Raw genomic sequence first — 57,671 nt, forward strand, 5'->3', positions numbered from 1 at the left:
GAACAGCCCGACGAGGTTGCGGCGAGCATCGATGAAGTCGCGGACGTAGGCGCGAACCGGGCCCTTGTCGCGGGGGAGCAGGTACTTGTCCTCGCCGGCGAGCATGCGGGCGCGGCGGTCTGCGGACGATGCGCGACGCTCGGCGGCTTCGGCCTTGCGGTCCTCCTTGGAGCCGCGGGTCGCCTTGCGGCGGGCGCGGGCTTCCTTCGCGGTCAGCGGGGCAGGCGCAACCGGGCCACGCCTCTTCGCCTCGGCGTCACGACGCTTGGGTGTTGGGCGGCCCTTGCCCACCTGCTCGATGGGCGCCTCTTCGGAGGCCGAGGATGCCTCAGTGCCCTCGACGTCACGTTTGTCGGAGTTGTCTGAGTCACCGCGGCGTAGCAATTTCACACCTCCAGGCTATTGGATAAGTGCACGGTCTGGGAAACCGACCTCGGTCTTTCTGAAAATCACAATCGCGCAAGACGCTCAAACGCTCGAGAAACCGAAACATCGGGGTCATTCGGCACTCTTAGACTTCGGCTATGCGAGTAATAGTTGCTCCAGATTCATTCGGCGAGACCCTGACCGCCGTCGAGGCGTCCGAGTCCATTTCTGCCGGTTGGCGACGCGGCCGACCCGATGACGACGTCGTCACCGCGCCACAATCCGACGGGGGACCGGGATTTGTCGACGTCTTGGCCGCGGCGGGGGGCGACATCCGGTCCACGCGGGTGTCCGGACCGTTGACCGCGGGCGTCGACGCGAGGTGGCTGCTCGATTCGGGCACGGCGTACATCGAGTCGGCCGAGGCAGTCGGGCTCGGCCTGCTCGGAGGTCCACCGACACGTGAGAGCGCACTCGCCGCGCACAGTCGCGGTGTCGGAGAACTGATCGCGGCTGCGCTCGAGGAAGGCGTGAGGACGATCGTCGTCGGACTTGGTGGGAGTTGCTGCACAGACGGGGGACGAGGACTGGTGGAGGCGCTGGGCGGCCTGGAGGCTGCAACGGCGGCTGCGGCGGGCGTTCAGTTGGTCGCGGCCACCGACGTCGAACACGTCCTTCTCGGCGAGCACGGTGCGGCAGCGGTGTTCGGCCCGCAGAAAGGCGCCGACGCCGAGGCAATCGCCGTCCTCGAAGCGAGAAATGCGATGTGGGCAGAACAGTTGGAGTCTGTCAGCCGAGAGGGAGTGTCGGGTTTCCCGGGTGCCGGCGCCGCAGGTGGTATCGGTGCTGCGCTGTTCGCGCTCGGTGCGCAGCGGCAATCCGGGGCCGACGTCGTCGCAGATCGGACCGGGCAGGCAGCGCTATTGGCGTCTGCCGACCTGGTGATCACCGGCGAAGGCAAGTTCGACCACCAATCTCTGCGAGGCAAACTCGTCACAGCGCTCGCTTCGGCCGGGGCAGCGCACGGCGTTCCGACGCTCGTCTTTGCCGGCCAGGTGACGCTCGACGAGCCAGACTATGCGTCGACCTCAATCGTCGATGCGAAATCGGTGACAGAGTTCGCGGGTTCGGTGGAACGTGCGATGAATGAAGCGTCGGCGTGTCTCGAGGGACTCACCGAACATACGGCGCGCGAGTGGAACATCTGGCGCGGTCAACAGAGCGCAGAATCCACCAGCGTCGACGCGCCGTTGCCGTGACGGGAAGACCGGATAGGATGAAGACGAATCGCACCCGGTAAGGACTGGCGGGAATAAGTCGGCAGCGGCGTACCGTTGAAGCGTTCACGGGTTGGTACGAACATTAGGGAGAGCCCATGACTGTGCAGAACGAGACCGCCACCCACGGCGTCAAGATGACCGAGGCCGCATCCGCCAAGGCGAAGGCACTCTTCGATCAGGAGGGTCGCGACGACCTCGCGCTGCGTATCGCAGTGCAGCCCGGCGGCTGTGCCGGACTGAAGTACCAGCTGTTCTTCGACGACCGCACGCTCGACGGTGACCTCACCGTCGACTTCAACGGCGTCAACCTGGTTGTCGACCGGATGAGCGCGCCGTACGTCGAAGGTGCGTCCATCGACTTCCTCGACACCATCGAGCAGCAGGGCTTCTCGATCGACAACCCCAACGCAACAGGCTCCTGCGCCTGCGGTGACTCGTTCAACTGAGTCCGTCGATCACAACTCAATTCGCAAACAACTGACGCGGAACCGACATTCGGTTTCGCGTCAGTTGTTTGTGGTGACTCGTACCCAGGCGGTTCCGATCTGACGGCTCGGGTGCCAAAGACGGCGCTACGGGCAGTAACGTGAACTTTTGCTCCTCTTTCATTCTTGTACTCACTTCGCTGAAAGGCCACGATCCGTGACTATTGCGGTAACCGGTTCCATTGCCACCGACCACTTGATGCGCTTTCCCGGCCGCTTCGCCGATCAGCTCCTCGCTGATCAGCTCGCCCACATTTCGCTGAGCTTCCTGGTGGACGACCTCGTGATCCGCCGCGGCGGGGTCGGCGGCAACATCGCCTACGCAATGGGCGTGCTCGGTGGATCGCCGCTGCTCGTCGGTGCGGTCGGCGCGGACTTCGCCGAATACCGCACCTGGCTCGAGGACAACGGCGTCGATTGCAGCGCGGTCCGCATCTCGGACAAGGCACACACCGCGCGTTTCGTGTGCACCACCGACGAGGACATGGCGCAGATCGCGTCGTTCTACCCCGGCGCGATGAGCGAGGCCCGCGAGATCGAACTCGCAGCAGTGGCCAAGACCGCGGGTGCGCTGGATCTTGTGCTGGTCGGCGCAAACGACCCCGAAGCAATGGTTCGCCATACCGACGAATGCCGCCTGCTCGGAATCCCGTTCGCAGCTGATCCGTCGCAGCAGCTTGCCCGCCTGTCCGGTGACGAGGCCAAGGCGCTCATCCACGGTGCGAAGTACTTGTTCACCAACGAGTACGAGTGGGGTCTGCTTCAGCAGAAGACGGGTCTGAGTGAGGAAGAGATCCGCGCACAGGTCGGCATCCGCGTCACCACCCTCGGCTCCAAGGGTGTGGAAATTGTTGATGCCGAAGGTAACTGGGTGCGCGTCGACGTAGTGCCCGAGACGGGCAAGGTTGATCCGACGGGTGTTGGCGACGGCTTCCGTGCCGGCTTCCTGCTCGCACACGGCGCTGGTCTGAGCTTCGAGCGTGCCGCCCAGCTGGGATCGCTGGTCGCTGTGTTGATCCTCGAGACCGTCGGAACCCAGGAGTGGGTGTTCAACCGCGACGAGGCTCTCAAGCGTCTCACCGAGGCGTACGGCAGCGCGGCAGCGGACGAGATCGCAACGATTCTGCCCTAGGGGGCTGCGCCCCGTGAGTGGTTGAGGAGTCCGGAGACTCCCTAACCGCTCACGGGGCCGAAGGCCTAGATATTGACCGGGTACACCGGTTCCTGGATCTGCGGCACGATGCGCTTCTCCACGAAGATTCCGTGCCAGACCATGAAGGTCAGGACGGTCCACAGGCGTCGACTGTGGTCCGAAACGCCCTCGCGGTGATCGTTGAGCATCTTCACGACGGCCTGCTTGTCGAAGATGTGGTCGGTTCCCGACTCTTCGATCTGCAGATGTGCCCAGTCGAAGAGTTCGGTGCCGCGAAGCCAGTGGCGCAGGGGAACCGGGAATCCGAGCTTGGCGCGGTGCAGAACATGGTGCGGCACAATGCCTTCCAAGGCCTGACGCAGCGCGTACTTGGTTGTGTCCTTCGTGATCTTCTGATCGAGTGGAACGCGTGACGCGACGTCGAAGACCTCGGGATCGAGGAACGGCACACGCAGTTCCAGCGAGTTGGCCATCGTCATCTTGTCGGCCTTGACGAGGATGTCGCCTCGCAGCCACGTGAACAGGTCGAGATGCTGCATCCGGGCAACCGGATCCCAGTCCCGAGACTGCGCGTAGATCGGCGCGGTGACGTCCTGGTGAGTCCACTCGGGTCGGAAGTCGCGCAGGACGGCGCGAAGCTGAGCGTCGTTGAAGCTACGAGCGTTGCCGTAGTAGCGCTCCTCGAGCGTCAAGGAACCGCGGTTGAGCAGACTCTTGCCGCGAGTGCCGTCCGGGATGCGTTCGGACAACTTGCCCGCGGCCCGACGCAATCCCTTGGGGAGGTACTCGAAAGGCTTGAGCGACAACGGTTCACGGTAGATCGTGTAGCCGCCGAACAGCTCGTCGGCGCCCTCGCCGGACAGCACCACCTTGACGTGCTTGCGAGCTTCCTTCGCGATGAACCACAGCGGAATCAATGCCGGATCGGCCACCGGGTCGTCGAGGTACCAGACGATCTCGGGAATGGCAGCGGCGAACTCGGCGGGGGAGACCACCTTGACGACGTGCTTCGCGCCGATCGCTTCGGCGGATTCTGCAGCAACGTCGACCTCGGAATAGCCCTCTCGTTCGAAACCGGTCGTGAAAGTGATCAGGTTGGGGTTGTGACGCATCGCCAGCGCCGCGATGGCAGTGGAGTCGATACCGCCGGACAGGAACGAACCGACGGTGACGTCGGCGCGCATGTGCTTGGCAACCGAATCCTCGAGTGCCTCGGCGATTTCCTGGTAGCGCGCCTTCTCCGTGCCCGGCGCAAAAGGCTTGGCCGGGAACTTCGGCGTGAAGTACCGCGTGAACGTGGGCTCCTCGCCCGGACGCACCCGCGCGAAGCTGCCCGATTCCAGGCGTCGGATCTGCTTGTGCAGTGTTTCCGGCTCCGGTACGTACTGCAGAACGGTGTAGTGCTCGATGGCGCGCGGATCCAGTTCGGTACCGATGCCGATCAGATCGGTGAGTTCGAGCAGGCTCTTCTTCTCGCTGCCGAACGCGGTGCCGCCGGCGCCGGTCGCGATGAACAGCGGCTTGATACCGAACGGATCGCGCGCGATGAACAGCTCACGTGTGTCGGTGTCCCAGATCGCGAACGCGAACATTCCACGCAGGCGCCGGACTGCATCTTCACCCCAGTAGTGGAATGCAGCGACGATGGCTTCCGAGTCGCCCTCGGTGAAGAACTTCGCGTCGTGGTCCTTGACCAGCTCGGCGCGGATCTCCAGATAGTTGTAGATCTCGCCGTTGAACGTGAGCGCGTAACGCTCAGGGTTCTCCGGCGGGCCCCAACGCAGCGGCTGGTGGGAATGAGCGATGTCGATGATCGCCAGGCGGTTGAACCCGAAGACGAGGTGGTCGTCATTCCACGTCCCGTGTTCGTCCGGCCCGCGGTGACGAAGGCAATGCATCGCCTGGTCGACCCGCGAGACGGCGTCCTCGCTGGTTCCGCCAGATGTCAGTAGCCCGAGCAGTCCACACACAGCGTCCGGTTCCTCGATTCAGAATTTTTCGTACAGAAGGCTCCCGGACACGAGTGTCGGGGAGAGGTCAACGAACTCTTGTCGAAAGTATGCCGCAGATCGACGTCTCTGCCGATCGCGGCGGAACGAATCGACGTGATGTGCGTCGCCCAAACGACCTGAGCCGTTCCTGAGCAGCACCTGAGAGAGCTGTGTGACGTCCGCCGCGACACGGGCGAGGACCCGAGGATGGATAGCGCCCGGCTTTGGTCTACGCTGCGTAGTAATTGGGCCTTCCCTCCGGGCATGCCCTAGTTGAATTTTGTGGCGATCAGGAAGGCGTGAACGTGGCGCAAGGTCGGATCCTTCGGCGAGCGGGGCTGGCAGTATCTCTGGGCATTGCTGCCTTGCTGCTGTCGGGTTGCTCCATCGACAACGAAGTGCTTCGTTTCGGGTGGCCTTCGGGCATCACCCCGGAAGCGACGCGCATGCGTGAGCTGTGGACGTGGTCGGTTGTAGCCGCCCTCGTCATGGGTGTGCTGGTGTGGGGGTTGGTCTTCTGGGCCGTCATCTTCCACCGTAAGAAGAAGGACTCGCCGGAATTCCCGCGTCAGACGGCATACAACGTGCCGCTCGAACTCGGTTACACGGCAGTTCCCTTCGTCATCATCGCGGTTCTCTTCTACTTCACCGTCATCGTTCAGAACCATGTTCTGGACAAGACGGACAACCCTGACGTCGTCGTAGACGTCACGGCCTTCCAGTGGAACTGGAAGTTCGGCTACCGCTCCATCGAGTTCGGTGACGGTTCCGCCAAGTACAACGGAATCGACGTCGAGGCCGAAGAGGCTGCCAAGACCGAGGGCTCCACCGTCAACGAACACGGCGAAGAAGTTCCCGGCCCGATCCACGGCAACAGCACCGAGGACCTGAGCTACCTGCACTACGACAAGATCGAGACCGTCGGCTCCAGCCAGGAGATCCCGATCCTCGTTCTGCCCACCGGCAAGCGAATCCAGTTCGAACTCGCTTCCTCGGACGTCATCCACGCATTCTGGGTGCCCGAGTTCCTGTTCAAGCGCGACGTTCTCCCGAACCCCAAGGAGAACCACTCGGACAACATCTTCCAGATCAGTGAGATCGAGAAGGAAGGCGCGTTCGTCGGGCGTTGTGCAGAAATGTGTGGCACGTTCCACGCGATGATGAACTTCGAGGTTCGTGCGGTTTCGCCGGAGGACTTCGCCAAGTACATCGAACTGCGCAAGGGTGACGCGGAGGGCAAGGGTGGTCTGACGACCGCTGAGGCTCTGCAGGCAATCGGTCAGTCGCCGGTGGCTACGTCGACCACGCCGTTCAACACCGACCGCGAGTACCGTCAGGCAACCGTCGCCACTGCAGGCAACTGAGCCGGCCAGCCTCTTCACTGAACAAGGACAAGTGCTGATATGAAGATCGAAGCCAAGCTCTTCGAGATCCTGACGATGTTCTTCATTCTCGTCGCGATCATCTACGGAGTGTTCACCGCTCTGTCACGCACAGGTATCGAGTGGGCCGGACTGACGGCCATCGTCCTGTCTGCAGGTTTGACGCTCATCGTGGGTACCTACTTCCGCTTCGTTGCTCGTCGTCTGGACACCCGTCCCGAGGACTACGACGACGCTGAAATCTCGGACGGTGCAGGAGAACTGGGCTTCTTCAGCCCGGGTAGCTTCTGGCCGATCCTGCTGGCCGCCGCTGCTGCTCTGGCGGCAGTGTCGCTGGCGTACTTCCAGCCGTGGCTCATCGCAGTCGCAGTTGTCTGTGTGCTGGCCGCAGCTGCCGGCCTGGTGTTCGAGTACTACACCGGACCCGAGAAGCACTAGTTTCACCTGCACTCGAACAGAGGCGCCGAATCCATCCGGGTTCGGCGCCTCTGTTGTCGTCGATACAGGGTTGTCCTTGAAACAGATGTTAGGTGCAGGTGTAGGACGAGCGTGCGAAGTATCAACCGCTGTCTGTCAGTCGTGGAGCAGGTATTCGAGGTCGTAGCGGTGCAGACCGTCCACGACCTCGAGCTCGAGAGTGCCCGAGATACCCTTCAATTCGCCGGTTCCGGACCCCGGCACGATCTCGTACAGGAGCTTCTGCGTTCCGTCGATCATCTGACCGAACTGCTGCAGGGCGAACGACCCCACCGCTTCGTCGACTTGCCCGGTGACAACCTCCAATGCGACGTACCCGGCTTCACCGTGTGTCGGGTCGCCCGCGGACAGCATGAGGCCGGACGACGTACCTTCGATGCCGCCGACGAATGTCTTGTCGAACTCGAAGCGGCCGACGCGTCCGGCGAGCTCAGGATCGGCAGGGCGGAGATCGATCTCGAAGGTGCCGCGCGCATGGGATGTCATGGTCCGAGTATCTCACCAGGCGGCAACGCCTCGTGGGGACTCTCGAGAACGTGAAACACTTCGCCTATGATCCTCGAACATGCCGTCCTGCAGGTCGATCCGGCGCAGTCAGCGCAATTCGAGTCCGCGTTCGACGTGGCCCGCGCCATCATCTCCGAGGTTCCCGGATTCATCAGGCTGCGGCTCTCGCGCTGCGTGGAAGCGCCGGAACGGTACCTCCTGCTCGTCGAGTGGGAGGACTTGGAGTCTCACACCATCGGGTTCCGTCAGTCCGCGGGATACGAGAAGTGGCGAGAACTTCTCCATCACTTCTACGAACCGTTCCCGACGGTCGAGCACTATTCGTCCGTCTTCGAGGTCTGAGATTGGGCGTACTGCCCTTCACACCGGCCGCATACGGCGAATCGGGGGAGTGGCAGAACACCTGGTGGTTCTTCGAACTGAATCGCTCAGAGAACCAGTGAGGCCCCGAACCGGAATCCGGTTCGGGGCCTCACTGGTCAGCTGTCGTTCTTAGTGGAGTTCTCCACTGGAACCGTTGGTCTTGCCGTTGGTTCGATTCTGGTAGTCCAGAAGGATCTGAAGCTGCTCGTGCTCAGCTTCGTGATGAGCGGCTTCGAGAGCCTCGCTCTCCTCGACCGGGTCAGCGGTGATCAGGCTACCGCTACCGGGCTTACCGGCGAGGCCGAGCTTGTTCATCTTCTTCGGGACAGCTGCACCCTGGTACTCGAGCGGGATCGGGTGTCCGTGCTCGTCGACGGGGCCGAGCGGCTGGTGGATCTCGATGTACTGGCCGTTCGGCATCCGCTTGATGATGCCGGTCTCGATGCCGTGCTCGAGGACTGCACGGTCACTGCGTTGCAGGCCGATGCAGAACCGGTACGTCACGAAGTAAGCAATGGGCGGAAGGATGACCATGCCGATACGGCCGATCCACGTCATTGCATTCAGCGAGATGTGCAGGTGGTACGCGATGATGTCGTTGATGCAGGAGATCGTGAGCACCAGGTAGAACGCGATGGACATTGCACCGATAGCGGTACGGACCGGCACGTCGCGCGGGCGCTGCAAGATGTTGTGGTGAGCGTCGTCTCCGGTGAGGCGCTTCTCGATCCACGGGTACGCGATCAACAGTGCGAACACGAGACCCATGATCAGGGCGACGGCGAACACAGCGGGGATCGTGTAGCGGTTGAACAGGTAGATCTCCCATGCCGGCCACAGTCGAGCAAGGCCGTCCGTCCACATCATGTAGATATCGGGCTGGGAACCAGCCGAGACCTGAGACGGGTTGTACGGACCGATGTTCCACACGGGGTTGATCTGGAACAGACCGCCGAGCAGTGCGAGCACGCCGAAGGTCATGGCGAAGAACGCGCCACCCTTCATCGCGAAGACCGGGAGAATACGAACGCCGACGACGTTCTGTTCCGTACGGCCGGGGCCGGGGAACTGCGTGTGCTTCTGGTACCAGACCAACGCGAGGTGGCCGGCGATCAGGGCCAAGATGATGCCCGGGAACAGCAGCACGTGCGCGACGTAGAGGCGCGGAATGATGAGGTCGCCGGGGAAGTCGCCGTCGAAGATCAGCCAGTGCATCCAGGTACCGACGATCGGGATACTCATCGTGATACCACCGAAGGCGGCGCGGAGGCCGGTGCCCGAGAGCAGGTCGTCGGGGATGGTGTAACCGAAGAAGCCTTCGAACATCGCCAGGATGAGCAGCAGGCAGCCGATGACCCAGTTCGCCTCACGCGGGCGACGGAATGCGCCGGTGAAGAAGATGCGAGCGAGGTGAACGATGATCGACGCCGCGAACATCAGTGCAGCCCAGTGGTGAATCTGGCGAACGAAGAGACCGCCGCGCACCTCGAAGGAGATGTTCAGGGTCGTCTCGTAGGCGCGAGACATCGTCACACCGCGTAGCGGCTGGTATGCGCCCTGGTAGACGACGTGTGCCATCGACGGATCGAAGAACAGCGTCAGGAACACACCGGAGATCAGCAGGATCACGAAGCTGTAGAGCGCGATCTCGCCGAGCATGAAGGACCAGTGCGTCGGGAAGACCTTGTTGATCTGCCTGCGCATGCCTGCAGCGAGGTGGTAGCGGGAGTCCATAGCCTCCGCTTGTCCAGCCGCTGCCGCGCTGATCTTGGACGGTTTGGTTGTTGTTGTGGTCACGGTCGACGCTCCCAAAATGCCGGGCCGAGTGCTTCGATGAAGTCACCGTCGGCGACCAGGAAGCCCTCTTCGTTCACTGTAATAGGCAACTGCGGAAGTGCGCGAGCAGCGGGACCGAAGATCGGCTTGCCGTAGGTCAGTGCGTCGAACTGCGACTGGTGGCAGGGGCACAGAATACGGTTGCTCTGCTGTTCGTAGAGCGAGGTGGGGCAACCCAGGTGGGTGCAGATCTTCGAGTACGCGAAGTAGTCGCCGTAGTTGAAGCTCTCCTGGCCCTTGCGCTTGGTGACACGCGCGGTGTCTTCCGTGCGCAGGCGGATGAGCATCACCGAGTTGCGAATGCCGCGCAGTGCTGCGAGCAGAGCATGCTCGTCGCCACGGTCGGACTCGCGGAACGGGAAGACCGTTTCCATCGATCCGGCATCGAGATCTTCCGGGCGAACGAGGACGATGTCCTCGGGACGGCCGGTGTCACGACGCAGGTAGATGGTCTCGCCCGGGTAGTTGGGGGTCCAGCCGGACACCCACAGGGGTGAGTCGTCGCCCTTGGCCCACGGGTTCTTGATGAGTCCGCCGAGAGGCATGACCATCATGACGCCGAGTGCGCCACCACCGAACATCAAGCTGCGCTTGATGGCCTTGCGGCGGGGGAGGGTGGACGTATCGAGGGTGTCGCCGAGTTCGGCAACGATCGTGCGACGATCGACCTCTGTGGAACCACCGTCGTGGCGGTCCTGGATCGAAACCTCTTCGGGGATGAACTTCTTCGTGAACTGAACGGCACCGATACCGACGCCGAGGATCGCCAGACCCATGGTCAAGCCGATCAGCGGGGTGTACAGGCTGTACTTGCCGTAGTTCTCGTCACCGGCACCGGCGTACTCCCAGGGCCAGAACAGGTAGATCGCGATGAACGCGATCGCCGAAACGCCGGCGAGGCCGAACCAGAAGGCGACGTTGCGCTCTGCGCGCTTCTCCGCCCTGGTGCCCTTTACCGACCAACGATCACGGCGGTAGACGACGTCGACGCCATCGAGATTGGTACCCAGCTTGACCAGGTCGTCGCGTGACATCGCGTCGAGCTCTTCATCTGTGTACTTCTTAGGCGTATCGCCGCCATGCTGGCCAGCGTCGCTCATGACCTTGCTCCGATCCACAATGCTGCACCGACGACAGCGATGATTCCGACGGCCCACATGGCGAGACCCTCAGAGGCCGGACCGAGGCCACCGAGCCCGTACCCACCGGGGTCCTTCGACTCGCCCGACGACTTGACGTAGGCGATGATGTCCTTCTTCTCCTCGATCGTCAGCTGACGATCCGAGAACTTCGGCATGTTCTGGGGGCCGGTAACCATGGCAGCGTAGATCTGCTGCTCGCTGGCCGGATCCAGGACCGGGGCGTACTTGCCCGAGGACAGTGCGCCGCCGCGGCCGGTGAAGTTGTGGCAGGAAGCGCAGTTGAGCCGGAAGAGCTCACTGCCGCGTCCGATGTCGCCACCGCGCAGCGAGGACTGGGCGATTTCGCCGTTCTCGTCGCGGATGAGCGTCGGGCCGCCGCCGTTGGCCTGGATGAAAGCGCCGAGGGCGTCGGTCTGCGCAGCATCGAACTTGGGGTCCTTGCGTGCAGCCTGGGCCTCGTTGCGAGCTGCGGGCATACGACCAGAGGAGACCTGGAAGTACACGGCTGCTTCGCCGACGCCGATGAGGCTGGGACCGCGGTCCTGCACGCCCTGCAAGTTCGCGCCGTGGCACGTGATGCATGACGTGTCGTAGAGCTGCTTGCCTTCACGAATCAGGGCTGCTGAATCGTCACTGGCGGTCGCAACCTGCGGAGCTGGTGTCAACGCCGAAGCGAGGAAACCTGCGCTGATCAATCCCATCATCAATACGAGCGCGCCGGTAACGCGCCGGCGGATTTTCCGCTGGCGACGCGACTTCGCGGCATTCGCTGAGTTATCGGATGCGGGAGGGGGGGATGAACTCATCTGTATCCCTTTGGTATGTCGGGACGGAACTGGACGTCAGGGGCTGCCTGGGGCGTACAGCTGATTAACGGATGAAATAAATCGTGGCAAACAGCGCGATCCACACGATGTCGACAAAGTGCCAGTAGTACGAAACAACGATCGCGGCGGTGGCCTGGGCGGGCGTGAACTTGCTGACCCGGGTACGTGCGATCAAGAAGACGAAGGCGATGAGACCGCCGATGACGTGCAAACCGTGGAAGCCGGTGGTCATGTAGAACACCGAGCCGTACACGCTGCTCGAAATCGTGGTGCCCTCGTGCACAAGGTGGTAGTACTCGTAACCCTGGCCGGAGACGAAGAACGCCCCCATGATCAAGGTGATGGTGTACCAGCGACGAAGTCCGAAGACGTCGCCACGCTCAGCCGCGAAGACACCCATCTGGCAGGTGAACGAAGATGCGATCAGCACCAAGGTCACCGGCACGGCCAGATACAGGTTCAATTCGGTTGGCTCCGGCGGCCAATTTCCGTTCGCCTGAGCTCGTGCCACGAAGTACATGGCAAAGAGCCCTGCGAAGAACATGAGCTCACTTGACAACCACACGATGGTGCCAACGCTGACCATATTCGGCCGGTTCAGCGAGTGCACGCGTTGGGTGATTGCCGATCCTGAAGTCCCTACTGCGCTCGTCACAGACAGAAGTATGACGCTTCGTCGTAAGAGACGACCACTCGGGTCCACCATCGGCGCGTCGCTCGGCTCGGGTTCGCGGGATCGGGCGGCGAACGCGCTGGTGGCGTGGTCGGAATATGCTGGCGCGATGGCAGCTACACACAAGAGTAGACCGTGGTTCCTGAGAATTTTCGGCACAAAGATTCCGACGCCGCTCGACGCGGGGCGGTCGGATCTGGTCGTCGTCGCCGAGGGCTTCGACGACGCCGAGGCGAGTTCGACCGCTCTCGAACGTGCCGGCTCCACCGAGCCGGAGTTCCAGGCGGAGTCCGAAGTGGTTCTGCGGCACCATCTGGACCTGCCGGAGGGTGCGGTTGTCGATGCCGAGAACATCGTCGCCCAGGACGGCTATGTGCGAGGCGTGAGTCGGCCCGAGGACGTGGCTCAGGCGGTCGAGAATTCGGTTCGCGTCATCTTCGAGCGTGTCCAGGTGCTGGACGCCCTGCATTGCTCCCAGGAGCGATCACGAATGGCCGGTCTGGCCCAGCGACTGGGTGGTTCGGTAGCCGGGTGGGATGCGCTTCAGCCCCCACCCCTTGCGGAGGCGACACCCAAGCGCGGCCGCCGAAAGTCCTGAGCGGCCCTATTCGGTGTCCTCGCTACCTCACTGACTAGGCTGCGAGGGTCAGAGACAGCACGTAAAGACAGCACGAAATCCAGCCCACATGAACGACAGGGGACCAAGGCACTATGGCCGGCACCGACGCATCCAACGCCGTGAACGTCGATTCGAGTGCTGTGGTGCGGTCCTGGCCGATGATTCTCGGTTTGCTCACGGACGGCAGTGACTTGTCGGAAGCGGACTCCCGTTGGGCGATGGGCGAGATCATGTCGGACAACGCCACTTCCGCGCAGATCGCAGCTTTCGGCGTCGGGCTGAAGATGAAGGGCGAAACTCCCGCGGAGTTGGAAGGGCTCGCTGCCGCGATGCTCGAACACTCCCGGCGTGTGCCGGTCGATTCCGACGTCGTCGACATTGTCGGTACGGGCGGTGACCGCTCCAACACCGTCAACATCTCGACGATGGCCTCGATCGTGGTTGCCGCGTCCGGTGTGCGAGTTGTCAAGCACGGCAACCGCGCTGCGTCGTCCAAGAGCGGTGGAGCCGACGTGCTCGAGGCACTCGGCGTTCGCATCAACCTCGGGCCGGAGCAGGTGGCGAGGTGTGTCGAGGAGGTCGGCATCGGCTTCTGCTTCGCGCCGGTCTTTCATCCCGCACTGCGCTTTGCAGCGGTGCCTCGCAAGGAAATCGGCATCCCGACGGCGTTCAACGTGCTCGGTCCACTGACCAATCCGGCTCGCCCGCGCGCCGGCCTGATCGGGTGCGCATTTCCGAAGCTGATCTCGGTTGTCGCGGGAGTGCTTGCGCAGCGCGGTAATTCGGCGTTGGTAGTGCGCGGAGACGACGGACTCGACGAGCTGACCACCTCCACGACTTCGACGGTCCATATCGTTGGCGGCGGAAGTGTGCGAACCGTCACGTTGGATCCGCGTGATCTCGGAATCGATCGCGTTCCTCTCGAGGAGTTGCGCGGAGGAGACGCCGAAGTCAACGCCACGGTCGCGCGAACGCTGCTCTCCGGGCAGAAGGGCCCCGTCCGGGACGCGGTCTTGCTGAACGCGGGAGCAGCCATCGCGGCATTCAACGGTGTCGGCGATGACCTCGAGGGTGCGATCTCTGCCGGGATGAACGCCGCCGCTGCCGCGATCGACAGCGGCGCGGGCGCTGAACTGCTTCACAAGTGGGCGGCACTCACCGCTGATCTGGCCGACCAAGCCTGATCGACGTCAGTCGAAGAGGCGTCGATCAGGCTCGGTCGACGGGCTACTCGCCCAGCGAGAAACCGGCTTCGACGTCAGCGCTGGAGAACGACTGGAATGCAATGTGTGTGGCGGTTCGGAGAACACCGGGCACCTTGTTGATTCCTCCGGTGACCACGTCGGCGATCTGGGCGTGGTCACGTACTTTCACGATGGCGATCAAGTCGACGTCACCTGCGCACGAGTAGACCTCGGTCACTCCGGACAGGTCGGCGACGGCCTGAGCGGTTTCCGGGATCCGGGCGGACTCGGCGTGAATCATGACGATGGCGTTGATCATTTCTCTCCTCGATTTCCCGGCGGGTTGTGATGACCCGGTGGTTTCGATCGAGCTTAGGGGTGCCGCCCCGCCGTTACGTCATCGATGTTCGGATTCGGTACCGGCTCGCGCGAGTCGGCACCAGGCTTCCCACTTGCCGGCGCCGCCCACCGGTTCGACGTAGCCGGATGTCGCCGACACGATTCGGACACCGTCCGATCCGAGCCACCTGGCGATCAGTCCCAGTTCTTCGGGCGAGGCGCCGCGAAACGGGGCGTCGTCCGGCAACACGGTTTCGGCCGCCGCTGTGATGGCGTCGACGACGGGCATCGGGTGTGTTCCGCGCCCGGCGAGTCCCGCGGAGGCGAGCCGTCCGGAGCGGATCACGGACAGCTCCCAGCCGCCGTCCCCCGTGGGGCGGGCGAGAACGAGTTGTTCGATCGCCGCGACTGCGGCGAGCCGCTGTGTGCGCCGCACTGCGGTAGCGACTGCGACGGTTCGGTCACGTAGACGAGCAGCATTCTCGAACAACGCGTGTGTGGACAGTTCGTCTATCCGCGCCTGCATCTGTTGTAGAGGAGCGTCGTTGGTCCCCCGGAAGAAACCACGCACAGCCTCAGGGGCCGCCGCGTAGTCCTCTGCAGTGATTTCCGGGGCCCAGGAGGCCGGACACGCTCCCAATTCGCGAGCGGGGCAGTCAGGGCCGTGGACGGCGCCGCGCCCCAGTCGCTTGGTGCAGGTGCGTAGACGACTGAACTCTGCGACCGTTTCGGCGACGTCTACTGCATCGGCGCGAGAGGTGAACGGGCCGATGGAATCGGCCGTCGGCGTGCGAACCACGGACAATCTCGGGAATGCCTCGTCCGTGATGGTGATCCACCAACCGCGCTTGGGAAACTTGGAGCGGCGGTTGTACGGCGGCGCATGCGCGCTCAGCAGGCGCAGTTCGCGGACCCCGGCTTCCAAAGCATGCGCGCACTGGACGTGGTCGACGCGAGTGGCCAGCGCGACCATTTCCTTCATACGGCCGCGCGTCTCCGAACCGGTGAAGTAGTTGCGGACGCGGCGTCGTAGATCGGTAGCAGTTCCTATATAGAGGGCTTCGTCCGAAGGACCTCGGAAAAGGTAGACGCCGGGGCTTCTCGGCAGGTCGGCGGCAAAGGACCGTTTGGCCCGTTGATGCGAGGAAATATTGGGCAGGTAGTCGATGAGTTCGCTGTAACTGTGGACGCCCTGGTTCCCGACCCTGTCGATCAGTCCGTGGAGGACGTCGACGGTCGCACGCGCGTCGTCGAGAGCCCGGTGCGTCGGCTGGGTGGTCACTTGGAAGAGATGGGCGAGTGCGGAGAGCTTCACCGAAGGTGCTTCGTCGCGTGTGAGTACCCGTCGGGCGAGTTTGACGGTGCACAGGACACGGAATGCCGGCCACGGGCGTGCGCTGCGTGACGCCGCTGCTTTGAGGAAGCCGATGTCGAACGGCGCGTTGTGTGCCACCAGCACCGCGCCCTCGGCGAACTCGAGAAATGCAGGCAGGACACGCTCGATCGGCGGTGCGCCGATCAGCATGGCCGTGGTGATTCCGGTCAGCTCGACGATGTACGGCGGAATCGACCGGCCGGGGTCGACGAGTGTGGCCATTTCACCGAGGACCTCGCCGCCCCGGATCTTGACGGCGCCGATCTCGGTGATGGAGTCCTGGTCGGCGCTTCCACCTGTGGTCTCGAGGTCGACGACGACAAACGTTGTCTCGCTCAGCGGTGTGTCCAACTCGTCGAAGCTCAGTTGCCGCCCGACGTCGAATTTCTCCCCGTCGGAGAACGGGGGCGGAGACGGAAATTCTCGGGCCGAGGCGGGACTCACATCGCAGACAGTAGAAGGACCCCCCGACAGGAATTGGCGAGTGCTGACGCGGAATCCGGCTCACTCCGACTTCCATTGGGAAAGCAGCGGATTGACCCCCGACAAAAGTATGAGAGACGAGGATCACACTTGCGGTGGGAACTCGCGAATGCGGCCTCGCACCTACTTGCCGGTAGGGCGATTCGTGAGGTTGTTGCTACGACGATCAGCCGCCGAAAATGCTGGATTGATCGAAACAGGTTCTAGTTTCAAGTAATCGGCGTTGAACTGCATGGAAGATCGGATTGTCGGGTTTGGTGACCCTTGCCAGTGGGTACCAAGCGCAGGTTTGCGGGCCAGGTGAGCCTCGCCGAACAGACCTGTTGTTATCTCTTCGTGACCCGTTGGGAGTATCGCGGGCGCGGCAGCACGATTTCCGGCGAATCAGGCGCGATTGTCACGAAGCGGTCGACATCGTCGCGATCATTTCGTAACCTTCCTGAGACCTAACGAAGTCTTGCCGGACCAAACAGGACCGGCATCGTCAGGAACCGCCTAATCGGGATCTCCGCGAGGAACCCGAACCGGGAACCCAAGTTTCCACTGGGGTGAATCCCGCCTGGGGTGCAGCACGCACGATCGCTGCAGACCACGCGGGTAGGGCTGATCTTCCCAGCCCGAACCCGTCAGCTAACTCGGTCGGCGGATGAATGGAAGAAATGGAGCACCCCTTAAGTGGCGTCACAGAGTTTCAAGCGTTCAGCGCAGTTGGCAGTAGCCGGCGCGCTCGCAGTCGGTGCATTTGCTGCAACCGCTGCACCTGCCTCGGCAGACCCCATCACGATCCCCGGCGTCGGCACCTTCGAGGTTCCGGGCGTTTCTATTCCTCAGTTGCCGGTCATCCCGGGCATCACCGACATCGCACCGGCCGCACCGGCCGCTCCCATCTCCAGTGTTGGTGAGCAGGCAGTTCGCGCCGCAGAGAGCAAGCTGGGCTCCCCGTACGTGTACGGCGCATCGGGCCCGGACGCATTCGACTGCTCCGGTCTGGTCCAGTGGGCATACAAGCAGGCCGGCCTGAACCTGCCTCGCACGAGCTACGACCAGGCTGCAGCCGGCGTTGCCGTTGCACAGTCCGATCTCCAGGTCGGCGACGTGATCTCCTTCTACGGCGGATCGCACTCGGGCATCTACGCCGGCAACGGCAATGTCATCCACGCGTCGACCGCTGGTCAGCCCGTGAAGCTCGCACCGGTGTCCTCGATGCCGTACGACGGTGCTCGCCGTTACTGATTTCTGATCACGCTCGACGGCTGTCTCCGGTAGGCAGTCGGAACGATCCGCCGCTGCAAGGCGGCGGAGCTCGGGGGAGCTCCGGATCTTCGAATGTGGGCCTCGAATCTTCTGATTCGAGGCCCACATTTTTGGTTTCTCGACAATCCGCCGGTACTTCACCCCGACACGCCTACCGGCGAGTAGACACAAACGTATGCCGTTCCGTAACCTTACCGAGACATTTCGCGGCCGAGACAGGTACTGTGGATAGTTGACAGCCAGCTAACAGATCGTCGACCGGTCCCGGTCGACGTCGCTTCATCGAGACGGAGAGTTGCATTCCGTGGTTTCATCGAAAAACAACAGTCGAGTACGCGCCGCATTGACAGTGGGAGTGCTGGCGTTCGGACTCGTCGCAGGGCCTTCGATGCAGGCCGGTGCCGATCCCGTCATCACCAATCCGACCGAGGCACTCGACAAGCTGGGTGAGCTCTCCCGGGTATCCGAGCAGACCAACGAAGCGCTGCACAACGCGCAGATCGATCTCGACGCGAAGCTGGGCGTCGCGAACGATGCGGACGCGCGATCGGCAGCCGATCAAGGCCTTCTCGACGCGGCTTCGGCACGCGTCGCGGAGTTCGCTCCGGCGGTAAACCGCATTGCCACAGCGAATTACCAGGGTGCGCGGACCAATCGCCTCTTCGCTTTGATGGTGAGCGATTCGCCGCAGCAGTTGCTCGACCAGATGTCCGCGCTCGACGTGATCTCCAACGACGCCGCAGTGCAGGTCTCCCAGTTCAACCAAGCTACTGCCGATGCGCGTGCTGCCTCGGAAGCGTCGAAGCGATCGGCCGAAGAGGCTCGAACCGCCGCCGATCAAGCCCGTGCACTCAGTGACGACTTGCAGCGCAAGCAGAGTGAACTGCAGACGCAGATCGCCGATGTGACCAAGGCATTCCAGAACCTCACCGATGCCGAGCGTAACCAACTGAGCGGTACGCCATTCCCGCCGGACGTCGATCTCAGCAAAATTCTAGCTAACTTGACGCCAGGTTCCGGCGCCGCGGCGCTCCAGGCAGGCCTGACCCGTATCGGTGATCCGTACGTCTGGGGCGCAACCGGCCCGAACGAGTTCGACTGCTCAGGTCTGGTGGTCTGGGCCTACAAGCAGATCGGGAAGTCTCTGCCCCGTTCGAGCCAAGCGCAGGCGCAGGGCGGTGTTCCGGTCTCGAGGGACCAACTACAGCCCGGTGACGTCGTGACTTTCTACAGCGACAACTCGCATGTCGGTATCTACGCCGGCGACGGAAACATTCTGCATGCGTCGACGTTCGGCGTACCGGTAAAGGTTCAGTCGATGGCAGGCATGGAGTTTTCCACTGCGCGTCGTTACTGACGGCTTGCTACGTCCGGGCGACGTGTGGCCAGCCGCCGTGAAGCGTCGAGTCGAGTTCTCCTACACTCGGCACCGTGCCGACTGAACCGATGACGACGCCCGACGTCGGCGCAGATCGAAAACGCCGTTGGGAGTACCCAGCTCTCGTGGCACTCGGTGTTGCCGTGGTGCTCGTTCTCGGATTGACGATCTTCCTGACGAACAGGTCCGATTCCGACGAAAATGCAGCCAGCGAGCAGGATGCCGAACGAACCGCTCAGGTACAGGCCTTTCTCGATGCCTGGGCTGCGGCGCAGATGTCCGACGATCCGTCAGGGCTGGCGAAGTTCGTCGACGATGCCGCCGCACCCGGTGTGCTCGAAGCGGAAATTCGACGGGCCACCGCAGCGGGAGCGCTCGACTTCTCCGACTGGGGATACGAGATTCCCAGCGGCGGCCTGACTGCGGCGCCGCGAACCGGTGCGCCGGACGGAGACGTCGAAGTATGGAATGCGCAAGTCCTGTTGCGGTACGCCCTCGACGGCGTCGACGCGTTACCCACTCGCAAGGGCGTGTCCATGACGCTGGCGAAACGCGGTGATCAGTGGTCGGTTCTTGCCGACGGGGCGATCGTCGGACTGGACGGAGCCCGAACGACGGGCGAATCCTGGAACGGCCCTTGGGACTTCGGCCCGCTGGCCGTCGCCGAAAATTCTGTGGGTAACGCGCTGGTGATCGGGCATCCGGGTCAGCAGGCGTTTGTCGATGCCTTGGCGTCCGATGTGGACTCGGCCATCGAGAACACGACGCAATTGTGGGGTCCATGGTGGTCCGAGCGAGCGGTGCTCATGGTGGCTGGATCGGCGGAGGAATTCACCGCACTGGTCGGCTCCCATCACGACGGCGCTTCGATTGCCGCAGTGTCGGTCGCGGATGCGACGGCGGACGGGTCTTCCGACGTGAGCGGCCAGCGGGTGGTTTTCTCGCCTGCCGCGGCTTCGAGGTTGACCGACATCACCAGGCGAACGGTGTTGCGCCACGAACTCATGCACATAGCCGCCCGATCGAAAACCCGTGACGGGTCACCGATGTGGGTGTTGGAAGGGTTCGCCGAATACGCGGGTAACCGCGGATCCTCGCGGGCCTGGGGCGAGATCGCGCCGACTCTGGCTGCAGCGGTACGCGCCGGCGACACTCCTACCGAGTTTCCGGACGACACGCAGTTCGGCGGTGTACCGGTCGTGAGTTCACTGGCGTACGAATCGGCGTGGTCGATCAACGCGTACATCGCTGATCGATTCGGAGAGGCCAAGCTGACCGACCTCTTTCGGGCCCTGGCCTCCGGAAAGATGACGGCCGAAGACCTCGACTCGCGGATCCGAGCGGTGCTCGGCGTCGGAACCGAGGAACTACGAACCGGATGGGTCGACTGGACCAACAGCCATCTGGGCTGAGTAGTCGGCGGTTCGGTCGTTCGCGGCGCTGTCGTCCGTAACTGCGAGGTGACCTTGTCACGTCTCGACGAACCGGGTGCCCTACGGTGGACGGATGCGCCGGACCCTCTTGGTGACCAATGATTTTCCTCCTCGCCCCGGAGGTATCCAGTCTTATCTCCACACGTTCGCAGGGCACCTGCCGGCGGACAAGTTGGTGGTGTACGCGCCGCGGTGGCGGGGCGACTCGCACAAGAAGTTCGACGCGGCACAGCCTTTCGAGGTCGTTCGGCACCCGACGACGCTGATGCTGCCCTCGCCTTTTGTCGCTCGTCGGGCCGCGAAGCTGGTCAAGAAGCACGACTGTGAGTCGGTCTGGTTCGGTGCGGCGGCGCCGTTGGCATTGTTGGCGCCGGTTGTTCGGCGCGCCGGGGCGAGCCGAGTGATCGCGAGCACCCACGGCCACGAGGTCGGATGGTCGATGATTCCCGGTGCGCGGCAGTCGTTGCGCGTGATCGGTGACCACACGGATGCGGTGACGTTTGTCAGCAAGTACACCCGTGGACGGTTCTCGGCGGCTTTCGGCCCGCAAGCGGCACTCGAGCACCTGCCGTCGGGCGTCGACACGTCGGTGTTCCACCCGGACTCGGTCGCCCGGGCAGAACTGCGCAAGCGATACGGGTTGGGGGAGCGGCCCACGATCTTGTGCTTGTCGCGGCTCGTGCCCCGCAAGGGACAGGACATGCTTATCAAGGCGCTTCCGGCCATTCGCAAGAGCATCGACGGGGCGGTACTGGTGATAGTCGGCGGTGGGCCCTACGAAGACCACCTCCGTCAACTGGCGCGTAAAACCGGGATGGACGATCACGTCGTCTTCACCGGCACGGTGCCCGCCGCGGAGTTGTCGGCTCACCACACGATTGCCGACGTGTTTGCGATGCCGTGTCGTACCCGAGGCGCCGGCTTGGACGTCGAAGGATTGGGAATCGTCTACCTCGAGGCTTCGGCGACCGGCGTTCCGGTCATCGCCGGGCGCAGTGGTGGCGCCCCGGAAACGGTGCAGCAGAACAAGACCGGGCTCGTGGTCGACGGCACCTCGGTTCGTGACGTGGCCGAATCGGTGATCGAGGTTCTGTCCGATCGTGATCGAGCGGCCGCGATGGGAGCGGCCGGCCGGGCGTGGGTTGCCGAAGAATGGAAGTGGGACACGCTCGCTTCGAAGCTGCGTAATCTCCTCGGCTGAGCTACTGCGGACTCGAACGCCAACGGCCCGCACCGAATCCGGTGCGGGCCGTTCACTGCGGCGGAGACCTACTTGCCGGAAAACTACTTGGCGTAGATCTTTTCGATGTCGGCGGCAAAGCTCTCGTGCACGACGTTGCGTTTGAGCTTCATCGTGGGCGTGAGTTCGCCTGTGTCCTCGGAGAAGTCGACCGGAAGAATGCGGAACTTCTTGATCGCCTCGGCGTGTGAGACGAGCTTGTTGGCCTCGTCGATGGCGTCCTGGATTTCACCGACCAGTTCGCCGTCCGAGACCAGGTCGGCAGCTGTGGTTCCCGCGGCCTTGTTGTTGCGCTCGTTCCAGGCGGGGAGAGCCTCGGCGTCGATGGTGATGAGAGCGCCGATGAAGGGCTTCTGGTCGCCGACCACGATGGCCTGGCTGATCAGCGGATGGGCACGAAGGGAATCTTCGAGCTGAGCGGGAGAGACGTTCTTGCCGCCTGCCGTGACGATGATTTCCTTCTTGCGTCCGGTGATGGTGATGTAGCCGTCTTTGTCGACGGTGCCCAGGTCGCCGGTGTGGAACCAGCCGTCCTCGATCGACTCGGCGGTCGCCTTCTCGTTGCGCCAGTAGCCGGTGAAGACCACGGGTCCCGAGAGGAGGATCTCGCCGTCTTCGGCAACGCGAACGGAGTTGCCGGCCAAGGGCTTTCCGACGGAGCCGACCTTCTGGGCGCCGATGGTGTTGACGGCGAACGCTGCGGTGGTTTCGGTCAGTCCGTAGCCCTCGTAGATCGTGACGCCGATACCTCGGAAGAAGTGGCCGAGTCGAGCGCCGAGAGGTGCGCCACCGGAAATGGCCAGCTGGCACTGTCCGCCGAGTGCAGCGCGCAGCTTCGAGTAGACGAGCTTGTCGAAGAGGGCGTGCTTGGCTTTGAGGACGATGCCGGCGCCGCCCTTGTCCTGGGCCTCGCTCCAGGCAACCGCAGTGTCTGCGGCCGCGTCGAAGATCTTGCCCTTGCCGTCGCCGTGAGCCTTGGCACGTGCGCTGTTGTAGACCTTCTCGAATACACGCGGCACCGAGAGGATGAAGTCGGGCTTGAACTCACCGAACGTCGGAACGAGGTTCGGGATGTCGCTCGTGTGCCCCAGCGTTGCACCGGCATCGAACGACGCGATGCTCACTGCGCGAGCGAGAACGTGCGCGAGCGGCAAGAACATCAGGGTGCGAACACCGGGAGTCTTGAGCAGCGTGCCGAGGTTGGAGTCGAGGATGCCCTTCGACTCGGCAATGAGGTTGGAGTGCGTCAGCTGGCAACCCTTGGGTCGGCCTGTGGTGCCCGAGGTGTAGATCAGGGTGGCGGGATCGGAGGCCTTCAGTGCAGCGACGCGGGCGCGGACGTCCTCGTCGGAGATGTCGACGCCCAGTGCTGTCAGTTCCTCGACAACACCTTTACCGCCCGCCGCGGCATCGATCTGGTAGACCGAGCGGAGCGCGGGTGCGGCTGCAGCGACGTCCTTCACGGTCGCGGCGTGCGTGTCGTTCTCGACGATGAGGTCGATTGCCTCGGAGTCCTCGAGAATCCAACGAACCTGCTCGGCTGCGGAGGTTTCGTAGATCGGAACCGTCACGCCACCGGCTGCCCAGATTGCGTAGTCGACGAGCGGCCATTCGAAGCGAGTCGCCGACATGAGGCCGACGCGGTCTCCCTGCTTGACGCCGATCGCGATGAGCCCCTTGGCGACGGCGGTCACCTGAGCGGCGAAATCGCCCGCAGTGACATCGACCCATGCATTTCCGACTTTGCGCTTGTAGACAACCGCCGCCGGCTTCGTCTTCGCGAAGGCGAAGACCGAGTCGACCGCGGAGGCATCCTCGGGAATGGTGAACGTCTGGGGTGCGCTGAACTCAGGCACGAAATACCTCCGACACTGCGAAATACTGACGAGTAGGGTTTTCGTCTCCTACTGTAGTCGCATGTCCGACGCAGTTGTGGCCAGGCTTACAGTCTGTCCGGTATGCAGTGGTGCGACACCCCTCGACGCTTCGCCGACGCGATATGTGAAGCTACTTCGGTGAGCAGCATCCAGGTCGCAGACCAGACTTTCATCGCCGCCCCGCCCGAGCGGGTCGCCGAACTGTTGTCCTCGCGTGCGCGGTGGCGTCGCTGGTTCAGTGATATTGCGCTCGAAGTCCGGGAAGATCGTGGCCCCGCAGGATTTCGCTGGGGAGTGTCCGGTCAACTGGTCGGCACCATGGAGGTGTGGCTCGAACCGGTCATGGACGGGACGATCGCGCACTACTTCCTGCACTGTGAACCGGTCGGCGTATCACCGTCCGATCTGGGGAGCCTCGACCTCGCCGGGATGAACCGAAAGCGTCGGGTCGACGGCAAGGTCATGTCCTTCGAGCTCAAGCGCGAACTCGAAGCAGGGCGTGCCGCCGGAGTGGCACCGGACTGATAATCGAAGCAGTGCAGGTTCTGGACTCTTGACGAAGGAAGGTAGCGCAGTCGTATGGCCGAGAAGACCAAGGGGTTGATCAGCATCGACGCCCCTGCCGACGCCGTGATGAACGTCATCGCCGATTTCGCGCAGTACCCCGAATGGGTGGCCGCGGCGAAGTCTGTCGAGGTGACGGCGCCGGGGCAGGGCGGCCGCGCGGACCGAGTGCGTTTTGTCCTCGACGCGGGAATGGTGAAGGACACCTACGAACTGCAGTATTCGTGGGCGCCGGACGGTATGGCGGTGAGCTGGGAGCTGATCTCGGGTGAGATCCAGAAGTCCCAATTCGGTTCGTACACACTCGAACCCGGCCCGAATGGCACCACCTCGGTCACCTACGAGTTGACGGTCGACCTGACGATTCCGATGATCGGTCTGTTCAAGCGCAAGGCCGAGAAGATCATCACCGACACAGCTCTGAAAGAACTGAAGAAGCGAGTCGAGGGCTGAGTGCCGGAGCAACGATCGCGCGTCCAACTGTTCGTCGGTAAAGGCGGAGTAGGCACGACGACGCTTGCCGCCGCGACTGCTGTGTCGGCTGCGGCCGACGGGGCGAGAGTGCTGCTCGTGTCGATCGATCAGGCGGGTTCTCTCGCAGACGTCCTGGGCGTGCCGAATCCGCGAACGACCACATCTCTCACTGAGCGTCTCGATGTCCGGCAACTCGACACGTCAGCGCTCCTCGCGGACAAGTTCCGAGGATTGTCGGGGTTGATCGACGCTGCAGGAACTTTCGGAGCGGGAGATCACGAACACGGTTCGTCGTTCGAGGGCTTGGAACCGGAAGAGTTGACGGGATCCCTGGGCGTCCAGGACATACTCGGGCTCTCCGAGATCGTCGACTTCTCGGACAGCGGCGACTACGACCTGGTGATCGTGGACTGCCCGGCCGCAGCCGAAGCGCTGCGGATCCTCGGGTCGCCGTCGATGGTGTCGGAGTACCTCGAGCGAGTGTGGCCGCGGCACAGGCGGATGGTCGCCGTGACGGGCACGGACATGCGATTGCTGTTGCTCGTGTCCGTCATCGAACGGGTGCTCGCGTCGGTGGATCGAATCGCAGTGCATCTCACGGATCGGGAGAACACCAGCGTCCGTGTGGTGACGTCGGCGGATGGCGTGTCGGTCGCGGCGACTCGTCGGACGTTGTCAGGGCTGGCTCTCGCAGGTTTGCGAGTGGACGCGATTGTGGTCAACAACCTTGTCCCGCAGTTCAACTCGCCAGTTGCAAAGAGTGTCGACGATTCGCCAGCAGCGCAGTGGCTCGCTTCGATCCGGGCGTCACAAGAACTCGTCGTCGACGAATTTCGTGGATCAACCGATGGAATGTCCGTCACAACGGTCGAACGCGCCCGCGTCGAACCGGTAGGGTTGGCGGCTCTGGGCGAGATCGCGGCCACCTTCGAGGGTGAAACGGGCACTTTCGACACCGTCGATACCGCGGACAACATCGTGGTCTCGTTGGAGTCGGGGGCCGGAGTCGATTCGGTGTACGTGATGCGGATGTACCTTCCGCTCGTGGATCCGTCGTCGTTGTCGTTGGGCCGGGTGGAGGACGATGTGCTGGTGGGAGCAGACGGCGTACGACGCAGAGTTCGTTTGGCGTCGGTGCTGCGTCGTTGTGTCGTGAACGGGGCGGAGTTGGACGGCAGTTATCTGATCATCCGGTTCAGCCCGGATCCCGCCGTGTGGCCGGTATGAGCGAAGAGCACGAGCGCCTCGTCGCGGAATTTCGCGCGCTGGCGGATACCGTTCTGACACGGCTGGAACCGATGTTGCAGAAGGCTGCCGCAGCAACGGCCGACGTTGCGAGTGACTCGGCGTCCACGGACACGCAGCCGGTGTTCACCGGCTGCAGTTGGTGCCCGGTGTGCGCCCTCGCTGCACTGGTTCGCGGTGAGCACCACGAACTGCTGGCATTTCTCGCGGGTCAGGCAGCAGCGTTCCTTGCGTTGCTGCGCGAGATTCTCGACGAATTTCTCGGGGGGCCGTCCGGCCCGGATCGTGGACCTGACAGTGGTGCGACGACATCAGGGGCCGAGCGAACTCGGACGGCAGCATTTGTCCCGATCAACGTGACGGTCAAGGACTGACTTAGTACCCCGGGTAGAACGAACGGCTCGCGTTGAGCACAATCGACACAATGGTCACCGACGCACGAGGCACCGATACCGGGTGCGCACTCCAGCGGGCGCCGCTCGCGCGGGAATTGTCGCGATGAGCGCGCGCCGCTTGAAAGCGGTCTCCGACTCCTCCATGGACGACATCTTGACGGTCGGCATCGACGTCGGCGGGACGAGCATCAGGGCCTCCGTCGTGGACGTGGACGGACAAGTGCTCGAGATGATTCAAGCTCCGACTCCGCAGTCGGCGAGAGCTCTCGAGGACGGTCTTGATCGCGTCGTGCGAGAGTTGGTCACCAGGCACGAGGTATCGGCCGTGGGGTTGGCGGTCGCCGGGTTCATCACGTCCGATCGAAGCTCGGTACGCTTCGCGCCGCACTTGCCGTGGGTGGACGCCCCTGTCGGAAGCGACTTGAGCAAGCGACTCGGACTGCCGGTCGTTCTCGAGCACGACGCCAACGCAGCAGCATTCGCCGAACATCGATTCGGCGCGGCCGCAGGGGGCCGCAATGTCGTGATGGTGGCAATCGGGACCGGAATCGGCGGCGCGCTCCTGATCAACGGCGAGCTGTACCGGGGGAGTCACGGCGTCGCCCCCGAACTCGGCCACATCCAGGTCGTGCCAGGCGGGCGGCAATGCGCGTGTGGCAAACGTGGGTGCTGGGAGCGCTATTGCAGCGGAACGGCACTCGTGGACACGGCAATCGAACTGCTTGCCGCCGACCCGGCCGCGTCGACGGTTCTGGCGCGTGAGGTAGCGGTGGATCCGGGGTCCCTCACCGGTCGTCGGATCGCGAACGCCGCGCAGGACGGTGACCCACTCGCGCTGGCGACCATCGCCGAGTTCACCCGTTGGCTGGCCGTCGGATTGGCGATGGTCGGCGACGTCTACGACCCCGATCTGGTGGTGATCGCCGGCGGCGTCGCAAGTTCGGCCCCACTGTTTCTCGACGACGCCCGTGAGCAGTACGCGACATTGTTGACGGGCGCGAAGCACCGCCCGCTGGCACGAATCCGTTCGGCTCAGCTGGGCGAAGCCGCGGGGATGGTCGGCGCCGCAGCCTTGGCTCGCTCGGTAGTGCCTCAGGATCTCGGTGGGGTCGACGGCGCTGGAACCACATCTGCCGGACTGTGATCGGCGCGATCCTGCAGGGGCGTGTGTAGCGGGGGTTACGGGTCGGCAGTAAGGTCGTACTCAGCGAAATTCAGTTGTGAATGGGAGGGACGCCGTGTGGTATTGGCTCTTCAAGTATGTGTTGCTGGGGCCGATTCTCTGGCTGCTCGGGCGTCCGACGGTCAAGGGTCACGAGAACATTCCGACTGACGGAGCGGCCATCCTGGCCAGTAATCACCAGGCGGTTCTGGACTCGTTCTACCTTCCGCTTCGCGTCAACCGCCGCATCACGTTCCTTGCCAAGAGCGAGTACTTCACCGGTTCCGGCCTGAAAGGCGCTTTTCAGAAGTGGTTCTTCACCGCGGTCGGTCAGGTCCCCATCGACCGAACCGGCGCAGACGCCGCGCAGGATGCGCTCAACGCCGGTCTCACGGTTCTCGGTTCGGGCAGTCTGCTGGGTATCTACCCCGAGGGAACGCGCTCGCCTGACGGTCGCCTCTACAAGGGCAAGACCGGAATGGCGCGCCTCGCGCTCGAATCGGGTGTCAAGGTGATCCCGGTTGCGATGGTCGGTACCGACAAGATGAATCCGATCGGCTCACGGATGTGGCGCCCCGCCAAGGTCACCGTGATTGTCGGCGAACCCATCGATTTCTCCCGCTTCGAAGGCATGGGCGGAAACCGCTTCGTCGAGCGCGCTGTGACCGACGAGGTGATGTACAAGCTGATGAAACTCTCCGGCCAGGAGTACGTGGACATCTACGCGGCGAGCCTGAAAAACCAGGCGCCCACGAAACCCGAAGTTGCCGTCGACGTTCCGTCGGAAAACGGTGAGTCGGTTGTTGATCTCGTGACCTCGGCGGAGTCGAAGGAAGCCTCGAAGACCGACAAGGATTCGGTCCGGGACGCACAGGCCAGCTAGAGATTTCCCACATCTGCCGCACGCGCATTGGCTCCAGGGCCTACGCGTGCGGCATAGTTTTCGGACGTGCGCTACTTCTACGACTGTGAATTCATCGAAGACGGTCGAACCATCGATCTCGTGTCCATCGGCGTTGTCTGCGAGGACGGCCGGGAGTACTACGCGGTCTCGACGGAGTTCGATCCCGCCCGCGCCGGTAGTTGGGTGCGCAAGAACGTGCTTCCGAAGTTGCCGCAGCCGTCGTCGCCGCTGTGGAAATCACGCGAGAAGATCCGCGACGACATACTGAAATTCTTCGTTCCGCGGCCGATGGTCGTTCCGGAACTTTGGGCGTGGGTCGCCGCCTACGACCACGTCGCGCTGTGCCAACTGTGGGGCGATATGACCGAACTACCGCAGTCGATGCCGCGCTACACCCGCGAACTGCGACAGTTCTGGGAAGACAACGGCAGTCCTGCCCTCCCGTCAGCGCCTGCCGACGCACACGACGCACTTGCCGACGCCAGGCACAACCTCGTGAAGTTCGACGCGATTTCGGCAGCACGTTCACTTCGCTGACCCAGGTTTCGGTGCGCGAGAAGTGTCCCGATTGGGCTGCGATCGAGAGCCTGTGTGACGCGCCGACGGGCGAGCGAATATCCTGTAGAGGTGAACTGGACTGTCGACGTGCCGATCGACCGCTTACCCGAACTCCCGCCGCTGCCTGCCGGACTGCGTAAGCAGCTCGACGAGGCGCTCGCGAAGCCCGCTGCTCAGCAGCCCTCGTGGCCCGCTGACCAGGCCGCCGCCATGCGGACTGTGCTCGAGAGCGTGCCTCCCATCACGGTGGCCAGCGAAGTCGAGGCGCTGCAAGAGCGTCTCGCGCAGGTCGCGCGTGGCGAGGCATTCCTGCTCCAGGGCGGTGACTGCGCCGAGACCTTCGCGGACAACACCGAGCCGCACATCAAGGGAAACATCCGCACGTTGCTGCAGATGGCCGTCGTGCTCACCTACGGTTCCTCGATGCCGGTCGTCAAGGTCGCTCGCATCGCCGGCCAGTACGCCAAGCCGCGTTCCGCCGACATCGACTCGCTGGGTCTGAAGTCCTACCGCGGCGACATGATCAACTCGCTCGTCGCCGACGAGGCAGTCCGCGCGCACGATCCTTCACGTCTGGTGCGTGCATACGCCAACGCCAGCGCCGCGATGAACCTGGTTCGCGCACTCACCGGCGCCGGCATGGCCGACCTGCACAAGGTGCACGACTGGAACCGTGAGTTCGTCGCAGCGTCTCCCGCCGGCGCACGCTACGAGCAACTCGCTGCCGAGATCGACCGCGGCTTGCAGTTCATGAACGCGTGTGGCGTCACCGATCCGAGCCTGCACCAGGCACAGATCTTCGCCAGCCACGAGGCTCTGGTTCTAGACTACGAGCGCGCGATGCTGCGTCTCGACAACGACAGCGATCACCCCAAGCTCTACGACCTGTCGGCTCACTTCCTCTGGATCGGTGACCGCACCCGTCAGCTCGACGGCGCGCACATCGCCTTCGCCGAATTGGTGTCCAACCCGATCGGTCTCAAGATCGGTCCGAGCACGACGCCGGAAATGGCGGTGGAATACGTCGAGCGCCTCGACCCCACCAACAAGCCGGGTCGACTGACCTTGATCTCGCGCATGGGTAACGGCAAGGTCCGCGACCTGCTGCCCGCGATCATCGAGAAGGTCCAGGCCACCGGCCACCAGGTCATCTGGCAGTGCGATCCGATGCACGGCAACACGCACGAAGCCTCCACCGGATACAAGACGCGCCACTTCGACCGCATCGTCGACGAGGTTCAGGGCTTCTTCGAGGTCCACAACGGTCTCGGCACGCATCCGGGTGGCATCCACGTCGAGCTGACCGGCGAGAATGTCACCGAGTGCCTCGGCGGCGCACAGGATATCTCCGACCTCGATCTCGGCGGTCGCTACGAGACGGCGTGCGATCCGCGACTGAACACGCAGCAGTCGTTGGAGCTCGCCTTCCTCGTGGCGGAGATGCTGCGAGGCTGACACCTCGCCCGTACTGATTCGCCGGTAAACGCCCTCACCCGCTCGCGCAGGTGGGGGCGTTCGCTATTTCGTGAATCGCGTGACAAATCGGCGCTGCCACGGCATTTCGACGGCGCGAGGTGAGTAGTGTGCGCGAACGTACGCGGTGGCGTCCTGACTCGGCACGCCGTCCACGACGGCGAGAGCGGCCAAAGCTGTTCCGGTGCGGCCGTATCCACCACCGCACGCGATCTCGACTCGTTCGGTTTCCGAACGCACCCACGCTTCCTGCAGAGCGCTGCGCAGCGCAGCCGGATCGCTCGGCAACCAGAAATCCCGCCAGCGGACCCACACCGAATCCCACTCGGTAGCGGGAGGTTCCTTACCGGTCAGGTAGACGCCGAAGGTGGGGAGAGGTCCGGAAGGAAGTGGATTGCGGAGTCCTCGACCCCGGATCGATCGTCCCGTCGGCAGGTCGAGTATCCCTAAGCTCTCGGGTTCCCATGTGACCATGAATTCAGACTAGGCCGAAGCGAACTGTCAGGGAATTGCGACGACGCTGATGTCGGTGCCCTTGGCAACGAGGTCGTTCTTGACGCTCTGGCTGATGATGACCGAGCTGTCGTTCTGAGTGAGCTGACGCACGGTGATCTCGAGGCCGAGGCGGCCGAGTTCTTCGCGTGCGGAGGAGACGGAGCGGCCGATCAGCGAGGGAACCTTGACGGAGTCGGAGATCAGGAGAACAACGGAGGTGCCGGCGTTGACGGAGGATCCGACAGCGGGATCGGTGCCGATCACGTTGCCGCCCTCGACGGCGTCGTCGAACGTTGTTCTGGTGGTGCTGACGGAGATGCCAACCTTGTCGAGGGCGGCGCGTGCCGCGTTCTCGGACATGCCCTTCACATCGGGAATGTCGACTGGCGGTGACCCTTTGGACGTGATGACCTTGACCGAGGAGCCCACGGCAACTTCGGTTCCCGGTGCCGGGTCGAGGGCTGCCACGCCGCCGATCGGGATCTTGGAACTGAAGGTGTCCCCGCCGTCGACCGCCACGAGGGTGCGGTCGGAGAGTTGTGCGCCCAACGCCGTGACGTCGCCGCCGGCCGGAATGGGCGGGACCGTCGGACGCCCGAGCGAAGTCAGGAGCGCGACGGTCGAGCCTTTGGTGACCCTGGATCCGGAGGCCGGATCTGTCCCGATCACCGTGTCGATGGGTTGGGCATCGGAGTACTGACCCTGGACGTCGGGAGTGAGCCCGGCGTCCTGCAGGGCGGTGACCGCAGTGTCCTTGGTCAGCCCGTCGATCGAAGGAACGGCTGTGTAGCGGCCCGAGCCCATCCACCATCCGCCGAAGCCCAATGCAAGCGCGAGGACCGCGATGACGAGCAGCCAGATCAGGGTGGCTCGCCGCGATTTGCGTCGTGCCTCGACAAAATGAGCATGCGGATCGTGGGGCCCCAGTTGGTCGTCGCCGAAGTCGGAACCGTCGTCGAAATCCGAGTCGCCGTCGACCGTCGCCGGACGAGCAGTTTGAGCGGTGACCGCGCGAGTGTGCTGGATGCCGCCGGGGGGAGGGGAGCCCGTGCCGAGCGCCGTCGTGGCTGCGGCAGCAGGGGCAACGCCGGATGCCAACACCGTCGTGGCAGCAGAGTTCGGGCGCGCAGCAGAGTTCGGGCGCGCATCCGCGGGGGGCGCCGGCGCCGGTTGTGGCCGAGCCGGGGCAACCTGTGCGCTTTGGTGCTGGGCGCTTCGGCGCGGCGCCGGAACGCGGTACGACGGAAGCTCCAGTTGTTCGCTCACGCTGCGAAGTGCAGCTGCCATCTCACCGGCGTCGGCGAAACGATGTGCCGGCTCGCGATGAGTGGCTTCGGCAACCAGGCGATCGAACTGCGCCGGTACACCGGGGATGCGGGAACCGGGGCGCGGGACATCGTCGTGGATGCGTTGGTAAGCGATGGAGAGCGACGTATCACCGGTGAAAGGGGTTGTACCGGTGAGAAGTTCGAACATCAACACGCCGGTGGAGTAGACGTCGCTTCGAGTGTCGGCAATTCCGGACGTCACCTGTTCCGGCGACAGATAGGCCGCGGTGCCGAGGATCACGCTGTTGGATGTGGTGGTTGCTGCCGCGGCCGCACGCACCAATCCGAAGTCGGCGATTTTCACTTCACCGGTGTCGGAGATGAGGATGTTCTCCGGTTTGACGTCACGGTGAACCAGTCCCGCTCGGTGCGCGACCGCCAGCGCGTCCAGGACAGGCGCTACGACCGCTGCAACGGCGTGAGGCGGCATCGGTCCGCGCTCACGAAGGAGTTCGCGCAAAGTTCCACCGTCGACGAGTTCCATCACGAGGAACACGTGATTGCGATCGCTGCCCTGGTCGTAGACGGCCACCAGGGCCGGATGCTTGAGCCGGGCCACGGCCCTGGCCTCGAACTCGAAACGAGTCAGGAACGCTGGATCACCGGCGAACTGCGGATCCATCACCTTGATCGCGACAGGTCGATCCAACCGTGTATCGAGGCCTCGATACACGGTCGACATACCGCCGCGCGCGATCGGTGCGTCCACTCGATAGCGGCGCTCGAGCATTTCGCCGATCAACCCTCGACCTCCGTAATGACTGTTCCTCCGTGTTTACGATCTGCGTGTTTACGATCTGTGTGGTGGCTATCGGCAAGTAAGTGGTTGTATGCGGCGCAATGGCCCCCGCCGTACGGGCGCCGATTCACGGTCACCGCGCATTCCCGGTTACTGATACGCCGCATCCCGTCCATCGTAGCCAGCGATACCGACGCGGAAGTCTCGAGAACGTCACAGAGCGTATTGGCCGAACCGGAGCGACGGTTTCGAGCACGCCGCCGGGCGGTACACAGCGGGCACGCCGGACCGGATAAACTTCCCGCGGTGAGCGCGATTCCTTATTGTGATGATGTCCTGGATTCTTCGGTTTCCCTGTTTCAACTGGTGGATGTGGCGAAGAACGTCGGGTTGCCGGTGAGTAAGGTTCACCAGTTGCTTCGCGATCACAAGATCATCGCAGTCAAGCGTCACGGTGTTCTCGGTGTTCCCGAAGTGTTCTTCGGCGAGGACGGCCAGATCGTCAAGTGGCTGCCCGGTCTCCTGGCGGTACTGCACGACGGCGGCTACACCGACATCGAAATCCTTCGCTGGTTGTTCTTGGCCGACGACTCCCTGCCGGGCCGCCCGGTAGACGCGCTGCACGGTCATCTCGCGCGTGAGGTCATCCGCCGCGCGCAGGCGATGGCTTTCTAACTTGCCGGCTTTCTGACAACTCACCCACTGCGCATTCAACCGCGCCGGATTTTCGCCGCGTACGTAGCCGACCGGACGAGACCGGGCGCCGCGACTCGAAGTCGCGTGCGTCCGGGAACGGATACTCGTCGATGCAGGATCCGGAAGTCGGCGCGCTCGACCTGATCGAGAATTGCTCCGTACAACACGAAAGCTGTGTGAATCGACGGCTGGACTCGCCGGTCGAGCATCGGGATTCCGGATTCGGCAGACCGATACCGTCCTCGCGTCACGGCAATGAAGTGTGCCAGTGCACGCTTGACGCGAACGTCCACCGTGCCGGTTCTGCGCCCGTGCTCGAGCATCTCGATGTCGACGCCGAATGCGGCGAACTCGCTTGCCGGTAGATACAGGCGTCCGCGGTCGAGGTCTTCGCCGACGTCGCGGATGAAGTTGGTCAGCTGAAACGCCTCACCGAGATTCGACGCGGGCACCACTGCTTCCTGCTGCGGAACGCTCACTCCGAGGATCGGGAGCATCTGCAAACCGATGACGACGGCCGAGCCGTACATGTACTCGCCCAGTTCGTCCATGGTGTTGTAGACGGGTCGAAACTTCGCCGTGTCGGGGGCGTCCATCCGCATGGACTCGAAGAAGGCTTCGAAATATGTACGAGGAATGTCGAACGTCTTCACGGCGTCGGCGAAGGCCGGCAGTACCCGGTTCAGGTCCGCGGGAACCGTCGCCGGGAGGTCACGGATTCCGGTGGCGTGCAGTGCCGTGAACGTCGCACGTTCGACGTCGGCGAGGACAGTGCCGCGTTCATGTGGACCCGACGGCTCGTCCACGATGTCGTCGACGACGCGAGCAAATGCGTAGAGGGCATGAACTGCGCGGCGTCGTGGCTCGGGTAGCAACCGGGCGGCCAGAAAGTACGTGCGGCCGTGTTCCTTCGTCACGCCCTCGCAGAATCCGTAGGACGCGGACAGTGCGTTCATGACAAGTGGATCGCGCGGATCAAGGCGCCGGGGTCGCCGAGGCTGGTGTAGAGACTTCGGCCGGTTTTTCATGACGGCGACCACGAAGTCGGAGTGGGTCTTCCGTCTGCAAGGACATCGCCGCGATCACGGCGGCGAAGACGGCCAGAGCCACATGCGGGAAGGTGTACAGGCCGATGGATCCGTCCGGCTGGAACACGAGCATCAGCCAGGTGGACAGGCCGGTGAGTACAGCGAGGGTGGTCGGCGACATTGCAAAACCGGCCGCTACTGCCAGCGGCCAGGAGTAGTACCAGGGGAGTGCGGCGGGGGAGAGAATGACGATGGCGACCATCACGATCACGATGCCCATGACGGCGTCGCGCTCGGTCTTGCGGTAGCGCCACCACACGACGGCGATGATCGCGATCAACACAACTGCCGAGATGGTCCGGGAGACTTCGAGGATGTCGTTGAAATGGTCGCCGGCGAACCAGGAGGTGGCCATGGTTCCGATGTGCGCCACGATCGTGGGCAGCGAGAGCCAGTTGATGATCTTTGCCGAGCCGGAGAGCGCTGTTGTCCAGCCGAGGCCGACGCCGGCAATCAGTGAGGTGGATCCCAGTACTGCCACGAACACCGCGAAACCGGCACCGGCCGTCTTGACGAACGACCGGATCGGTGACGCCGGTTCGCGGCCGGCGGCCGCGGCATCCTCCCGCTCGTGGATCATCCAGATCCAGACGATGAACGGGAGCGCAACGCCCGCGGTTGCCTTGATCGCGACGGCGAGTGCAATCAACCCTATTCCGAACAGATGCTTGCGTTCGAGAGCGAGCGCGATGCCTGCGGCCATGAGGCCGACCATGAGCATTTCGTTGTGAACGCCGCCGATCAGGTGGATCAGGACGAGGGGATTGAGTACTGCGAGCCACAGAGCGATCGAGGTGTTTCCGCCGAGCTTCGTCGCGAGATGGGGGACGGCCCACATCATCAGGGCGAGTCCGGGGAGCATCGTGATCCGCAACAGCATCGTGCCCGCGATGACGTTCTCACCGGTCAGACGAACAATGGCGTCGGCGAGGAGAAGGTGAACCGGCCCGTACGGAGTAGTAGTCGTCGTCCACACGTTGGAGACGTTGTCGAGCAGGATGCCCGGATTGACGACGGGGCCGACGGCGTACGGGTCGAAGCCGTTGCGCAACAAAGCGCCTTGTGCCAGGTAGGAGTAGGCGTCACGGCTGAACATGGGAACCGCGAACAGCAGCGGAAACGTCCAGACCGGGACGACGTAGCGCAGACCGCGCAGCGAGACGTCACCGCGCAGAGTCGAGCGGCCCAGTCGAACCCAGGCGCCGATCATGCAGAGAACACCGATCCACACGATGGCCGCCGACAGGATCGATCCGTGTCCGAAACGTAGCCAGGACAGATGCATCGACTCGAGCAGTGGATCCTGGCGCCGGACGCTACCGGCGCCGAATCCACCGAAAGTGATCATGACTGCGCCGAAGAAACCGAGCAGTGCACTGTGACCTTCGGGAGTCCGAAGGAAATTGGCGGCCCTTAGGTGCCACGGTATTTCAGTGGCTGCGGCAGAGGACGTCATCGGTGCAGGTTCCTCCCCCGAGGAGATCGGTGTCGATCGGCGCGTGCAGCGCCCGAGTCGGTGAATCGTGGATGAATGGTCGGTTACGAGGGGCTAGTTTAGTTGCTCGCACGAGTGCCCACCGCGCTGGCTCGCTCGCGTGTACCGGTAATACGTTCGGCGGCGAGCCGACCGGACAGCAGAACGGTCGGTACTCCTACCCCCGGAACGGTTCCCGACCCGGCGAGAACGACGTTGTCGAAGCCGCGGGCGAGGTTCTTGCGTCGGAACGGCCCCGTCTGGGTGAAGGTGTGTGCCGCCGCGAACGGACTACCGGCGGCCATGCCCTTCTCGAGCCAGGTCTGCGGGGTGTCGACGTGATCGATCTCGAACGACTCGACCAGTCCCGTGTAACCGCGTTCCTGCAGCGTGAGGAGGATTTCGCGAACGTAGGGCATGCCGAGAGTCGACCAGTCGAGCGGCGCACTGTCCAGATTCGGGCACGGCGCGAGGACTGACAACGGTTCACGGATCCGGCCGTCTCGCGAGAAGGCCAAGCCCGGATCGGTCTGTGCCGGTCGGGTGACGAGCAGTGACGGATCACTCATCAGTTGCCCGCGGCCGCGGCGTGCCGTGATCTCGGCGAAGGTACGCTTCCACGCCTCGCCGAAGTCGATCATGTGGTGTCGCTGCGCGGGCCATCCGTCGGCGACCGCAGAGGAAACAGTGCCATGAATCACGACCGCGGACGGCGATGTACGCACCCGGCGCGGGCGGAATCGGGTATGTGGGCGCAAGAGCGAGTCCGTGACGGCCATGTCGGGAGTGAGGACAGCGGCGTCACAGTGGAAGCGCTCACCGTCGCGTGTGTGAACGGCTTGCACGCGCCGATCGCTCACTTCGAGGCGTTCGACAGTGCGGCCGAGATGCAGAATTCCACCGGCCTCGGTGAAGGCGTCGGCCATGGACTCGGCGATCGTGCGCATCCCGCCCTCGGGGAAGTAGACGCCGAGCGAGGTATCCATGTGCGCGATCGCCCCGTACACCGCGAGGGCTCGAGACGGAGCAACGCCGGCATACAGCGCTTGGAAGGTGAAGATCCGCCGAAGGCGAGGGTCGCGGATCTTGCGATCCACCTGCCCACCCAGTTTCCCGAATCCTCCCAGCGCGACGAGTCGGCTCAGATCCTTGACCGCGGCACGCGAATTGACCAGTCCGAGGGGAGAATCGAAGTCGGCGTCCATGAAGCGATCGAATTCGGCGTCGAAGATTCGGTTCAGCCATCGGCGCAGCACGCGATATCGCTGCGCTTCTTCCGGCCCGCAGACGCGGGCTACTTCGGCAGCCATGTCTTCGGGATCGGCGTGAACATCGAGAGCGGTGCCGTCCGCGAATCGCGCGTGGTACGTCGGATCGAGCTTGTGCACAACGAATTTGGGGTTCGTCGAGTCGGGGTCGGCGCCGACGGCGGCAAGGGCGTTTTCGACGAGTTCGGGCATCGTCAGCACGGTGGCGCCGTTGTCGATGCTGTAGTCACTGCCTTCGTAGATGCCGACTCGTCCACCGACCGAACTGTTGCTCTCGAGAATCGTGACTTCGCGCCCGGCGCCCCGCAGATACAACCCTGCAGACAGTCCGGCGAGTCCGGCGCCGACGATCACGACCCGATCGGTCGGCGAGCTGACAGTTCGAGTGCGGTGCACGTCTGCCACGGTCAGTAGCTTCGCTTCGTGGCCGCGACCGCCATGTCGGTGAGACGAGCCTTGGCCTGCGCCGTTGCTGTGCTTGCACCGAGAGCGTTCGACGCTGCCTCGACGAGAGTGTCGATCTGCGTCTCGACGTCGGTGACGGCGCCGAGATCGGTCATCACCTCGCGCAGGGTGTCCACTTCGTTGGCGGTCAGGTCGGTGCCGATTCCGTTGCGAAGTAGTTCGGCCGCCGCCGGGTCCGCGGCGTCGGCGCGGGCGAGTGCCATCGCGAACAGCACAGTGCGCTTGCCTGCAATGAGATCGTCGCCCGAGGGTTTGCCCGTGACGGACGGGTCTCCGAACACTCCGAGTAGGTCGTCGCGAAGTTGGAACGCGATGCCGATGTCGGTTCCGAACGTGCGGTAAGCGTCGATCAGCTCGGCGTCTGCACCGAACAGTGCGGCGCCGAGGTGCAGTGGGCGTTCGATCGTGTACGCGGCGGTTTTGTAGCGGTTGACCCGCATGGCCGCCTCGACGGTTTCGTCACCGCGGGCTTCGTTGCTGATGTCGAGGAACTGGCCACCGAGCACCTCGGTGCGCATTGCCGACCAGACCGGGCTGACCCTTGCGGCCGCCTCGGGGCTGATCCCGGATTCTCGGATCATGTCGTCCGCCCAGGCCAACGCCAGGTCGCCGAGCAGAATGGCGACGGCCTCGCCGAAGTGCGCGGAGTCGCCGCTCCACTTCTCGCCGCGGTGCTGGTCCTCGAATTCGACGTGAACGGTCGGGAAGCCGCGCCTGGTCGTTGATGCGTCGATGATGTCGTCGTGGACGAGCGCGCAGGCCTGAACCAGTTCGAGGGCCGCGCACGCACGAATCACCGCGTCCGCGTCGCTCCCGTTCGGGTCGCCTCCGGCGCCGAGCCAACCCGTCCAGGCGAACGACGGCCGGACCCGCTTTCCCCCACGCAGGACAAAGGCCTCGAGGGTATCGACGGCCTTCTCGTATCCACCGCCGATGTTCGAGACGAGTTCGCGGCGTGAAGCGAAGAAGTCGCGGAGCGCTCCTTCGAACATGCCTGGCAGTTCGAGTGAGGTCGGATGCGGTGCGGTGTTGGTCGAACTCTGTCCAACGCGCGCGGTTCCTGCGGACAGGGTGGCCTCCAAGATCGGTATGTTCTCGCGCCGGAGGGTTACACGGAAGCGAGCTTGGAGCCCAGCTTAGTGGGGGTTGGAATCAACGGCGGGTCGGGCCGTGAACTGCGTGATCCTGACATTCGGGATGCGCAGTCCTGGGCGATGAGCTTGTTTGCGGCTGGAAAACATATGCTTGACCGGTGACATTCGATCCAGTCAGGGGCCGCTCCAGCGAGGGGTGGGCCACCCGAACACCGTCGATCGTCGATCGGATCGCTTCCTCGACAGGTAGCCGCATTCCGTTCTCGGTCGAGTTTTCGCCGCCGCGCGACGCCGACGCCGAAGCTCGTCTGTGGCGTGCGGTGCGTACCTTCGAGCGGCTCGGACCGGCATTCGTCTCGATGACGTACGGCGCAGGCGGGTCGACGCGCGATCGAACAGTGCGCGTCACCGGTGAACTGGCCGAAGAGACGACCCTGCTGCCGGTTGCTCACCTGACTGCGGTGTCGCACAGCACCGAAGAACTTCGTGCCATGGTCGGTGCCTACGCCGATCGTGGGATCAGCAACATCCTCGTGTTGCGCGGCGATCCGCCCGGCGATCCGCTCGGCGAATGGAAGAAGCATCCCGAGGGCGTCGAGTACGCCGAGGAACTCGTGCGGATGGTCCGTGATCTGGGCGACTTCCACGTGGGTGTGGCGTCGTTCCCCGAGGGTCACTACCGCGCTCCGGACTTGGCATACGACACGAAGTACCTGGTGTCGAAACTGCGTGCCGGTGCGGAGTACTCGATCACGCAGATGTTCTTCGACGTGGAGGACTACCTGCGTCTTCGTGACCGGGTGAGTGCGTATGACGCAGAACAGGGCGCCAAGCCGATCATCCCGGAGATCATGCCGGTAACCTCGCTGCGTTCGGTGAGGCGCATGCTCGAACTGTCGGGCTCGTCTCTGCCTCCCGCCCTCGAACGTCGATTCGACGCCGCGGCTGGAAGCGGTCAGGAAGAGAACCGTGCAGCGGTCCGTGAACTCGGTATCGATCTGGCCACCGAGATGGGTGAGCGGTTGATCGCCGAAGGCGCTCCGTGCCTGCACTTCATCACGTTGAACTTCGCGCGTGCCACCAGCGAGGTCCTCGATCGCCTCGGTCTCACCCCCGACACCTCGGTCGGGACAGCGCAAGCCGTCTGATCTTCGGTTGCCTCGCTCGACAACGATCGAGTGGGCAACCGCCAGACGCTACTTCGTGGTGTTTCTCGGGTTCTTGGTGTCAGCTTGCTTCGTGACGGGTGACTTCGTAACAGGCGTCTTCATGGCCGGTGCTTTCGCGGCGGGCGCGCGCTTGATCGGTGCTCGATTGCGCGCCATCCAGGCCATCGCACCGACGATAATCGCGACACCGAGCGCCAGCCCGGCCATGATTCCTGCCCACCCGGCGAAGCTTCGGGTGCTGGGGTCCGCGTAGTTGACCTCGGCGCGCATCGTGGACACCTCGCCGGCGGGCAAGGTCCACGACACCCGGGAATCGCCGTCTCGTGTTCCGTTGGTCGTGCCGACCCGTGCCGGGAAGGCGATGCTGACCTGGACGTCGGCGCCCTGAGTTGGAACCGTCTTCAGGTCTGCCTTGCCGTCGAGTGTGACGGTGTCCCCGGATCGCTTGAGGGTGATCTGGAACGACCCGGACCCCTCGGCGTACATGGAGCCCAGTTGGGCGACGTCACCGAAGGACAGATCGCTGAAGAACGCCTGGCTGCCGACGTATCCGTCCTTCTTGTACTCCTGAACCCGTATCTTGTCCTCCAGTGACGAAGGTGGGGTCAGCTGCGGACCCTTGTCCGCCTCGTTCGCCGGAATAGCAGCAGCTACCACCTGTCCGGTCACACGATCGTTCGCGGACACTCCCATCGACACCTGCACGCGGATGCACCCGGCAAGCAAGGGAACAAGCATCAGGGCGAGCGCGGCAACCGTCAGGAAACGTTTCCGACTGGTCGGCTTGGCGGCGGGATCGGTGGACTGTTGCACAGTGGTCATCGTGCCAGCCGTGGCGTAGCCAGTCATCGAGGCGGGGGCGTGTCGGCGGATGAAGTTCGGCGGGTGACCTTCACGACCTGCTCGAACGACGCATCCAACGACCAGTCGCACCCCGGCGGCTGTCCGACAGTGCGATTCGAGCGGCACTGCGACCACTGGCTCCGGACACCCCACCACCGGGATGCGTCGACGCACCGGTCAGATACAACCCGTCTGCTCCCGGAACGCGATGCCCGGACAGTTCCGGAAGCGGTCGCCACAACATCATCTGATCGAGTGACATCTCGACGTGCATGACATTTCCGCCGATCATCCCCAATTCCGACTCGATGTCGCGGGGAGTCTGAATGAAGCGGTCGAGGACGGAATCAGCGAATCCGGGCGCGACGGCCTCCATCTCGCCGACGATCCGGTCGGCCTCCGCCTCCGCGACCGACGCCCAATCACGATGTCCGCTGAGGCGATACGGTTGCCACTGCGACCACAGCGTCACCTGATGTCGGCCGGCCGGGGAGATCGTGGGATCGATTCCGCTGAAACTCATTCCGAGAACCGCAGGGCGAGGAGGAAGTTCCCCAGCCAGTGCTGCGCCGTGTGCAGTGCGCAAGTGGGCGCGATCGGAAACGAGCAATTGCAATCCCGACGTGCTTTCCTGCGTCGTGGCGTCGCCGCGGTAGGACGGAAGCGCCGATGTTGCCAGTCGCAGTACCGCACCGATACCGGGGCCTACCCTGATACGGCGACGCCATCGTTCGAGCGTCTCGCCGTCGAAGCCGCCGCGGCCCAGGAGTTCGAGCGTGGTGAGGATGTGGCACCCGGCAATTACCTTGCGAGCGTGAATCTCTCGACCGTTCTCGGTCGTGGCGGTCCAGTGATTCGAGTTAGGGCGGATCGACGCCACACCGTCACCGAGTGAGATTGCGGCGCCGTCGACAGCCATGCGGGAGGCCAACGCAGCGCTCAGCGCGCCGCTCCCGCCGACTGCCCGCCCGGGAGGCAAGACGTGCATGAGGGCCGCGAAGCCGACCATCGGAGCGGTTCCCGGTTCCGACATCGGAGGCCCGGACTGGGCGCCGAACCACGCCAATGCAGCCTTGAGTGCCTCGCTGTCGAAATACTCGTCCAGCAGTGCGTCGCCGGGCGCGAGGAACTGCCGCGAGAGTTCGCTGTTGCCGCGTGCGGTGGCGAGACCTCCGAACGCACCGATCAGGTTCGATCCCGTGGGCGGCGCCGAAAACGCTTTCATGACGTGTCGACTGCGCTCCGACCAGACTGCGACGAACCGTCGATACGAGTCGGCGTCCTTTGTCCCGCAAGCTCGTTCGATGGACCGGCAGGTTGCGTCGAGGTCGCGGTGAAACACGATGCCCGGCCCGTCGGTGCCCGGCGCAGGCGGCGCGAACGCCCACGGGTCACAGTCGATGTAGCGCAGCCCGTGCGCGGCGAGTCCGAGCTCCTCGATGATGCCGCTGTGTCGAATCATGAGGTGCGCCGACGACCCCCGGTCCACCTTGTATCCGGGAAATCGTTCGACGGTCGAGACGGCGCCGCCGAGAACCGTGTCCTTCTCGAGCACCTCGACCGACCAACCCTCGCGTGCGAGGTAGGCGGCCGAAACGAGGGCGTTGTGTCCGGAGCCGACGACGACGGCGTCGAGAAGTGCGCTCACAGCGGCAGTCCGCGGCCGAGGACCGCGAACGGTCGGTTGTCGCCGGCGAAACGAAATCTGCGGAGCACGTCACGAAAGCCGAGGCGACGGTACAGCCGCCAGGCACGGTTGTCCTCGTCGTACACCTCGGGGGTCGACAACAGAACACTGCGTTCGGGTCGCTCGGTGAGAAGGTGGCGCAAGAGCGATTCGCCCAACCGGTGACCTTGTCCGTTCGGATGCACGTGAAGTTCGGTGAGTTCGAAGTAGTCGCTCAGAATCGCGTCGATCTCGCTCTGGGGGCGACCCGAGCGCCGAAGCCCGTGCAGTACCTGCTGATGCCACCACTGGTCCGGGCTCCCGCGATACCCGTAAGCGATCCCCACCAGTGGCAGATTTTCGTGCGACGGTTGCTGGGGAACTGCCAATGCGCCGACGGCTTTCCAGCCGGGCCGGTTCGCATGCTCCTGCCACATCGGTGCGCGATGGAACTCGGTTCCTCGCGGATAGTCCATCGCTGTGACGTACACGGCCAGTGCCTCGTGGAGTCGACTCGCGAATTCTTCGCGGTCGAGGTCGACCGTATGTGGTGTCCAGGCGATCTGCGGGTCGACCGGTCTCACCTCTTCTCTTGACGGCGTGTCGGTGGGTGCAGTTATATTGAATAGGTCGAACAGATGTTCGATGTGGGTGATCCGGAGATGCCCGAAGGGAAGCGGGCATCTCCGGCCCACCTGGTCTTGGATCCTTACGGTGCAGGAGGTGCCCCGATGTCCGAGCGTGTGAAGCCTGAACGTGTGAAATCCGTACGAACTCTTCCTGCCGAGTTGTCGAGTCCGTCGGAGGCCGCAATCTCTCGATTGCCTATGTCGGCGCGGCGGTCGTTCGGTGCGACGGCCACCAGCCACAGCAGTGTTCAAGTGGGAAAGTCCGGTGTGGCATGGGGACTGCTTCGGAAGGCGGATGCGCTTCTGGAGGAAGCGATCGGGGCGGGCGATCCTGCCGACCGGTTCCGGTGTGCTTACCTGGCGGCGCTGCGTGGTGCCGGGGCGGTGTTGGCGGCGGCTCCCGCCGGTGCCGGCTCGAAGCGTAAGCGAACCGGAAACGCGTGGGTCCTGATGGACGCCGCAGCGCCCGCGTTCGGTGCGTGGTCGAAGTTCTTCGCGGGGTGGTCCGCTACGCGTGCGGCCGTGGAAACCGGTGTGTCGATCGTGATCACAGACTCCGATTCCGACGCATTTTTTGCCGAGGTCGGTCGTTTTCTCACAGCCGTCGAAGATTTCATCGGTCAGGACACGTCCGCGCATTTGCAAGCGTCGTGAACAAATGGTCCGTCCCGGCAGTCATTTCCGGGGAAATTCCTGGTCTGCGCGGGCAAATGGAGCCGAATCGGGGCCCTTCGGCACGAATACGTACGCTTGTGGCGGAACTCGTACCCGGAGTTGGTGGTCCGAGACCTAAACTGCTCGTATTATGAAAACAGGTAATCGTCCAAGTTGATTACCCGCCGCCTCACACCGTGAGGTGGTTGCCAAACTTCCAGTGCCGGGGGAGGTACCGTGCCACTCTCCGAGCACGAGCAGCGCATGCTCGATCAGATCGAGAGCGCTCTCTATGCCGAAGACCCCAAGTTCGCCTCCAATGTGAGGGGCGGCCGTATGCGGGCGCCGTCGAGTAGACGGCGATTCCAAGCAGCGGCTCTATTCGTGCTGGGTCTGGTCCTGCTGATCGCGGGGGTTGCCCTCCCGCTCAAGCCGGGCGGTTTTCCGATCATCAGCCTGTTCGGTTTCTTGTTCATGTTCGGCGCAGGGGTTTTGTTCCTCTGGGGTGGTGGACGTAAGTCCGCAGCATCTGCCGACCCCGCTTCCGAAGGCGGCAATCATCCGTCCGGTCCGCCGGGTAGGGGTACCCCCGGTGGTTCCGGACGGGGACGCGGCCGGAAGTCCGGCGGTGGATTCTCGTCGCGGATGGAAGATCGATTCAAACGCAGGTTCGAGCAGGACTAGCTCTCCTGCCCTCCTTCGGGGCGTACTTCGAGAGTGATGCAGTTCGGACATGTCGCCCTTTACAGGGCACGAACGACCACACGCGTTGGTGTGGGTGTTGTCGTGCGCGCTGGCGGGGTTACCGGCGAATCAGTGACGCGCGAGCGAATCACTCGCCACCCTGGCTACCCGTAGACGTGCCCAGGGGCTTCCTCCACTTCGCTCCACCCGGTCCTCCACTTTCCTCCACCCTGGCCGAACTGCCACGCTCGACCAGACCTCGTCCAGCTCACGTCTATTCGAAAACCGTGCTTGTACTGCGATTTTGTCCGGGGGAGCGACAAATCGTGGCGTGAAGGCTCGATATGACGGTGGTGTGGGCCGGGACACGGTTGCAAATTTCCCCCACGTCTCCCCACCTGCGCTGACCTGCTATTTATCAGCAAATGATGCTGAATAGGGACCATGTGCTCCTTGTTTGTGGGGGAAAGTGGGGTACTGTGGGTTCGGGCGGAGAGCTGAAGCACGATCCGCTCGATAGGGAGGGTTTCAGCGCAAGCTCGCAGGAGGTGTCGAGTGTTCCTCGGTACCTTCACGCCGAAGCTCGACGACAAAGGTCGGCTCACGTTGCCGGCAAAGTTCCGAGACGAACTGGCAGGAGGATTGATGATCACCAAGAGTCAAGATCACAGCCTCGCCATCTACCCCCGGGACGAGTTCGTCAAGCTCGCTCGAAAGGCAGCGGCAGCTCCACGCAATGATCCGGCAGCTCGGGCGTATGTACGTGCCCTGGCCGCCGGCACAGATGAACAGCACGCCGATGCCCAGGGGCGAATCACCCTCTCGGCTGATCATCGGCGTTACGCAAACCTGTCGAAAGAATGCGTAGTGACCGGCTCCGTCGATTACCTCGAGATCTGGGATCTAGCAGCCTGGGAGAGGTATCTCGGAGACAACGAAGAGGACTATTCGCAGGCAACAGGCGAATCTCTCAGCGAGATCGTCTAGGCGAAGAGCCCCCGGCGAATGCCGCGAGGCCTCTGCCCGGAAAGACCCTGACGCACTTCCCCAGCGCCAGGTTCTCCTTCGGGCAGGGACCTCGAAGCATTCGCCTTCTCGAACAGTCATCGCCTTCTCGGAAAGTCAGCAACTTTTCGAAAAGTCATCGGAAATCATGAAAGTAGGAGCCGGAGCAATCATGGTGGATCACGAGGTGAACGAACCCTCGGATGCCGATGGCTTCGCACACGTCCCTGTACTTCTACATCGCGCCGACGATCTTCTCGGCCCTGCAATCACAGCTGTCGGTGACGGTGGTGCGGGCGCCTACATGATCGATGCGACGTTGGGGCTCGGCGGCCACTCCGAATTCTTCCTCGGCAAGTACCCGGGCCTTCATCTCATCGGTCTCGACCGTGACACCAATGCACTCCGCATCGCTTCCGAGCGTCTGGCGCCCTTCGCAGACCGAACCACGTTCGTGCACACCACGTATGACGGGATCGAAGACGCGCTCGAACAGGCCGGTCTGCCGTCAACGGAGTCGGTTCACGCGATCCTCTTCGATCTGGGTGTGTCGTCGATGCAACTGGACGAAGCCGACAGAGGTTTTGCGTACTCGATCGACGCCCCTCTCGACATGCGAATGGATCAGACGGTCGGGCTGACCGCGGCCGAGGTTCTCAACACCTACAGTCACGGCGACCTTGCTCGCATTCTGAGCACGTACGGCGAGGAGAGATTCGCCGGAAAGATTGCGTCCGAGGTCCTTCGGCAGCGTGAGCGTGAACCTTTCACCACCAGTGCAGCTCTGGTCGAGTTGCTCTACCGGACAATCCCGGCAGCCACGCGACGTACCGGTGGACACCCGGCCAAGCGCACCTTCCAAGCGCTGCGGATCGAAGTCAATGCCGAGTTGGACTCGCTTCGTGCAGCGGTGCCTGCCGGGCTCGACGCACTGGCAGTCGGTGGACGAGTGGTGTTCATGTCCTACCAGTCGCTCGAGGATCGAGTTGTGAAGGCGGAGTTGGTTCCCCGCTCCAAGTCCACCAGTCCTGAAGGTCTGCCGGTCGAGTTGCCGGGAATGGGACCGGAATTCCGCATTCTCACCCGTGGCGCAGAACGCGCGTCCGAGCAGGAAATCGAAGAGAACCCACGATCAGCTCCGGTGCGTTTGCGTGCCGCAGAACGCATTTCCAGGAGGCGAGCATGAGTGGTCAGGGCAAATCCGGTGCAGCGCAACGCGCATACGAGAAGCGCACCGCACGGGCGGCTGGTCGGACCGGAACTGCCGCTGCTGCCGGCCCGTCGATCTCCCCTCGGGCGATGCTCAAGGGACGAGTACCGTTCGTGGCCTCCGTCATCGGACTGCTGTCGATCGGTCTTGCGGTGACTTTGCTGCTGACCACTCGCGCTGCCGAGGATTCGTACCAACTCAGTGATGCGCGTGCCTACAACCAGTCTTTGGTTGAGCAGAAAGCAGCGCTCGAACGTGACTTCCAGTCGCGTAACTCGGCTCCGGAGTTGGCAAATCAGGCCAGCGCTCTCGGCATGGTTCCGGCCAAGGATCCTGCACGCCTGGTGGTGCATCCGGATGGTTCGGTCGAGGTCGTCGGAACGCCGACTCCCGCGACTGCCGGAGCTATGCCACCGCTTGATGCGCCCACGTCGGTCCCCGCACCGACCTCGACGCCACCGCGCACCACGCCGCCGGTAGTCCCAGGAGCCACGCCGAGCGTTCCGAATAACACGCGAAACCTCGCGCAGAGTGAACAATTGGTTCCTGTGATCCCCACAACGACAGCACCCGCCACCACGACGGCGGTGCCTGCTCCGCCTGAGGAACGTCGGTGAGTCAGAACTCCCGTAACAACCCCGGTCGGCGTCCGCGCCGCTCGGCTACCGCCTCCTTCCCGTTTCGCCAGCGAGTCGGTCGTATCACCATGTGTGGTGCGCTCGCCGTTGCGGCATTGCAGCTCTTGTGGATTCAGGGCATCGACGCGCCGAGTCTGGCCGCGGAGTCCGCTAATCAACGAACCACGACGCAGGTTGATCCCGCCGTACGCGGCTCGATTACCGACCGCAACGGAAATCCTCTCGCGTTCACCATGGAAGCCAAGGCGCTGACCTTCCAGCCGGTGCGGGTACGCAAGGAACTCGAGGAAGCACGCGCCAAGAGCATCGAGCAGGGCGCCGAGGGCGCCAAGCAGGCGCCGGAAGTGAGCGATCGCCTCGCTGAGATCGCAGCCGGAATCCACGCCAAGCTCGGCGATACCGTTCCGGAAAAAGATCTGCTTCAGAAAATGAACAGCAACGAGACCTTCACGTATCTCGCGCGCAGCGTGGATCCGGCCGTTGCCGCCGAGATCTCGGACAAGTTCCGGGAGGTCGGGCTCGAGCGACAGGACATCCGCGAGTACCCCGGTGGCTCTCTGGCCGCGAATCTCGTCGGCGCGACCGGTTGGGACGGGCACGGGTTGCTCGGCCTCGAAGATTCGATGGACTCCACACTCGCCGGAACCGATGGATCCGAGACCTACGACCGCGGTTCGGACGGGGCAGTGATCCCCGGTAGCTGGCGTGACAAGCAACCGGCCGTCAACGGTTCGGGCGTCGAACTGACCATCGATTCGGATCTCCAGTTCTACGTTCAGCAGCAGGTTCAGATTGCCAAGGACAAGTCGGGCGCAAAGAACGCTTCGGTTGTGGTCATGGACTCCAAGACGGGGCAGGTGTTGGCCATGTCCAACGACAGCACCTTCAACCCCGCGATCGGCATCGACAAGAACGCGCCGACAGTCGAAATGGGCAATCCGTCGGTCAGCACACCGTTCGAACCTGGATCGGTGAACAAGATCGTCACCGCTGCAGCGGCCATCGAGGACGGTAAGACAACTCCGGACGAAGTTCTGCAGGTCCCGGGCAGCATCACGATGGCCGGCGCCACAGTCAAGGATGCGTGGGATCACGGTGTGGCTCCGTACACCTCTACAGGCGTGTTCGGAAAGTCCTCGAACGTCGGCACCTTGATGCTCGCTCAGCGAGTAGGCGAGGATCGCTACGCAGACATGCTGAACAGGTTCGGCCTCGGACAACGCACCGACGTCGGACTTCCCGGCGAGAGCGCGGGCAGCGTTCCGAGTCGCGACCAGTGGTCCGGCGGAACCTTCGCGAACTTGCCGATCGGTCAGGGTCTGTCGATGACAACCTTGCAGATGACGGGGATGTATCAGGCTATTGCCAACGACGGTGTGCGAATTCCTCCGCGGATCGTGAAGTCGACTGTCGATTCTTCCGGCGCTCGAACCGAGACGCCGCAACCCGAGGGCGTCGAGGTGGTCAGCGCCCAGACAGCCTCGACGGTTCGGGACATGTTCCGATCGGTCACTCAGGAAGACACCGGCAACCAACGAGGAACCGGTGTTGCCGCGGGCGTCGAGGGATACCAGGTCAGTGGAAAGACCGGGACCGCGCAGCAGGTGGATCCCGCGTGCAAGTGCTACTCCAACTCCAACTACTGGATCACCTTCGCGGGAATCGCGCCCGCGGACAACCCTCGATTCGTGATCGGAATCATGCTCGACGCCCCGGTTCGCGGCGTGGACGGCGGGGGCGGTCAATCGGCAGCGCCGTTGTTTCACAACATCGCCTCGTGGATGTTGCAGCGTGACAGTGTTCCGATGTCGCCGGACCCCGGTCGCAAGTTGGTGTTGCAGGCGGACTGATTGCGGGGTGTGGGGTTCGACACGGTCTTCGGGTTAATCCCGGACACGGTAATCTCAAACGCCGCAGTAATCTCATTCATTGCAGTGCGCCGAACCTTGCTGGCGCTGCGATCGCCATAGAACAACGACAGACCAACGACCGCCGTAGACCAACGACAATTCCCAGGAGTCGAGTGACAGTGCCGAATCGTTTGCAATCGTCGAACTCGGACGGCGCTCCCGGGACGCGTCCGACACAACCGGTTGCTACCGCGGTCACGGCGCTGTCCGAACTGTCCGGGGCTCGCCTCGAATGGGTCGGACAACCGGGATCACAGTCACCGGAGGTGGTCGTCAAGGGCGTCGACCTGCGTGCGCAGGGAATCGTGACCGATGACCTCTTCGCTGCTCTGCCCGGTGCCAGGACGCACGGCGCTCAGTTCGCCGTCGACGCTCTGGGGCGCGGTGCGACCGCGATCTTGACCGACGAGGCCGGCCTGGAATTGATAGAGGCCGCTGACAAGGCGCCCGACCGTCCCGTTCCGGTTCTGGTTCATCCGAATCCGCGGGACGTGCTCGGCGAGATCTCAGCGGAAATCTACGGCCGACCTTCAGAGAAGATGCAGGTCGTCGGCATCACCGGCACGTCCGGCAAGACCACGACGTCGTACCTGCTCGAAGCAGCGATTGCCGGAGCCGGCCGCAAGCCCGGCCTGGTGGGCACCATCGAGACTCGCATCGACGGCCGCCGGGTCCCCAGCGCGCTGACCACGCCGGAAGCTCCGCAACTGCATGCTCTGTTCGCCGTGATGGCGGAGCAGGGGATCGACACCGTCGTCATGGAGGTGTCCAGTCACGCGCTCGCCCTCGGACGCGTCGACGGCATCCGCTTCGACATCGGCGCTTTCACCAATCTTTCGCAGGACCACCTCGATTTCCATCGGGACTTCGAGGAGTACTTCCAGGCCAAGGCTCGGTTGTTCGATCCAGACTCGACGGTGCGAGCCGAGCATGCCGTCGTCTGCGTCGACGACGTATGGGGTCGACGGATGGCCGAGTTGGCCGCGACCGACGAGAGCGATGCAGTGACCACGGTCTCGACCTCGACGGCCGAGGCCGAATGGAAGGTCGGTGCGGTCGAGGTTGCCGAGGACGGCTCACAGACTTTCGAGTTGGTCGGGCCCGACGGACAATCATGGCCGGTCTCGCTTCGCCTCCCCGGGCGATACAACGTGGCCAACGCTGCGCTGGCGTTGACCGTCAGTTTTGCTGCCGGCCTCGACCCGGACGCCGCTGTTCGGGCGCTCGGCACTGTGGATGTCCCCGGACGAGTTCAGCGGATCGACCGTGGACAGAGCTTTCTCGCTGTGGTCGACTACGCGCACAAGCCGGCAGCGCTCGAAGCCGTGATCGCCACGCTGCGCAACCAGGTTCCCGGCCGAGTTGCGGTGGTGGTCGGCGCGGGCGGAGATCGCGACGCCGGCAAACGGGCTCTCATGGGTGAAGCGGGTGCGCGAGGTGCAGACCTGCTGATCGTCACCGACGACAACCCCCGTACCGAGGATCCGGCGAAGATTCGTGCTTCGGTGATGCAGGGCGCCATGGACGTGCCCGAATCGGAACGCGGCGAGGTTCGTGAAGTGGGGGACCGGGCCACCGCGATCGAGCAAGCGGTCCGGTGGTCACAGCCAGGAGATGTCGTCCTGGTGGCAGGCAAAGGCCACGAAATAGGTCAAGAAATCGACGGGGTCAAGCACCCGTTCGACGACCGCGAGGTGTTGGGCGAAATGATCGGCCGATTCGCGATCAACACAGCACATGGAGGCAAGTAATGATCCCGATGACGCTCTCTCGGATCGCCGAGATCGTCGGAGGAACCCTGCACGACGTCGACGATTCGTCGACGCAGGTGACTGGAACCGTCGAATTCGATTCGCGCAAGGTCGGTCCAGGTGGGCTTTTCCTCGCACTACCCGGCGCACGTGTCGACGGCCATGATCACGCGGAAGCTGCGGTGGCGGCAGGCGCCGTCGCGGTACTCGCGGCGCGGCCGGTCGGAGTGCCGGCGATCGTCGTTCCTTCGGTGCCGAACGACGGTCCCAGTGCGGTGATGCTGCTCGAACACGACACCGACGGATCCGGGGCCGCAGTCCTGCACGCCCTCGGTCTTCTGGCCCGAGCAGTTGTCGACGAACTGGCAACTGACGGAACAGCAACTGATGGTGGGCTGACGCTGGTCGGTGTCACCGGTTCTGCGGGCAAGACCTCGACCAAGGATCTGATTGCAGCGCTGCTGCGCGAGCGCGGTGAGGTGGTTGCGCCGCCCGGATCGTTCAACAACGAACTGGGTTTGCCGTGGACGGTCCTCCGCGCGGACGCGAAGACTCGCTTCCTGGTCCTCGAGATGTCGGCACGCGGGGTCGGCCACGTCGGCGAGCTGACCGAGATTGCGCCGCCGAAGATCGGCGTCGTTCTCAACGTGGGTACCGCTCACCTCGGTGAATTCGGTTCGCGTGAAGCGATCGCTGTCGCCAAAGGTGAACTGGTGGAAGCACTCCCGTCGGCAGCCGACGGTGGCGTCGCGGTCCTCAACGCCGACGACCGCATGGTCGCCGCAATGGCGAGCCGGACCAAAGCCCGGATCGTATTCGTCGGCCAGTCGGAAGACTGCGACGTTCGGGCGACCGACGTGGTCGTCGACGATCAGGCCCGGGCTTCCTTCACACTGAACTGTTCGCAGGGTTCGGCACGTATTCGTCTGGCCGTGCACGGCGAACATCACGTGAGCAATGCTCTTGCCGCTGCGGCTGTCGCACTCGAGAACGGCCTCGCGGTTGAAGACATCGCGCGTGTCCTCGAGGGCACGAAGGCAGCGTCCGCGAGGCGAATGGAAGTCACCGAGCGCGCCGACGGCGTCACCGTTGTCAACGACAGTTACAACGCCAATCCCGATTCCATGCGCGCCGCCCTCAAGGCGTTGGTGTCCATGGCACGATCGGATCGGCACTTCGGGCGTCGAAGCTGGGCTGTGCTCGGCGAGATGGGTGAACTCGGGCCGGAGTCGGTGGTCGAGCACGACGCGATCGGTCGCCTTGCCGTCAGGCTCGACGTCAGCAAGTTGATCGTCGTCGGAACGGGCCGCACCTCGCGTGCGATGCATCAAGGAGCGGTGATGGAGGGGTCGTGGGGTGACGAGTCCGTCGTCGTGCCCGACGCAGCTGCGGCAATTGCCATCCTCGAAGCAGAACTCGAACCCGGCGATCTCGTACTGGTGAAGGCGTCCAAGTCGGTTGAACTGTGGACGGTCGCCGAAGCGATTCTGGCCGCAACGTCCGGCGGCGACGGCGCGAACACCGGTAGCGAGAACATCACTGGTGACGAGAACACTGACGGCGAGAACAGCGGGGATTCGCAGTGATCCAGATTCTTCTCGCCGCAGGCATCGCACTCGCGGTCTCCATCATGCTCACGCCGATCCTGATCAAGGCGTTCTCGAAACAAGGTTTCGGGCAGGAGATCCGAACCGAAGGTCCGGCCAGTCACCAGGCCAAGCGCGGCACCCCCACCATGGGCGGCGTCGCGATCCTGACCGGAATCTGGGCCGGCTATCTCGGCTCGCACCTCATCGGTCTCGGCATGGACAACGCGGAGGGGCCATCGGCGTCCGGGCTCCTCGTTCTGGGTCTGACCACAGCTCTCGGCGGAGTCGGTTTCCTCGACGACTTCATCAAGATCCGCAAGCAGCGCAATCTCGGACTGAACAAGACAGCGAAGCTGGTCGGACAGTTCGTCGCAGCAATTGCCTTCGGTATCTTGGCCCTTCAGTTCCGCGGTGACGACGGGCTGACTCCGGGCAGTGTTCATCTGTCGTACGTTCGTGACATCGCCACCGTCTCACTCGGTTCCGTGGTCTTCATCGCGTTCTGCTACCTACTGGTCAGCGCCTGGTCCAATGCCGTCAACCTGACCGACGGCCTGGACGGTCTGGCCGCCGGGGCGATGAGTTTCGTTCTCGGCGCCTACGTCATCATCACGTTCTGGCAGTTCCGCTACTCGTGTGAGACCAACCCGGGCAAGGGTTGCTACGACGTCCGCGATCCACTCGATCTTGCGGTGCTCTGCGCGGCCGGCGCCGGCGCGTGCATCGGTTTCCTGTGGTGGAACGCCGCACCTGCCAAGATCTTCATGGGCGACACCGGTTCTCTTGCCCTCGGCGGCATGCTCGCGGGGTTGTCGATCACCACCAGCACGGAACTGCTGATGGTTGTCATCGGCGCACTGTTCGTCGCGGAGGCCGCGTCGGTGGTGATCCAGGTAGCGGTGTTCCGGTCCAGCCGACGGCGGGTGTTCCGAATGGCACCGTTCCATCACCACTTCGAACTCGCCGGGTGGGCTGAAACCACGGTGATCATCAGATTCTGGTTGCTGGCGGCTATCGCGTCGGCAATCGGATTGGCACTCTTCTACAGCGAATACCTCGCAGCGCTCGGAGGCTGAAAACCATGACCAGCTCAGCGGATTCCGAGAACGATCTGTCCTGGCTCCGCGGTACGCGAGTGCTGGTCGCCGGTGGGCGGGTGTCCGGTCAAGCCACCATCGAGCCTCTTGTCGCACTCGGCGCCGTCGTGACGGTTGCCGATTCGACTCTGGACTTCGCGGAGCGCTGCGCCGAACTCGGCGCGGACATGGTGACCACCACCTCGATCGAGGATGCCCCGGATTCGATCACCGACTACGGGCTCGTTGTCACCAGTCCCGGCTTTCGTCCGGATGCACCGATCCTGGCAGCCGCCGCCGGTCACGGGATTCCCATTTGGGGAGACGTCGAGTTCTCCTGGCGCGTCGACCACAGCGGGCACTTCGGCTCGCCGCGCAAGTGGCTCGTCGTGACGGGGACCAACGGAAAGACCACGACGACGTCGATGCTGGCCTCGATTCTTGACGCCGCCGGAGTTGTCGGCCGCGCCTGCGGGAACATCGGGCTGCCGATTCTCGACGCGCTCGCCGAGACGTCGCCGCGCGTGGAGTACCTCGCTGTCGAACTGTCCTCGTTCCAACTGCACTGGGCGCCTTCGGTACGTCCGGATGCCGGCGTGGTCCTCAACGTCGCCGAGGATCACCTCGACTGGCACGGCGGAATGAGTGCGTACGCCGAGGCCAAGTCGCGGGCATTGAGTGGAAAGGTCGCGGTGGTCGGCCTCGATGACGCAATCGCGTCCGAGCTGGGAACTCGCGCCACTGCAGACAAAGTCACCGGGTTCAGATTGGGTGAACCGGGCGAAGGAGAACTCGGTGTCGACGGGGGATACCTCGTCGACAATGCGTTCGGCGATCACGTCCGCTTGGCCGAAGCGGCGTCCATAGATCCGGCCGGTCCGGCCGGCGTCATGGACGCGCTGGCCGCTGCCGCCTTGGCACGGGCACTCGGATTCGACGCAGGCGTCGTCGAGCGTGGACTGGCCGCACACAAGGTCGGCCCACACCGCGGGGCGCTGGTCGGCCGTGTCGGGTCCGTTGTGTACATCGACGATTCCAAGGCCACCAATCCGCACGCGGCCAGACCGTCGATACTCGCGCACGATCGCGTCGTCTGGGTTGCAGGCGGTCTACTCAAGGGAGCAAGCGTCGACCAGTTGGTGAGCGAAGTCGGCCCGAGACTCTCCGGCGCTGTCCTTCTCGGCCGTGACGCTGGTGTGATCGAGGACGCGCTCGCGCGACACGCGCCCGATGTTCCCGTGGTGCACGTGATGTCGGGGGACGATGCAGTGGTGAGCGAAAACAGCAGCAACTCGACTCTCACCATCCGGCTGCCGTCGGGTGCCGACGCGGATGCCGTCATGGCCGCAGTGGTAGTCGAAGCTGCCGACTTGGCATCCCCGGGTGACGCCGTCGTACTCGCGCCGGCCGCCGCGTCCTTGGACATGTTTGTCAGTTACGGGCATCGCGGTGACAGCTTCGCCGCCGCAGTAGCCGCGCTGCCCGATCCGTATACAGATTCGCCTGGCGAAGCCGGGAACCTGCGATGACCAAGGGTCCCAAGACCCGAATCGGTGCCTGGTTGGCGCGGCCGTTGGCGTCGTTCCACCTGGTGGTGACGATTGCCACGATGTTGACTGTCTTGGGGCTCGTGATGGTTCTGTCGGCGTCGAGCGTCGAGCAGTACGTGTCCGGCGGCTCGGCATATTCGTTGTTCACCCAGCAGTTGATCTTCGCGATTCTCGGGGCGGTGCTCTTCTACGTCGCGCTGCGGATTCCGGCGAGAGTGCTCCGGCAGTATTCGTTTCCGCTGTTCGTCGTCGTGCTGATCATGCTGGTACTCGTCCTGATTCCGGGAATCGGCACCGAAGCGCAGGGCGCGCGTCGCTGGTTCAACGTCGGCGGATTCTCGGTGCAGCCCTCGGAAATCATGAAGGTCGCGTTGGCGATCTGGGGCGCCCATCTGTTGGCCTCGAGGCGAGCGGACGACCGATCCGTGAAGTCGATCCTGATTCCGCTCGTGCCCGCCGCGATGCTGGTCTTCGCGCTGGTCGTCGCGCAGCCGAACCTCAGTACGACCATCGCATTGGGAATCATCGTCGGGGCCCTGCTGTGGTTCGGTGGGCTGCCACTGAAGCTCTTCGGCTCGATCGCGGTGACGGGCGTTGTCGTGGCAGGCGTGCTGGCCATGACGGCCGGTTATCGTTCCGATCGAGTTCAGGCCTTCTTCAACAAGAGCGATGACCTGCAGGGCAACAACTACCAGGCCAAGCAGGCTCTGTATTCCCTCGCCGACGGAGGCTTGCTCGGACGCGGACTCGGGCAGAGCGTCGCCAAATGGAACTACCTGCCGAACGCTCACAACGACTTCATCTTCGCGATCATCGGCGAAGAGCTGGGATTTGTCGGCTGTGCGGTCGTGATCGGGTTGTTCGCCGTATTCGTCTACACGGGATTGCGCATCGCAGCCCGCAGCATCGATCCGTTCTGGCGGCTCCTGTCCGCCACCGCAACTACCTGGATCGTCGGCCAGGCAATGATCAACATCGGCTACGTCATCGGACTGCTGCCGGTGACCGGACTCCAGTTGCCCTTGGTCTCCGCCGGTGGTTCGTCCTTGGCGATCACGTTGTTCATGTTCGGTGTCATCGCCAATGCTGCTCGCCACGAGCCCGAAGCGGTTGCCGCTCTGAATTCCGGGCAGGACGGCAAGATCTCGAAGTTGCTCAGACTCCCCAAGCCGGTGCTGTACCACCCACCGTCAGGGGGTCGGCCGATCCGTCGACCGAAGCCCACGCGGCAGATCGAACCGGCTCGCGGACGCGACGGCCGGCGTGCGATCGAGACGGGTGATCGACGCAAGCGGGCAGATCAAGGCGCTCGTACTTCCGCGGATTCCACCCGAGGTGCGGCCGCTGGGTCACGGAAGCGCACCGTGGGAGGGCAGAATGGTCAGCGTCGGCAGGCGCCGACACGTAGGGCACAAGATCCACGAGAAGTTCGAGAGCGAGGAATTCGTAGGTGAGCGGCAACAAATCGGCTCTGTCGGTAGTGGTGGCAGGGGGAGGCACGGCTGGTCACATCGAACCCGCTCTTGCGGTCGCGGACGCGGTCAAGGCCGCTGCGCCCGACACCAGGATCACGGCACTCGGAACTGCGCGTGGTCTCGAAACCACCTTGGTGCCTGCCCGCGGCTACACGCTCGAGCTCATTCCGCCGGTTCCGCTTCCTCGTAAGCCCACGATGGATCTCGTCAAACTTCCGACACGCATCCTCGCGTCGGTGCGCAAGACCCGCGAGGTACTCGATTCCGTCGACGCCGACGTGATAGTCGGCTTCGGTGGCTACGTTGCGCTTCCGGCGTACCTTGCCGCCCGTGGTGGTGTTCTTCGGCGCCGACGCAAGATTCCGATCGTCATCCACGAAGCAAACGCCAGTGCCGGAATCGCGAACAAGATCGGTGCTCGCCTGGCGACGCGCGTGCTTGCCGCCGTTCCGGGGTCGGGTGTGAAGAACCGCGGCGATCAGGACGCCGAGATCGTCGGCATTCCGGTCCGGGCGTCGATCGCCAATTTCGATCGAGCGGGACTTCGCTCGCAAGCGCGCGAGTACTTCGGACTGCCGCAGGACGGTCCCGTTCTACTCGTCTTCGGCGGATCGCAGGGCGCGAAGTCGCTCAACGACGCGGTCTCCGGCGCTGCCCAGGAACTCGCGAAAGCGGGGATCTCGGTGCTGCACGCACACGGACCCAAGAACTCCCTCGAGGTCACGCAGTACTCGGA

53 protein-coding genes and 1 riboswitch (2 of these 54 running past the window's edge) are annotated in these 57,671 nt (G+C 63.7%); of the genes, 34 read left to right on the top strand and 19 right to left on the bottom strand.

Going from position 1 to position 57,671, the window contains the following annotated elements:
• Window positions 1-390, bottom strand: partial view of a DUF3043 domain-containing protein gene (locus ACFWAD_RS20355; protein WP_007730051.1) — the 5' portion only. Its footprint begins 267 nt before the window's first position; the window shows 390 of its 657 coding nt (coding positions 1-390); its start codon is at window positions 388-390; the stop codon falls past the left edge of the window.
• 134 nt (window positions 391-524) lie between these two features.
• On the opposite strand from ACFWAD_RS20355, the gene ACFWAD_RS20360 reads away from it, so the two are divergent.
• From ACFWAD_RS20360 to ACFWAD_RS20370, 3 genes are all read left to right on the top strand, one after another.
• Window positions 525-1,625 carry a glycerate kinase gene (locus ACFWAD_RS20360; RefSeq protein WP_378547059.1) on the top strand — a complete coding sequence of 367 codons (1,101 nt, stop codon included), beginning with the start codon at window positions 525-527 and terminating at the stop codon, window positions 1,623-1,625.
• Window positions 1,626-1,741: 116 nt separating this feature from the next.
• Window positions 1,742-2,092: an iron-sulfur cluster assembly accessory protein gene (locus ACFWAD_RS20365; RefSeq protein ID WP_007730053.1), complete on the top strand. Its 351-nt coding sequence runs from the start codon at window positions 1,742-1,744 to the stop codon at window positions 2,090-2,092.
• A 196-nt stretch (window positions 2,093-2,288) separates the two neighbouring features.
• Window positions 2,289-3,263 carry a carbohydrate kinase family protein gene (locus ACFWAD_RS20370; RefSeq protein WP_378538848.1) on the top strand — a complete coding sequence of 325 codons (975 nt, stop codon included), beginning with the start codon at window positions 2,289-2,291 and terminating at the stop codon, window positions 3,261-3,263.
• Window positions 3,264-3,328: 65 nt separating this feature from the next.
• Here the strand turns inward: ACFWAD_RS20370 and asnB are convergent, their stop codons facing one another.
• A complete protein-coding gene (gene asnB, locus ACFWAD_RS20375; protein ID WP_378547062.1) occupies window positions 3,329-5,254 on the bottom strand; it encodes an asparagine synthase (glutamine-hydrolyzing) in 1,926 nt (641 codons plus the stop codon).
• A gap of 320 nt (window positions 5,255-5,574) precedes the next feature.
• Between asnB and ACFWAD_RS20380 the strand changes: the two genes are divergently transcribed.
• Window positions 5,575-6,639 carry a cytochrome c oxidase subunit II gene (locus tag ACFWAD_RS20380; RefSeq protein ID WP_030537048.1) on the top strand — a complete coding sequence of 355 codons (1,065 nt, stop codon included), beginning with the start codon at window positions 5,575-5,577 and terminating at the stop codon, window positions 6,637-6,639.
• Between the two features lie 39 nt (window positions 6,640-6,678).
• Window positions 6,679-7,095, top strand: a complete 417-nt coding sequence (locus ACFWAD_RS20385) for a cytochrome c oxidase subunit 4 (RefSeq protein ID WP_003941723.1) — start codon at window positions 6,679-6,681, stop codon at window positions 7,093-7,095.
• Window positions 7,096-7,230: 135 nt separating this feature from the next.
• Here the strand turns inward: ACFWAD_RS20385 and ACFWAD_RS20390 are convergent, their stop codons facing one another.
• Window positions 7,231-7,620 carry a DUF3224 domain-containing protein gene (locus ACFWAD_RS20390; protein WP_378547065.1) on the bottom strand — a complete coding sequence of 130 codons (390 nt, stop codon included), beginning with the start codon at window positions 7,618-7,620 and terminating at the stop codon, window positions 7,231-7,233.
• Window positions 7,621-7,686: 66 nt separating this feature from the next.
• On the opposite strand from ACFWAD_RS20390, the gene ACFWAD_RS20395 reads away from it, so the two are divergent.
• Entirely contained in the window at window positions 7,687-7,983 is a 297-nt protein-coding gene (locus tag ACFWAD_RS20395) for an antibiotic biosynthesis monooxygenase family protein (RefSeq protein ID WP_378538845.1), read from the top strand.
• Between the two features lie 150 nt (window positions 7,984-8,133).
• On the opposite strand, the gene ACFWAD_RS20400 is transcribed toward ACFWAD_RS20395, so the two are convergent.
• The 4 genes from ACFWAD_RS20400 to ACFWAD_RS20415 all read right to left on the bottom strand — a co-directional run bounded on the left by ACFWAD_RS20400 (window position 8,134) and on the right by ACFWAD_RS20415 (window position 12,464).
• A complete protein-coding gene (locus ACFWAD_RS20400) occupies window positions 8,134-9,738 on the bottom strand; it encodes a cytochrome bc complex cytochrome b subunit (RefSeq protein WP_378538906.1) in 1,605 nt (534 codons plus the stop codon).
• 59 nt (window positions 9,739-9,797) lie between these two features.
• Window positions 9,798-10,940 (bottom strand): ubiquinol-cytochrome c reductase iron-sulfur subunit, encoded by a 1,143-nt coding sequence (locus tag ACFWAD_RS20405; RefSeq protein WP_020908103.1) that lies wholly within the window; start codon window positions 10,938-10,940, stop codon window positions 9,798-9,800.
• Entirely contained in the window at window positions 10,937-11,788 is an 852-nt protein-coding gene (locus tag ACFWAD_RS20410; RefSeq protein WP_020908102.1) for a cytochrome c, read from the bottom strand. Before ACFWAD_RS20410 ends, ACFWAD_RS20405 begins: the two co-directional genes overlap by 4 nt.
• A gap of 64 nt (window positions 11,789-11,852) precedes the next feature.
• Window positions 11,853-12,464 (bottom strand): heme-copper oxidase subunit III, encoded by a 612-nt coding sequence (locus ACFWAD_RS20415; RefSeq protein WP_020908101.1) that lies wholly within the window; start codon window positions 12,462-12,464, stop codon window positions 11,853-11,855.
• A 127-nt stretch (window positions 12,465-12,591) separates the two neighbouring features.
• On the opposite strand from ACFWAD_RS20415, the gene ACFWAD_RS20420 reads away from it, so the two are divergent.
• Window positions 12,592-13,080: a hypothetical protein gene (locus ACFWAD_RS20420; protein WP_378547068.1), complete on the top strand. Its 489-nt coding sequence runs from the start codon at window positions 12,592-12,594 to the stop codon at window positions 13,078-13,080.
• 113 nt (window positions 13,081-13,193) lie between these two features.
• A complete protein-coding gene (gene trpD / locus ACFWAD_RS20425; RefSeq protein WP_378547071.1) occupies window positions 13,194-14,285 on the top strand; it encodes an anthranilate phosphoribosyltransferase in 1,092 nt (363 codons plus the stop codon).
• 43 nt (window positions 14,286-14,328) lie between these two features.
• Here the strand turns inward: trpD and ACFWAD_RS20430 are convergent, their stop codons facing one another.
• Complete coding sequence (locus ACFWAD_RS20430) at window positions 14,329-14,604, bottom strand: Lrp/AsnC family transcriptional regulator (RefSeq protein WP_003941677.1); 276 nt, start codon at window positions 14,602-14,604, stop codon at window positions 14,329-14,331.
• A 78-nt stretch (window positions 14,605-14,682) separates the two neighbouring features.
• Window positions 14,683-16,365, bottom strand: coding sequence for a DEDD exonuclease domain-containing protein (locus ACFWAD_RS20435; RefSeq protein WP_378547277.1), 1,683 nt, complete (start codon window positions 16,363-16,365; stop codon window positions 14,683-14,685).
• 599 nt (window positions 16,366-16,964) lie between these two features.
• Window positions 16,965-17,143: riboswitch (cyclic di-AMP (ydaO/yuaA leader) on the top strand.
• Window positions 17,144-17,157: 14 nt separating this feature from the next.
• On the opposite strand from ACFWAD_RS20435, the gene ACFWAD_RS20440 reads away from it, so the two are divergent.
• From ACFWAD_RS20440 to ACFWAD_RS20455, 4 genes are all read left to right on the top strand, one after another.
• Window positions 17,158-17,715, top strand: a complete 558-nt coding sequence (locus ACFWAD_RS20440) for a C40 family peptidase (protein ID WP_151531771.1) — start codon at window positions 17,158-17,160, stop codon at window positions 17,713-17,715.
• 325 nt (window positions 17,716-18,040) lie between these two features.
• Window positions 18,041-19,093, top strand: coding sequence for a C40 family peptidase (locus tag ACFWAD_RS20445; RefSeq protein ID WP_378538842.1), 1,053 nt, complete (start codon window positions 18,041-18,043; stop codon window positions 19,091-19,093).
• Between the two features lie 74 nt (window positions 19,094-19,167).
• Window positions 19,168-20,526 carry a peptidase MA family metallohydrolase gene (locus ACFWAD_RS20450; protein WP_378547074.1) on the top strand — a complete coding sequence of 453 codons (1,359 nt, stop codon included), beginning with the start codon at window positions 19,168-19,170 and terminating at the stop codon, window positions 20,524-20,526.
• Window positions 20,527-20,620: 94 nt separating this feature from the next.
• Window positions 20,621-21,748: a glycosyltransferase family 4 protein gene (locus ACFWAD_RS20455; protein ID WP_378538840.1), complete on the top strand. Its 1,128-nt coding sequence runs from the start codon at window positions 20,621-20,623 to the stop codon at window positions 21,746-21,748.
• An 83-nt stretch (window positions 21,749-21,831) separates the two neighbouring features.
• On the opposite strand, the gene ACFWAD_RS20460 is transcribed toward ACFWAD_RS20455, so the two are convergent.
• Window positions 21,832-23,643, bottom strand: a complete 1,812-nt coding sequence (locus ACFWAD_RS20460) for an AMP-dependent synthetase/ligase (protein ID WP_378538839.1) — start codon at window positions 23,641-23,643, stop codon at window positions 21,832-21,834.
• A gap of 159 nt (window positions 23,644-23,802) precedes the next feature.
• Between ACFWAD_RS20460 and ACFWAD_RS20465 the strand changes: the two genes are divergently transcribed.
• The 8 genes from ACFWAD_RS20465 (at window position 23,803) to ACFWAD_RS20500 (ending at window position 30,421) form a co-directional block, all read left to right on the top strand.
• Window positions 23,803-24,189, top strand: a complete 387-nt coding sequence (locus ACFWAD_RS20465) for a polyketide cyclase / dehydrase and lipid transport (RefSeq protein ID WP_378547077.1) — start codon at window positions 23,803-23,805, stop codon at window positions 24,187-24,189.
• 54 nt (window positions 24,190-24,243) lie between these two features.
• Window positions 24,244-24,681 carry an SRPBCC family protein gene (locus tag ACFWAD_RS20470; RefSeq protein WP_378448008.1) on the top strand — a complete coding sequence of 146 codons (438 nt, stop codon included), beginning with the start codon at window positions 24,244-24,246 and terminating at the stop codon, window positions 24,679-24,681.
• Entirely contained in the window at window positions 24,682-25,929 is a 1,248-nt protein-coding gene (locus tag ACFWAD_RS20475) for an ArsA family ATPase (protein WP_378547080.1), read from the top strand.
• Entirely contained in the window at window positions 25,926-26,321 is a 396-nt protein-coding gene (locus ACFWAD_RS20480) for a hypothetical protein (RefSeq protein ID WP_378538836.1), read from the top strand. Before ACFWAD_RS20475 ends, ACFWAD_RS20480 begins: the two co-directional genes overlap by 4 nt.
• A gap of 124 nt (window positions 26,322-26,445) precedes the next feature.
• Window positions 26,446-27,486 carry an ROK family protein gene (locus ACFWAD_RS20485; protein ID WP_051119159.1) on the top strand — a complete coding sequence of 347 codons (1,041 nt, stop codon included), beginning with the start codon at window positions 26,446-26,448 and terminating at the stop codon, window positions 27,484-27,486.
• Between the two features lie 94 nt (window positions 27,487-27,580).
• Entirely contained in the window at window positions 27,581-28,387 is an 807-nt protein-coding gene (locus ACFWAD_RS20490; RefSeq protein ID WP_378547083.1) for a lysophospholipid acyltransferase family protein, read from the top strand.
• A gap of 66 nt (window positions 28,388-28,453) precedes the next feature.
• Entirely contained in the window at window positions 28,454-28,945 is a 492-nt protein-coding gene (locus ACFWAD_RS20495) for a polyadenylate-specific 3'-exoribonuclease AS (RefSeq protein ID WP_378547086.1), read from the top strand.
• A 90-nt stretch (window positions 28,946-29,035) separates the two neighbouring features.
• Complete coding sequence (locus tag ACFWAD_RS20500; protein WP_007730070.1) at window positions 29,036-30,421, top strand: class II 3-deoxy-7-phosphoheptulonate synthase; 1,386 nt, start codon at window positions 29,036-29,038, stop codon at window positions 30,419-30,421.
• Window positions 30,422-30,484: 63 nt separating this feature from the next.
• On the opposite strand, the gene ACFWAD_RS20505 is transcribed toward ACFWAD_RS20500, so the two are convergent.
• Both ACFWAD_RS20505 and pknB read right to left on the bottom strand, forming a co-directional pair.
• The gene (locus ACFWAD_RS20505; protein ID WP_378547089.1) at window positions 30,485-30,913 is read right to left on the bottom strand and encodes a protein phosphatase; all 429 of its coding nucleotides are present in this window, start codon (window positions 30,911-30,913) and stop codon (window positions 30,485-30,487) included.
• 27 nt (window positions 30,914-30,940) lie between these two features.
• A complete protein-coding gene (gene pknB / locus ACFWAD_RS20510; protein ID WP_378547092.1) occupies window positions 30,941-33,004 on the bottom strand; it encodes a Stk1 family PASTA domain-containing Ser/Thr kinase in 2,064 nt (687 codons plus the stop codon).
• A 303-nt stretch (window positions 33,005-33,307) separates the two neighbouring features.
• On the opposite strand from pknB, the gene ACFWAD_RS20515 reads away from it, so the two are divergent.
• Window positions 33,308-33,676: an Rv2175c family DNA-binding protein gene (locus ACFWAD_RS20515; protein ID WP_378547095.1), complete on the top strand. Its 369-nt coding sequence runs from the start codon at window positions 33,308-33,310 to the stop codon at window positions 33,674-33,676.
• Between the two features lie 35 nt (window positions 33,677-33,711).
• Here the strand turns inward: ACFWAD_RS20515 and ACFWAD_RS20520 are convergent, their stop codons facing one another.
• From ACFWAD_RS20520 to ACFWAD_RS20535, 4 genes are all read right to left on the bottom strand, one after another.
• Window positions 33,712-34,653 (bottom strand): phytoene/squalene synthase family protein, encoded by a 942-nt coding sequence (locus ACFWAD_RS20520; RefSeq protein ID WP_378547098.1) that lies wholly within the window; start codon window positions 34,651-34,653, stop codon window positions 33,712-33,714.
• Window positions 34,654-34,672: 19 nt separating this feature from the next.
• The gene (locus ACFWAD_RS20525) at window positions 34,673-36,241 is read right to left on the bottom strand and encodes an alpha-(1->6)-mannopyranosyltransferase A (RefSeq protein ID WP_378547101.1); all 1,569 of its coding nucleotides are present in this window, start codon (window positions 36,239-36,241) and stop codon (window positions 34,673-34,675) included.
• Between the two features lie 98 nt (window positions 36,242-36,339).
• Window positions 36,340-37,932 (bottom strand): phytoene desaturase family protein, encoded by a 1,593-nt coding sequence (gene crtI / locus ACFWAD_RS20530; protein WP_378547104.1) that lies wholly within the window; start codon window positions 37,930-37,932, stop codon window positions 36,340-36,342.
• A 2-nt stretch (window positions 37,933-37,934) separates the two neighbouring features.
• The gene (locus ACFWAD_RS20535; protein WP_378547107.1) at window positions 37,935-39,074 is read right to left on the bottom strand and encodes a polyprenyl synthetase family protein; all 1,140 of its coding nucleotides are present in this window, start codon (window positions 39,072-39,074) and stop codon (window positions 37,935-37,937) included.
• Window positions 39,075-39,244: 170 nt separating this feature from the next.
• Here ACFWAD_RS20535 and ACFWAD_RS20540 point away from each other — a divergent pair, with 170 nt between their 5' ends.
• Entirely contained in the window at window positions 39,245-40,234 is a 990-nt protein-coding gene (locus ACFWAD_RS20540; RefSeq protein WP_378547110.1) for a methylenetetrahydrofolate reductase, read from the top strand.
• A 48-nt stretch (window positions 40,235-40,282) separates the two neighbouring features.
• Here the strand turns inward: ACFWAD_RS20540 and ACFWAD_RS20545 are convergent, their stop codons facing one another.
• From ACFWAD_RS20545 to ACFWAD_RS20555, 3 genes are all read right to left on the bottom strand, one after another.
• Window positions 40,283-41,077, bottom strand: coding sequence for an LppM family (lipo)protein (locus tag ACFWAD_RS20545; protein WP_378547114.1), 795 nt, complete (start codon window positions 41,075-41,077; stop codon window positions 40,283-40,285).
• Between the two features lie 70 nt (window positions 41,078-41,147).
• Window positions 41,148-42,746, bottom strand: a complete 1,599-nt coding sequence (locus tag ACFWAD_RS20550) for a phytoene desaturase family protein (RefSeq protein ID WP_378547117.1) — start codon at window positions 42,744-42,746, stop codon at window positions 41,148-41,150.
• A complete protein-coding gene (locus tag ACFWAD_RS20555) occupies window positions 42,743-43,348 on the bottom strand; it encodes a GNAT family N-acetyltransferase (RefSeq protein WP_378547120.1) in 606 nt (201 codons plus the stop codon). Before ACFWAD_RS20555 ends, ACFWAD_RS20550 begins: the two co-directional genes overlap by 4 nt.
• 147 nt (window positions 43,349-43,495) lie before the next feature.
• Here ACFWAD_RS20555 and ACFWAD_RS20560 point away from each other — a divergent pair, with 147 nt between their 5' ends.
• The 12 genes from ACFWAD_RS20560 to murG form a co-directional block, all read left to right on the top strand.
• Window positions 43,496-44,047 carry an SAV_6107 family HEPN domain-containing protein gene (locus tag ACFWAD_RS20560; protein WP_378547123.1) on the top strand — a complete coding sequence of 184 codons (552 nt, stop codon included), beginning with the start codon at window positions 43,496-43,498 and terminating at the stop codon, window positions 44,045-44,047.
• Window positions 44,048-44,284: 237 nt separating this feature from the next.
• On the top strand, window positions 44,285-44,731 hold the full coding sequence (locus ACFWAD_RS20565) for a DUF3040 domain-containing protein (RefSeq protein ID WP_378547126.1): 447 nt from the start codon (window positions 44,285-44,287) through the stop codon (window positions 44,729-44,731).
• Window positions 44,732-45,286: 555 nt separating this feature from the next.
• A complete protein-coding gene (gene mraZ, locus ACFWAD_RS20570; protein WP_003941779.1) occupies window positions 45,287-45,718 on the top strand; it encodes a division/cell wall cluster transcriptional repressor MraZ in 432 nt (143 codons plus the stop codon).
• A 190-nt stretch (window positions 45,719-45,908) separates the two neighbouring features.
• On the top strand, window positions 45,909-46,922 hold the full coding sequence (gene rsmH / locus ACFWAD_RS20575) for a 16S rRNA (cytosine(1402)-N(4))-methyltransferase RsmH (protein ID WP_230813526.1): 1,014 nt from the start codon (window positions 45,909-45,911) through the stop codon (window positions 46,920-46,922).
• Entirely contained in the window at window positions 46,919-47,563 is a 645-nt protein-coding gene (locus ACFWAD_RS20580; RefSeq protein WP_378547129.1) for a hypothetical protein, read from the top strand. Before rsmH ends, ACFWAD_RS20580 begins: the two co-directional genes overlap by 4 nt.
• The gene (locus ACFWAD_RS20585; RefSeq protein WP_378547131.1) at window positions 47,560-49,434 is read left to right on the top strand and encodes a peptidoglycan D,D-transpeptidase FtsI family protein; all 1,875 of its coding nucleotides are present in this window, start codon (window positions 47,560-47,562) and stop codon (window positions 49,432-49,434) included. Before ACFWAD_RS20580 ends, ACFWAD_RS20585 begins: the two co-directional genes overlap by 4 nt.
• A 179-nt stretch (window positions 49,435-49,613) precedes the next feature.
• A complete protein-coding gene (locus ACFWAD_RS20590; RefSeq protein WP_378547134.1) occupies window positions 49,614-51,245 on the top strand; it encodes a UDP-N-acetylmuramoyl-L-alanyl-D-glutamate--2,6-diaminopimelate ligase in 1,632 nt (543 codons plus the stop codon).
• Window positions 51,245-52,831, top strand: a complete 1,587-nt coding sequence (murF, locus tag ACFWAD_RS20595) for a UDP-N-acetylmuramoyl-tripeptide--D-alanyl-D-alanine ligase (RefSeq protein WP_378547137.1) — start codon at window positions 51,245-51,247, stop codon at window positions 52,829-52,831. Before ACFWAD_RS20590 ends, murF begins: the two co-directional genes overlap by 1 nt.
• On the top strand, window positions 52,828-53,910 hold the full coding sequence (gene mraY / locus ACFWAD_RS20600) for a phospho-N-acetylmuramoyl-pentapeptide-transferase (protein WP_003941699.1): 1,083 nt from the start codon (window positions 52,828-52,830) through the stop codon (window positions 53,908-53,910). The genes murF and mraY overlap by 4 nt, the downstream gene beginning before the upstream one ends.
• Before the next feature lie 5 nt (window positions 53,911-53,915).
• Window positions 53,916-55,439, top strand: coding sequence for a UDP-N-acetylmuramoyl-L-alanine--D-glutamate ligase (murD, locus tag ACFWAD_RS20605; protein WP_378547141.1), 1,524 nt, complete (start codon window positions 53,916-53,918; stop codon window positions 55,437-55,439).
• Window positions 55,436-56,914, top strand: a complete 1,479-nt coding sequence (gene ftsW, locus ACFWAD_RS20610) for a putative lipid II flippase FtsW (protein ID WP_378547144.1) — start codon at window positions 55,436-55,438, stop codon at window positions 56,912-56,914. The genes murD and ftsW overlap by 4 nt, the downstream gene beginning before the upstream one ends.
• Window positions 56,911-57,671 carry the 5' portion of an undecaprenyldiphospho-muramoylpentapeptide beta-N-acetylglucosaminyltransferase gene (murG, locus tag ACFWAD_RS20615; RefSeq protein ID WP_378547147.1) on the top strand. It continues 409 nt past the right edge of the window, so only the first 761 of its 1,170 coding nucleotides appear in the window; the start codon lies at window positions 56,911-56,913; its stop codon lies off the right edge, out of view. Before ftsW ends, murG begins: the two co-directional genes overlap by 4 nt.

The organism is Rhodococcus sp. NPDC059969 (genome assembly GCF_042738325.1).
Lineage (GTDB): Bacteria > Actinomycetota > Actinomycetes > Mycobacteriales > Mycobacteriaceae > Rhodococcus_F.

Bases quoted from the DNA above. Each gene is read 5' to 3' on its own strand.
- ACFWAD_RS20400 (WP_378538906.1), bottom strand. From the start codon at position 9,738: ATGGACTCCCGCTACCACCTCGCTGCAGGCATGCGCAGGCAGATCAAC.
- ACFWAD_RS20485 (WP_051119159.1), top strand. From the start codon at position 26,446: ATGAGCGCGCGCCGCTTGAAAGCGGTCTCCGACTCCTCCATGGACGAC.
- ACFWAD_RS20410 (WP_020908102.1), bottom strand. From the start codon at position 11,788: ATGAGTTCATCCCCCCCTCCCGCATCCGATAACTCAGCGAATGCCGCG.
- ACFWAD_RS20525 (WP_378547101.1), bottom strand. From the start codon at position 36,241: ATGACGTCCTCTGCCGCAGCCACTGAAATACCGTGGCACCTAAGGGCC.
- ACFWAD_RS20390 (WP_378547065.1), bottom strand. From the start codon at position 7,620: ATGACATCCCATGCGCGCGGCACCTTCGAGATCGATCTCCGCCCTGCC.
- ACFWAD_RS20455 (WP_378538840.1), top strand. From the start codon at position 20,621: ATGCGCCGGACCCTCTTGGTGACCAATGATTTTCCTCCTCGCCCCGGA.
- ACFWAD_RS20520 (WP_378547098.1), bottom strand. From the start codon at position 34,653: ATGAACGCACTGTCCGCGTCCTACGGATTCTGCGAGGGCGTGACGAAG.
- ACFWAD_RS20405 (WP_020908103.1), bottom strand. From the start codon at position 10,940: ATGAGCGACGCTGGCCAGCATGGCGGCGATACGCCTAAGAAGTACACA.
- ftsW (WP_378547144.1), top strand. From the start codon at position 55,436: ATGACCAAGGGTCCCAAGACCCGAATCGGTGCCTGGTTGGCGCGGCCG.
- ACFWAD_RS20420 (WP_378547068.1), top strand. From the start codon at position 12,592: ATGGCAGCTACACACAAGAGTAGACCGTGGTTCCTGAGAATTTTCGGC.
- trpD (WP_378547071.1), top strand. From the start codon at position 13,194: ATGGCCGGCACCGACGCATCCAACGCCGTGAACGTCGATTCGAGTGCT.
- ACFWAD_RS20545 (WP_378547114.1), bottom strand. From the start codon at position 41,077: ATGACCACTGTGCAACAGTCCACCGATCCCGCCGCCAAGCCGACCAGT.
- ACFWAD_RS20360 (WP_378547059.1), top strand. From the start codon at position 525: ATGCGAGTAATAGTTGCTCCAGATTCATTCGGCGAGACCCTGACCGCC.
- ACFWAD_RS20385 (WP_003941723.1), top strand. From the start codon at position 6,679: ATGAAGATCGAAGCCAAGCTCTTCGAGATCCTGACGATGTTCTTCATT.
- ACFWAD_RS20560 (WP_378547123.1), top strand. From the start codon at position 43,496: ATGTCCGAGCGTGTGAAGCCTGAACGTGTGAAATCCGTACGAACTCTT.
- murF (WP_378547137.1), top strand. From the start codon at position 51,245: ATGATCCCGATGACGCTCTCTCGGATCGCCGAGATCGTCGGAGGAACC.
- ACFWAD_RS20480 (WP_378538836.1), top strand. From the start codon at position 25,926: ATGAGCGAAGAGCACGAGCGCCTCGTCGCGGAATTTCGCGCGCTGGCG.
- murD (WP_378547141.1), top strand. From the start codon at position 53,916: ATGACCAGCTCAGCGGATTCCGAGAACGATCTGTCCTGGCTCCGCGGT.
- ACFWAD_RS20430 (WP_003941677.1), bottom strand. From the start codon at position 14,604: ATGATCAACGCCATCGTCATGATTCACGCCGAGTCCGCCCGGATCCCG.
- ACFWAD_RS20470 (WP_378448008.1), top strand. From the start codon at position 24,244: ATGGCCGAGAAGACCAAGGGGTTGATCAGCATCGACGCCCCTGCCGAC.
- ACFWAD_RS20580 (WP_378547129.1), top strand. From the start codon at position 46,919: ATGAGTGGTCAGGGCAAATCCGGTGCAGCGCAACGCGCATACGAGAAG.
- rsmH (WP_230813526.1), top strand. From the start codon at position 45,909: ATGGTGGATCACGAGGTGAACGAACCCTCGGATGCCGATGGCTTCGCA.
- ACFWAD_RS20395 (WP_378538845.1), top strand. From the start codon at position 7,687: ATGATCCTCGAACATGCCGTCCTGCAGGTCGATCCGGCGCAGTCAGCG.
- ACFWAD_RS20365 (WP_007730053.1), top strand. From the start codon at position 1,742: ATGACTGTGCAGAACGAGACCGCCACCCACGGCGTCAAGATGACCGAG.
- ACFWAD_RS20505 (WP_378547089.1), bottom strand. From the start codon at position 30,913: ATGGTCACATGGGAACCCGAGAGCTTAGGGATACTCGACCTGCCGACG.